Source organism: Streptomyces sp. NPDC037421 (assembly GCF_055602105.1).
Map to the genome: position 1 here is coordinate 122,782 of NZ_JBVJWV010000014.1, position 52,333 is coordinate 175,114.

The 52,333-nt window shown below is 73.5% G+C and carries 48 protein-coding genes (1 of these 48 cut by a window edge); 22 read left to right on the top strand and 26 right to left on the bottom strand.

The annotated features are described in order from the left end of the window. Positions 1 to 284, top strand: the 3' portion of a protein-coding gene (locus ACZ7IF_RS21555) for a caspase family protein (protein ID WP_470973541.1). The gene continues 1,219 nt to the left of window position 1, outside the view; 284 of the gene's 1,503 nt are visible here — the last part of the coding sequence; its start codon lies off the left edge, out of view; its stop codon occupies positions 282 to 284. Here the strand turns inward: ACZ7IF_RS21555 and ACZ7IF_RS21560 are convergent. Then, positions 274 to 1,491 (bottom strand): Cmx/CmrA family chloramphenicol efflux MFS transporter, encoded by a 1,218-nt coding sequence (locus tag ACZ7IF_RS21560; RefSeq protein WP_470973544.1) that lies wholly within the window; start codon positions 1,489 to 1,491, stop codon positions 274 to 276. The genes ACZ7IF_RS21555 and ACZ7IF_RS21560 overlap by 11 nt on opposite strands. An 87-nt stretch (positions 1,492 to 1,578) precedes the next feature. Then, complete coding sequence (locus tag ACZ7IF_RS21565; RefSeq protein ID WP_470973545.1) at positions 1,579 to 2,229, bottom strand: HD domain-containing protein; 651 nt, start codon at positions 2,227 to 2,229, stop codon at positions 1,579 to 1,581. A gap of 109 nt (positions 2,230 to 2,338) precedes the next feature. Here ACZ7IF_RS21565 and ACZ7IF_RS21570 point away from each other — a divergent pair, with 109 nt between their 5' ends. Then, complete coding sequence (locus tag ACZ7IF_RS21570) at positions 2,339 to 3,031, top strand: copper homeostasis protein CutC (RefSeq protein ID WP_470973547.1); 693 nt, start codon at positions 2,339 to 2,341, stop codon at positions 3,029 to 3,031. A gap of 227 nt (positions 3,032 to 3,258) precedes the next feature. Here the strand turns inward: ACZ7IF_RS21570 and ACZ7IF_RS21575 are convergent, their stop codons facing one another. Then, positions 3,259 to 5,241 carry a HelD family protein gene (locus ACZ7IF_RS21575; protein ID WP_470973634.1) on the bottom strand — a complete coding sequence of 661 codons (1,983 nt, stop codon included), beginning with the start codon at positions 5,239 to 5,241 and terminating at the stop codon, positions 3,259 to 3,261. A 473-nt stretch (positions 5,242 to 5,714) separates the two neighbouring features. Between ACZ7IF_RS21575 and ACZ7IF_RS21580 the strand changes: the two genes are divergently transcribed. Next, complete coding sequence (locus ACZ7IF_RS21580; protein WP_470973548.1) at positions 5,715 to 5,900, top strand: hypothetical protein; 186 nt, start codon at positions 5,715 to 5,717, stop codon at positions 5,898 to 5,900. A 157-nt stretch (positions 5,901 to 6,057) separates the two neighbouring features. Beyond that, on the top strand, positions 6,058 to 6,864 hold the full coding sequence (locus tag ACZ7IF_RS21585; RefSeq protein WP_470973550.1) for a glycosyltransferase family 87 protein: 807 nt from the start codon (positions 6,058 to 6,060) through the stop codon (positions 6,862 to 6,864). Here ACZ7IF_RS21585 and ACZ7IF_RS21590 read toward each other — a convergent pair. Beyond that, positions 6,830 to 8,473, bottom strand: coding sequence for a DNA repair helicase XPB (locus tag ACZ7IF_RS21590; protein WP_470973551.1), 1,644 nt, complete (start codon positions 8,471 to 8,473; stop codon positions 6,830 to 6,832). The genes ACZ7IF_RS21585 and ACZ7IF_RS21590 overlap by 35 nt on opposite strands. A gap of 154 nt (positions 8,474 to 8,627) precedes the next feature. Between ACZ7IF_RS21590 and ACZ7IF_RS21595 the strand changes: the two genes are divergently transcribed. Then, the gene (locus tag ACZ7IF_RS21595; protein ID WP_470973553.1) at positions 8,628 to 9,095 is read left to right on the top strand and encodes a GNAT family N-acetyltransferase; all 468 of its coding nucleotides are present in this window, start codon (positions 8,628 to 8,630) and stop codon (positions 9,093 to 9,095) included. Here the strand turns inward: ACZ7IF_RS21595 and ACZ7IF_RS21600 are convergent. Next, positions 9,080 to 9,700, bottom strand: coding sequence for a DUF4291 domain-containing protein (locus ACZ7IF_RS21600; protein ID WP_470973554.1), 621 nt, complete (start codon positions 9,698 to 9,700; stop codon positions 9,080 to 9,082). The two genes, ACZ7IF_RS21595 and ACZ7IF_RS21600, sit on opposite strands and share 16 nt — an antisense overlap. A 58-nt stretch (positions 9,701 to 9,758) precedes the next feature. Beyond that, the gene (locus tag ACZ7IF_RS21605; protein ID WP_470973557.1) at positions 9,759 to 12,230 is read right to left on the bottom strand and encodes a helicase-associated domain-containing protein; all 2,472 of its coding nucleotides are present in this window, start codon (positions 12,228 to 12,230) and stop codon (positions 9,759 to 9,761) included. 63 nt (positions 12,231 to 12,293) lie between these two features. On the opposite strand from ACZ7IF_RS21605, the gene ACZ7IF_RS21610 reads away from it, so the two are divergent. Further along, positions 12,294 to 13,253 (top strand): hypothetical protein, encoded by a 960-nt coding sequence (locus ACZ7IF_RS21610; RefSeq protein WP_470973559.1) that lies wholly within the window; start codon positions 12,294 to 12,296, stop codon positions 13,251 to 13,253. A 684-nt stretch (positions 13,254 to 13,937) separates the two neighbouring features. Here ACZ7IF_RS21610 and ACZ7IF_RS21615 read toward each other — a convergent pair. Continuing rightward, positions 13,938 to 14,471, bottom strand: a complete 534-nt coding sequence (locus tag ACZ7IF_RS21615) for a flavoprotein (RefSeq protein WP_470973560.1) — start codon at positions 14,469 to 14,471, stop codon at positions 13,938 to 13,940. A 109-nt stretch (positions 14,472 to 14,580) separates the two neighbouring features. Between ACZ7IF_RS21615 and ACZ7IF_RS21620 the strand changes: the two genes are divergently transcribed. The 4 genes from ACZ7IF_RS21620 (at position 14,581) to ACZ7IF_RS21635 (ending at position 17,954) form a co-directional block, all read left to right on the top strand. Next, a complete protein-coding gene (locus tag ACZ7IF_RS21620; protein ID WP_470973564.1) occupies positions 14,581 to 15,756 on the top strand; it encodes a helix-turn-helix domain-containing protein in 1,176 nt (391 codons plus the stop codon). 84 nt (positions 15,757 to 15,840) lie between these two features. Next, positions 15,841 to 16,320, top strand: coding sequence for a hypothetical protein (locus ACZ7IF_RS21625; RefSeq protein WP_470973566.1), 480 nt, complete (start codon positions 15,841 to 15,843; stop codon positions 16,318 to 16,320). A gap of 49 nt (positions 16,321 to 16,369) precedes the next feature. Further along, positions 16,370 to 16,612: a hypothetical protein gene (locus tag ACZ7IF_RS21630; protein ID WP_470973567.1), complete on the top strand. Its 243-nt coding sequence runs from the start codon at positions 16,370 to 16,372 to the stop codon at positions 16,610 to 16,612. Positions 16,613 to 17,312: 700 nt separating this feature from the next. Beyond that, on the top strand, positions 17,313 to 17,954 hold the full coding sequence (locus ACZ7IF_RS21635) for an HAD family hydrolase (RefSeq protein ID WP_470973569.1): 642 nt from the start codon (positions 17,313 to 17,315) through the stop codon (positions 17,952 to 17,954). A 9-nt stretch (positions 17,955 to 17,963) separates the two neighbouring features. Here ACZ7IF_RS21635 and ACZ7IF_RS21640 read toward each other — a convergent pair whose 3' ends face one another. Further along, positions 17,964 to 18,218 (bottom strand): hypothetical protein, encoded by a 255-nt coding sequence (locus tag ACZ7IF_RS21640; protein ID WP_470973571.1) that lies wholly within the window; start codon positions 18,216 to 18,218, stop codon positions 17,964 to 17,966. Positions 18,219 to 18,395: 177 nt separating this feature from the next. Between ACZ7IF_RS21640 and ACZ7IF_RS21645 the strand changes: the two genes are divergently transcribed. Then, positions 18,396 to 18,779, top strand: coding sequence for a cold-shock protein (locus ACZ7IF_RS21645; RefSeq protein ID WP_469116898.1), 384 nt, complete (start codon positions 18,396 to 18,398; stop codon positions 18,777 to 18,779). Between the two features lie 74 nt (positions 18,780 to 18,853). On the opposite strand, the gene ACZ7IF_RS21650 is transcribed toward ACZ7IF_RS21645, so the two are convergent. The 4 genes from ACZ7IF_RS21650 to ACZ7IF_RS21665 form a co-directional block, all read right to left on the bottom strand. Continuing rightward, entirely contained in the window at positions 18,854 to 19,705 is an 852-nt protein-coding gene (locus ACZ7IF_RS21650) for a 1,4-dihydroxy-6-naphthoate synthase (RefSeq protein ID WP_470973573.1), read from the bottom strand. Further along, a complete protein-coding gene (locus tag ACZ7IF_RS21655) occupies positions 19,692 to 20,417 on the bottom strand; it encodes a futalosine hydrolase (protein ID WP_470973575.1) in 726 nt (241 codons plus the stop codon). The genes ACZ7IF_RS21650 and ACZ7IF_RS21655 overlap by 14 nt, the downstream gene beginning before the upstream one ends. A gap of 16 nt (positions 20,418 to 20,433) precedes the next feature. Continuing rightward, positions 20,434 to 20,940 carry a DUF2771 domain-containing protein gene (locus tag ACZ7IF_RS21660; protein WP_470973576.1) on the bottom strand — a complete coding sequence of 169 codons (507 nt, stop codon included), beginning with the start codon at positions 20,938 to 20,940 and terminating at the stop codon, positions 20,434 to 20,436. A gap of 276 nt (positions 20,941 to 21,216) precedes the next feature. Then, positions 21,217 to 22,581, bottom strand: a complete 1,365-nt coding sequence (locus ACZ7IF_RS21665; protein WP_470973578.1) for an MFS transporter — start codon at positions 22,579 to 22,581, stop codon at positions 21,217 to 21,219. Between the two features lie 390 nt (positions 22,582 to 22,971). On the opposite strand from ACZ7IF_RS21665, the gene ACZ7IF_RS21670 reads away from it, so the two are divergent. After that, complete coding sequence (locus tag ACZ7IF_RS21670) at positions 22,972 to 23,904, top strand: DUF3027 domain-containing protein (protein WP_470973579.1); 933 nt, start codon at positions 22,972 to 22,974, stop codon at positions 23,902 to 23,904. A 49-nt stretch (positions 23,905 to 23,953) separates the two neighbouring features. On the opposite strand, the gene ACZ7IF_RS21675 is transcribed toward ACZ7IF_RS21670, so the two are convergent. The 3 genes from ACZ7IF_RS21675 to ACZ7IF_RS21685 form a co-directional block, all read right to left on the bottom strand. Then, positions 23,954 to 24,862, bottom strand: coding sequence for an RNA polymerase sigma-70 factor (locus tag ACZ7IF_RS21675; protein WP_470973582.1), 909 nt, complete (start codon positions 24,860 to 24,862; stop codon positions 23,954 to 23,956). A gap of 16 nt (positions 24,863 to 24,878) precedes the next feature. Continuing rightward, positions 24,879 to 26,066 (bottom strand): NAD(P)/FAD-dependent oxidoreductase, encoded by a 1,188-nt coding sequence (locus ACZ7IF_RS21680; protein ID WP_470973584.1) that lies wholly within the window; start codon positions 26,064 to 26,066, stop codon positions 24,879 to 24,881. Between the two features lie 280 nt (positions 26,067 to 26,346). After that, complete coding sequence (locus tag ACZ7IF_RS21685; protein ID WP_470973586.1) at positions 26,347 to 27,384, bottom strand: TolB-like translocation protein; 1,038 nt, start codon at positions 27,382 to 27,384, stop codon at positions 26,347 to 26,349. A 76-nt stretch (positions 27,385 to 27,460) separates the two neighbouring features. Here ACZ7IF_RS21685 and ACZ7IF_RS21690 point away from each other — a divergent pair, with 76 nt between their 5' ends. The 3 genes from ACZ7IF_RS21690 (at position 27,461) to ACZ7IF_RS21700 (ending at position 30,439) form a co-directional block, all read left to right on the top strand. Next, positions 27,461 to 28,156, top strand: a complete 696-nt coding sequence (locus tag ACZ7IF_RS21690) for a GDSL-type esterase/lipase family protein (RefSeq protein ID WP_470973587.1) — start codon at positions 27,461 to 27,463, stop codon at positions 28,154 to 28,156. A gap of 59 nt (positions 28,157 to 28,215) precedes the next feature. Then, positions 28,216 to 29,205: an aldo/keto reductase gene (locus ACZ7IF_RS21695; RefSeq protein WP_470973589.1), complete on the top strand. Its 990-nt coding sequence runs from the start codon at positions 28,216 to 28,218 to the stop codon at positions 29,203 to 29,205. A gap of 253 nt (positions 29,206 to 29,458) precedes the next feature. Next, positions 29,459 to 30,439, top strand: a complete 981-nt coding sequence (locus ACZ7IF_RS21700) for an MmcQ/YjbR family DNA-binding protein (RefSeq protein WP_470973590.1) — start codon at positions 29,459 to 29,461, stop codon at positions 30,437 to 30,439. Here the strand turns inward: ACZ7IF_RS21700 and ACZ7IF_RS21705 are convergent. The 5 genes from ACZ7IF_RS21705 to ACZ7IF_RS21725 form a co-directional block, all read right to left on the bottom strand. Beyond that, on the bottom strand, positions 30,436 to 30,948 hold the full coding sequence (locus ACZ7IF_RS21705) for a YbaK/EbsC family protein (protein WP_470973592.1): 513 nt from the start codon (positions 30,946 to 30,948) through the stop codon (positions 30,436 to 30,438). The genes ACZ7IF_RS21700 and ACZ7IF_RS21705 overlap by 4 nt on opposite strands. A 34-nt stretch (positions 30,949 to 30,982) precedes the next feature. Next, on the bottom strand, positions 30,983 to 31,843 hold the full coding sequence (ddaH, locus tag ACZ7IF_RS21710; protein ID WP_470973594.1) for a dimethylargininase: 861 nt from the start codon (positions 31,841 to 31,843) through the stop codon (positions 30,983 to 30,985). A gap of 246 nt (positions 31,844 to 32,089) precedes the next feature. Further along, on the bottom strand, positions 32,090 to 32,644 hold the full coding sequence (gene thpR / locus ACZ7IF_RS21715) for an RNA 2',3'-cyclic phosphodiesterase (RefSeq protein WP_470973596.1): 555 nt from the start codon (positions 32,642 to 32,644) through the stop codon (positions 32,090 to 32,092). A gap of 321 nt (positions 32,645 to 32,965) precedes the next feature. Continuing rightward, positions 32,966 to 34,300, bottom strand: a complete 1,335-nt coding sequence (locus ACZ7IF_RS21720) for an MFS transporter (protein WP_470973597.1) — start codon at positions 34,298 to 34,300, stop codon at positions 32,966 to 32,968. Positions 34,301 to 34,325: 25 nt separating this feature from the next. Next, a complete protein-coding gene (locus tag ACZ7IF_RS21725) occupies positions 34,326 to 34,763 on the bottom strand; it encodes a MarR family winged helix-turn-helix transcriptional regulator (RefSeq protein WP_125603236.1) in 438 nt (145 codons plus the stop codon). Positions 34,764 to 34,912: 149 nt separating this feature from the next. On the opposite strand from ACZ7IF_RS21725, the gene ACZ7IF_RS21730 reads away from it, so the two are divergent. Then, complete coding sequence (locus tag ACZ7IF_RS21730) at positions 34,913 to 35,095, top strand: hypothetical protein (RefSeq protein WP_007265601.1); 183 nt, start codon at positions 34,913 to 34,915, stop codon at positions 35,093 to 35,095. On the opposite strand, the gene ACZ7IF_RS21735 is transcribed toward ACZ7IF_RS21730, so the two are convergent. Next, positions 35,088 to 36,515, bottom strand: coding sequence for an NCS2 family permease (locus ACZ7IF_RS21735; RefSeq protein ID WP_470973598.1), 1,428 nt, complete (start codon positions 36,513 to 36,515; stop codon positions 35,088 to 35,090). The genes ACZ7IF_RS21730 and ACZ7IF_RS21735 overlap by 8 nt on opposite strands. Before the next feature lie 139 nt (positions 36,516 to 36,654). On the opposite strand from ACZ7IF_RS21735, the gene ACZ7IF_RS21740 reads away from it, so the two are divergent. Both ACZ7IF_RS21740 and ACZ7IF_RS21745 read left to right on the top strand, forming a co-directional pair. After that, the gene (locus ACZ7IF_RS21740) at positions 36,655 to 36,966 is read left to right on the top strand and encodes a DUF2530 domain-containing protein (RefSeq protein ID WP_470973601.1); all 312 of its coding nucleotides are present in this window, start codon (positions 36,655 to 36,657) and stop codon (positions 36,964 to 36,966) included. Between the two features lie 132 nt (positions 36,967 to 37,098). Further along, positions 37,099 to 39,555 (top strand): HAD-IC family P-type ATPase, encoded by a 2,457-nt coding sequence (locus tag ACZ7IF_RS21745; RefSeq protein ID WP_470973602.1) that lies wholly within the window; start codon positions 37,099 to 37,101, stop codon positions 39,553 to 39,555. A 20-nt stretch (positions 39,556 to 39,575) separates the two neighbouring features. On the opposite strand, the gene ACZ7IF_RS21750 is transcribed toward ACZ7IF_RS21745, so the two are convergent. From ACZ7IF_RS21750 to ACZ7IF_RS21770, 5 genes are all read right to left on the bottom strand, one after another. Next, positions 39,576 to 42,686, bottom strand: coding sequence for a sacsin N-terminal ATP-binding-like domain-containing protein (locus ACZ7IF_RS21750; RefSeq protein WP_470973603.1), 3,111 nt, complete (start codon positions 42,684 to 42,686; stop codon positions 39,576 to 39,578). 55 nt (positions 42,687 to 42,741) lie between these two features. Then, complete coding sequence (locus ACZ7IF_RS21755; protein ID WP_470973605.1) at positions 42,742 to 43,359, bottom strand: class F sortase; 618 nt, start codon at positions 43,357 to 43,359, stop codon at positions 42,742 to 42,744. Then, positions 43,352 to 44,119, bottom strand: coding sequence for a hypothetical protein (locus ACZ7IF_RS21760; RefSeq protein ID WP_470973606.1), 768 nt, complete (start codon positions 44,117 to 44,119; stop codon positions 43,352 to 43,354). Before ACZ7IF_RS21760 ends, ACZ7IF_RS21755 begins: the two co-directional genes overlap by 8 nt. 323 nt (positions 44,120 to 44,442) lie before the next feature. Continuing rightward, positions 44,443 to 45,561 (bottom strand): phosphoserine transaminase, encoded by a 1,119-nt coding sequence (gene serC, locus ACZ7IF_RS21765; RefSeq protein ID WP_470973608.1) that lies wholly within the window; start codon positions 45,559 to 45,561, stop codon positions 44,443 to 44,445. Between the two features lie 84 nt (positions 45,562 to 45,645). Continuing rightward, a complete protein-coding gene (locus tag ACZ7IF_RS21770) occupies positions 45,646 to 46,041 on the bottom strand; it encodes a hypothetical protein (protein ID WP_470973610.1) in 396 nt (131 codons plus the stop codon). A 92-nt stretch (positions 46,042 to 46,133) separates the two neighbouring features. On the opposite strand from ACZ7IF_RS21770, the gene ACZ7IF_RS21775 reads away from it, so the two are divergent. From ACZ7IF_RS21775 to nadE, 4 genes are all read left to right on the top strand, one after another. Then, positions 46,134 to 48,917 (top strand): FAD-binding and (Fe-S)-binding domain-containing protein, encoded by a 2,784-nt coding sequence (locus tag ACZ7IF_RS21775; protein WP_470973611.1) that lies wholly within the window; start codon positions 46,134 to 46,136, stop codon positions 48,915 to 48,917. A 47-nt stretch (positions 48,918 to 48,964) separates the two neighbouring features. Continuing rightward, positions 48,965 to 49,972: an EamA family transporter gene (locus ACZ7IF_RS21780; RefSeq protein ID WP_470973614.1), complete on the top strand. Its 1,008-nt coding sequence runs from the start codon at positions 48,965 to 48,967 to the stop codon at positions 49,970 to 49,972. A 543-nt stretch (positions 49,973 to 50,515) separates the two neighbouring features. Next, on the top strand, positions 50,516 to 51,235 hold the full coding sequence (locus ACZ7IF_RS21785; RefSeq protein ID WP_470973616.1) for a hypothetical protein: 720 nt from the start codon (positions 50,516 to 50,518) through the stop codon (positions 51,233 to 51,235). Positions 51,236 to 51,254: 19 nt separating this feature from the next. Beyond that, positions 51,255 to 52,076 (top strand): ammonia-dependent NAD(+) synthetase, encoded by an 822-nt coding sequence (nadE, locus tag ACZ7IF_RS21790; protein ID WP_470973618.1) that lies wholly within the window; start codon positions 51,255 to 51,257, stop codon positions 52,074 to 52,076. Positions 52,077 to 52,333 lie beyond the last annotated feature (257 nt).

Sequence of the window (52,333 nt, forward strand, 5' to 3'; positions counted from 1 at the left end):
TCATGCGCGCCTACGTCAAGGCCGCTAACCCGACCCTGGTGAAGGTGTACGTCTGGCTGAGCCTGAAGGACGGCAACAAGTACCTGTATCCCTCAGGCGGCCCGAAGCCCTCGACGGTGACGGCCGACCTGGACACCCCGCCCGTGATGGAGCAGGTCGCTACTTCGCTCAAGCCCGGCACCGACTACGAGGTGCACGTCAGTACGAAACTCCCGAACGTCCCCCCACCGAACGCTCCCAACAATCCGGCGGTCACCGGGCACGGCCGGTGGTTCACCTACTGACGGCGTCCACCGCCACCTCCCGCGTGCCCGACCCGGCGACCACCCGGGTCGCACCGGCCGAGGAGCGGCGTTCCAGGCGGAGGGCCATGACGGTCAGGCCGATCGCGGTGACGGTCATGGCCGCGCCCGCCCATGCCGGGGAGGAGAAGCCGAAGCCGGCGTCGATGACCGTGCCGCCGAGCCAGGGGCCGCCGGTGTTGCCGAGGTTGAACGCGGCGGTGGTGGTGGCTCCGGCGAGGGTGGGGGCGGCGCCGGCGACGTTGAACAGCCGGGCGTTCAGCGCCGGCGCGGTGAAGAACGCCGAGACGCCGAGCAGGAACGACAGGGCGATCGCGGCGGCCGCACTGGAGGCCAGCACGGTGAGGGCCCCGAGGAACACCGTCGAGGCGGTGATGCCCCAGAGCATCACCCCGAACAGGTGCGCGTCGGCGATCCGCCCGCCGACGGTGGTCCCGATCAGCGCGCCGACGCCGAACAGGCCCAGGATCCACGGCACCCACTTCGAGTCCAGCCCGGCCACGTCCGTGAGCAGCGGCGACAGGTAGCTGAAGGCGCAGAAGACGCCGCCGGCGGCCAGGGCCGTGACGCCGACGGACAGCCACACCTGGCGGTCGCGGTAGATGCGCAGCTCGCGCCCGAGGCGGGGCTTCTCGTCGGGCAGCGGGATCTTCGGGATCAGCGCCAGGATGCCGGCGAGGGCGATGGCGGAGGCCGCGCCGACCGACCAGAACGCGGAGCGCCAGCCGAAGTGCTCGCCGAGGAAGGCGCCGGCCGGGACGCCGAGGACGTTGGCGATGGACAGGCCGCCGATCATGACGGACATGGCGCGGGCCCGCTGGCCCTTGTCGACCATGGCGATGGCGACGGCCGCGCCGACGGCCCAGAACCCGGCGCAGGCGAGGGCGGACACCACGCGGGAGGCGAAGAGGAAGGCGTACGAGGGCGCCAGCGCGCCCGCCACCTGACCGAGGCCGAAGAGGCTGATGAGGGAGATGAGGGTGGTGCGGCGCGGGAGGCGCAGGGTGGCGACCGCCAGCAGCGGTGCTCCGACGACCATGCCGATCGCGAAGGCGGATATCAGCAGGCCCGCCTGCGGGATGGTGACGCCCATGTCCTCGGCGATGGGCGGCAGGAGGCCGGACAGCATGAATTCGCTGGTGCCGAGCGCGAAGACGGACAGGCCGAGGATGTAGACGGCCACGGGCATACGGGACGAGGATCTTGCGGAGGCTGCGGGCATGTTCTACCCGAACCGCCCCGAACCGGGACGCATTCCCGGCCGGTCCGCCGTATGTCAGGTCAGGGCGGCCAGCTCGGCCTCCAGGTTGCGGCGGGCCGGGGCCTCCCAGTGCGCGGCGCCGTACGGGGTGCGGAAGAGGCGGGGGAGGGCGAGGAGCTGCCGCAGCACGGCGGCGCGGCCGGTGCGGAAGGCCTCGTCGGGGACGAAGCCGTACTCGGCGCGGACGGCGGCGGCGTAGGCGGCGTACGCGTCCGGGGTGCCCGCGAGGACGCCGAGGTCGGCGTCGCAGAGGGCCTCGCCGTTGGTGTCGCCGGGGGCGGGGTCGTGGGTGACGGTGAGCCGCACCAGGCGGGCGGCCTCGGCGGTGCGGGCCGCACCGACGCCCAGCTCGGGCAGGGCGCGCTCGGCGAGGGCGGCGCTGCGCTCCTCGTTCTCGGAGCGGTCGGGGCGGTAGACGGCGTCGTGGAACCAGGCGGCGAGCTCGACGGCGGTGGGGTCGGCCGCGTGGCCGGCGAGTACGTCGATCCGTGCGAGTACGTCGGCCAGGTGGGCGGTGGTGTGGTACCGGCGCTGCGGCTCGGCCCAGGCGGTGAGGAGGCGGTCGGCGTAGGGGGCGGGGTCGCGGGTGGCGCCGGCGGCGGTGGCGGTCGCGTCCCAGCGGGCGCGGAGGGAGGCGGTGTCGGGCGTCGTCTCGGGCGTGTCCATGCGGACATTGTGGGGGTGACGTGATTCCGCTGGTGGAGCGCGGGGTGGGGCCCGTACCCTGGATATTGGACTAGACCTATTTTCCATATGGGCATAAGGATGGGATCACATGAGCAACCGTGCGCTCCTGGAGGTGATCGCCCTCGACGCCGAGGACGCGGTCGCCGCCCAGGCAGGTGGGGCGGACCGACTCGAACTGGTCACCGACATGGCCGCCGACGGGCTCACCCCGCCGCGCGAGACCTTCGCGGCGATCAGGGCGGCGGTCGACATCCCGCTGCGCGTGATGCTCCGCAAGGCGGACGGGTTCGCGGCGGGCGACGTCTCCGTGCTGGTGGAGACGGCGCGGGAGCTGCGGGCGGAGGGAGCGGAGGAGTTCGTCCTCGGCTTCCTGCACCCCGACGGCAGCCCGGACCTCGACGCGGTCGAGGCGGTGCTCGCGGAGCTGGACGGCTGCCGTTGGACCTTCCACCGCGCGATCGACCGCGCCGCGGACCGGGACGGCCTGCGCAAGGCCCTCGCGGACCTGCCGGGGCTGGACACGTACCTGACGGCGGGCGCGGCGACCGGCGTCGCGGACGGGCTCCCGGTGCTGCTGGCGGAAGCCGCGGCGGGCCGGCGCGGTGAGCCGGGGTACGGGCCGCGGATCCTGGTCGGCGGCGGCCTGGCCCTGTCGCACCTGCCGGTGCTGCGGGAGGCGGGCATCGACGCGTTCCACATCGGCGGCGCGGCCCGCCCCTCCGGGTGGGAGCGGCCGGTCTCGGCGGCGGCGGTCGCGGAATGGCGAGCCGCGCTGGCCTAAGGGCTGTCCGTAATCCCCGGCGGGCGCACGACGCCGGCTACGGCACCTCGCCGCGTTGTCGGAACGCCCGAATACGCCCAGTACGGGGGCGCCCCTCCGCCTTGCGACGCACCGCATCCGACGCCGCGCGCTGATCCACCGGGGATCACGGGACAGCCCTTGGCGGCCGGGCCGCTGCGCGGCCGGAGGCCGGCGCAGCGGGCCGAAGCCCGGGAGGCCCGCCAGGCTCAGGAAGGCTGGGCCAGCGCCGCCGGCAAGGGGGCGGAGTGGAGGGCCGTGAGGCCGGAGACGGCTCGGGTGAGGCAGACGTACAGCCGGCGCAGCCCGGTGCGTTCGTCCGGCTCGCCGTCGACGATGGCCGCCGGCTCGTCCAGGACCACGTAGTCGTACTCCAGACCCTTCGCCAGCGACGCCGGGACCAGCGTGAGGCGGGACTCCGCCGTGGTCTCCTCGCCGGGCGAGAGGTACGGCAGGCCCGCCTCCAGCAGGGCCTCCGCCAGCACCGGGATCCGCGCGTCGGCCGCGATCAGGCCGATCGAGCCCTCGTGCGCGAGGGAGGCGCGGCAGGCTGCGAGCACGTCCGCCGTCAGGTCGGCGGACGGGCTCACCGTCAGCGACCCCGGCGTCTCACGCACCGAGGAGACCGCGGCCAGCCCCGGCGAGATCGACGGCAGCAGCCGCGACGCGTACGCGATCACCTCGCGCGGTACGCGGAAGCCCGCCGTCAGCTCCTCCAGCACCGCCTCCGGCTTGCCCAGGTGCGCCAGCGCCTCGTCCCAGCTGCGCGTGGCCCACGGAGTGGTGCCCTGCGCGAGGTCGCCCAGGACCGTCGCCGAGCCCGTCGTGCACCGGCGCCCGACCGCCCGGTACTGCATCGGGGACAGGTCCTGCGCCTCGTCGAGGACGACATGGCCGAGCGAAGGCGTCCGCTCCACCAGGTCCGCCGCCTCGTCGATCAGCACCAGGTCGGCCGCCGACCACTTCGCCGACCGCACGCTCCGGAACGGCTTCGTCCACAGCAGCAGCTTCTGCTCGTCCTCCGTGAGGACCCCGTCCGCGTGCAGTGCCAGGAACTCCGCGTCCGACAGCAGCCGCAGCACCAGCTTCGCCGGGTCGACCGCCGGCCAGACCGCCTTGACCGCGGCCTTCACCGCCGCGTTGCGGGCCACCGCGTCCTGGACCCGGTCGTCCGGCGCCTCGCCCGCCTGCTCCATGCGGACGAGGACCGTGTGCGCGATCCGCTGCGGCAGCGCGTCGCGGGCGGCGCCGTAGCGGATGTCGCGGTCCTGCAGCTCGGTGACGATCTCCTCCAGCTCGTACGCCGGCACCCGCCACCGGCGCGAGCCGCGCACCACCATCAGGGGCTCGGTGGGCGCGGTGACGTGCGAGCGGACCGCGCGGCGCAGCACCTCCGCCATCCGGGCGTCGCCCTTGACCACCGCCGTGGCGGCGGCGTCGGTGCCGCGTACCTCCAGGCCCTCGCGGGCCACGAGGTCGTCGACGGTGGCCTGTTTGACCTCCAGCTCGCCCAGGGCCGGCAGGACCTGCTCGATGTAGTGCAGGAAGGAACGGTTCGGCCCGATGACCAGCGTTCCGGTGCGGGCGAGGCGCTCGCGGTGCGCGTACAGCAGGTACGCGACCCGGTGCAGGCCGACGGCGGTCTTCCCGGTGCCGGGGCCGCCCTGTACGCAGACCGAGCCGGACAGGCCGGAGCGGACGATCTCGTCCTGCTCGGGCTGGATCGTCGCGACGATGTCGCGCATGGGGCCGACGCGGGGGCGCTCGATCTCCTGCTGGAGCAGCTTGCTGACGGCCTGCGCCTCCGCCGGGTCGGAGAGGTGCTCGTCCTCGTACGCGGTCAGCTCGCCGCCGGTGTAGCCGAAGCGGCGGCGCAGCCCGACGTCCTGCGGGTCGGCCTTGGAGGCGCGGTAGAAGGGCTGGGAGACCGGCGCGCGCCAGTCGATCACCATCGGGTCGCCCTCGGCGTCGTGGACGTGGCGGCGGCCGATGTAGAACTGTTCGCCCTCGGCGCCCTCGGCCAGCTCCGCGCCCGGGGCGTGCAGGTAGTCGAGGCGGCCGAAGAAGAGCGGGGTGTGGGCGAGGTCGGCGAGGGCCTTGATGCGGTCGTCGATCTGCGCCTGGAGGACGATGGCGTTGACCCAGTTCGCGGTGACGTCGCGGATGTCGAGGGCCTCGACGTCCTCGCGCATGGCGCGCAGGGCGGAGCGCGAGGCGGCCAGGTGGGCCCGTTCGCGGCCGAGCGGACCGGCGGGGTCCGCGCCGGGGGAGGACGTGGTGTCGGATGCGGTGTCGGGGGCGTGCGCGGACACGGGAAGGCCTCCAGCTGATGTGGTCCGGTGCTGTGTCGGTGCGGTACGGGAAGCCCCCGGTTTCCTCCCCCGGCTACCGCTGGGAGGGGCCCCGGGAAGGCGGCTCTCCCCGATGGGGCGGCGGGAGGCGGCAAGAGCGGAGATTGTAGTCAGCCGGGCCGGACGGCGCGAATGGATTTCGGGGGCCGGAAGTCCCGGGGGGCAGGACCTCCGTACGGGTGTCATACCGGGGAGTGTCAGACCTTCGGCAGAGCCACTAGGGGATGCCATGGGCCGCGAGGAGGACACGGGAGGGCGGCAGGTTCCGTCCCGAGGGCGATGTGCGCAGAGGGGAGAAAACGCACCATGGATACATGAGCACCGCAACCTTTGCCCCGGTCCAGGGCGGCCTCCCGAGCGGAGCCACCGCCACCTCGTACCACCGTCCCCGCCACCGCGTCGGCGATGTCCTGCGCGCCGCGAAGGTCTTCGCCGCTGCCGCCATGAGCGTGGTCGTCCTCGGTGAGTACGCCGAGGACGCCGGCGTCATACGCCGCTGACGTCCCGGCCGCAGCCGATGCGGCCGGCCGCCGCCCCCTTCGCGGGTGTGCGCAAGGCTTTGGCCTGAACCCGGCGGTAGCCAGGTGCTGATCCACTAGGGTCACGCGCGTGACCCGCAGCCCCGCTTCCGCTTCCCCACCCTCATTACTCGCAGCTGTGCTGGTCACAGGCTCGCTGCTCGCTCTGGGCGTCCTGTGCATCGCCCTGCGCATTCCGACGGCCGACGCCGTCCTCAGCGGCTTCTCCGCCGCCGAGTGGCACCCGCCCAGCGCCTATCCGCCGTTCGCCGCGATCCTCTTCACGCCCGCAGCCTGGCTTCCGGCGGGTGTGCTCAAGGCCGTCCTCGTCCTCGGGAACGCCGGCCTGCTCGCCCTGCTGGTCCTGCTCTCCTGCCGGCTCGCCGGAGTACGGGCCCGGCGGGGTCCGGTCATGGCCGCCACCATCGCCGGGCTGTGGCTGGAGCCGCTGTTCCAGAGCCCGCTGCCCGGCCAGATCAACCTGGCGCTCGCCTGCCTCGCCGTCTGGGACCTCGGCCGGCCGCGCGCCGCCCTCGGCAAGGGCTTCGCCCTGGGCGTTGCCGCCGGGATCACCCTGACCCCGGCGCTCCTCATCCCGTACCTGCTGCTGACCCGCCGCTTCCGGGTCGCCGTGACCGCCCTGGCCGGCCTCTGCGGCACCGCCCTGCTCGGCCTGCTGGTGCTCCCGGAGGCCTCCGCCGACTTCTGGGCCCACCACGTCCCGGTGACCGGCCGGGCCCTGCTGCGGGAGTGGCCGCAGCTGTGGGTGTGGGCCGTACCGCTGCTCACCGCCCTGACGGGTGCGGCCCACCGCCGCCGCACCCGCCAACCCGGCCGATACGGCCCGCACGGCCACCGCCCGCCCGAGGCCGGCCGGATCCCGGCCCCGCGGCCGCCCTCAGGGGGTCCGGTCAGTCGCTCGTCAGCAGCTCGTCCGCGTCCATGATCCGGTAGGCGTAGCCCTGTTCCGCCAGGAAGCGCTGGCGGTGGGCGGCGAAGTCCTGGTCGATCGTGTCCCGCGCCACGACCGAGTAGAACCGCGCCTCGTGCCCGTCCGCCTTCGGCCGCAGCACCCGGCCCAGACGCTGCGCTTCCTCCTGCCGGGAGCCGAACGTGCCGGACACCTGGATGGCGACGGTCGCCTCCGGCAGGTCGATCGAGAAGTTCGCGACCTTCGAGACGACCAGCACGTTGATCTCGCCCTCGCGGAAGGCGTTGAACAGCTTCTCCCGCTGCGCGTTCGAGGTCTCGCCCTTGATGACGGGCGCGTCCAGGTGCTCGCCGAGCTCGTCGAGCTGGTCGATGTACTGCCCGATGACCAGCGTCTGCTCGCCCCGGTGCTTGCGCACCAGCGCCTCCGTCACCTTCCGCTTCGTCGCCGTCGTCGCGCAGAAGCGGTACTTCTCCTCGGTCTCGGCGGTCGCGTAGGCGAGCCGCTCCGACTCGGTCAGGTTGACGCGGACCTCGACGCAGTCGGCCGGCGCGATGTAGCCCTGCGCCTCGATCTCCTTCCACGGCGCGTCGAACCGCTTGGGCCCGATCAGCGAGAACACGTCCGACTCCCGCCCGTCCTCCCGGACCAGAGTGGCCGTCAGGCCGAGGCGCCGCCGCGCCTGGAGGTCGGCGGTGAACTTGAACACCGGCGCGGGCAGCAGGTGCACCTCGTCGTACAGGATCAGCCCCCAGTCCCGGGAGTCGAACAGCTCCAGATGCGGGTAGACGCCCTTCCGCTTGGTCGTCAGCACCTGGTACGTGGCGATCGTGACCGGCCGGATCTCCTTGCGCGTGCCCGAGTACTCGCCGATCTCGTCCTCCGTCAGGGAGGTGCGCTTGACCAGCTCGTGCTTCCACTGCCGCGCCGAGACGGTGTTGGTCACCAGGATCAGCGTCGTGGCCTTCGCCTTGGCCATCGCACCGGCCCCGACCAGCGTCTTGCCCGCGCCGCACGGCAGCACGACCACACCCGAGCCGCCGTGCCAGAAGCCCTCGACGGCCTGCGCCTGGTACGGGCGCAGCGCCCAGCCGTTCTCCTCCAGCTCGATCGGGTGCGCCTCGCCGTCCACGTACCCGGCGAGGTCCTCGGCCGGCCAGCCCAGCTTCAGCAGGGTCTGCTTGATCTGCCCGCGCTCCGACGGGTGCACGGCCACGGTGTCGGCGTCGAGCCGCGCCCCCACCAGCGGGATGATCCGCTTCGAACGCAGGATCTCCTCCAGCACCGGCCGGTCGGTGCTGGTCAGCACCAGCCCGTGGACGGGGTGCTTGGAGAGGGTCAGGCGCCCGTAGCGGGCCATGGTCTCGGCGACGTCGACCAGCAGCGCGTGCGGGACGGGATAGCGGGAGTACTCGACGAGCGCGTCGACGACCTGCTCGGCGTCGTGCCCGGCGGCGCGGGCGTTCCACAGCCCGAGCGGGGTGATCCGGTAGGTGTGGATGTGCTCGGGCGCCCGCTCCAGCTCGGCGAAGGGGGCGATGGCGCGCCGCGCGGCCCCGGCGAGCTCGTGGTCGACCTCGAGAAGGAGTGTTTTGTCGCTTTGGACGATGAGAGGCCCGTTCACGCCTGGTCCCTTTCCGGCGGGGTGGCGGCCGCCCGGGCGCGGACGGCCAAACCTCCAGTCTGCCGCATCCCGCCGCGGGCGTGGGGGTCCTGCCGGGCCGGGCCGGAGGAAAAACGCGCTGACGCCGTCCGCCCGCGCGGCGTACCTTCCGGGCATGAGTGAAGATCAGCAGCCCTTCGTTCCCGACGGCTTCGACGTGCCGCGCACCCTCGCCGGCGACGGCTTCCGGCTGGAGCCCCTCGGGGCGGAGCACAATGTGCGGGACCTCGCCGCCTGGACCGGGAGCATCGCGCACATCCGGGCCACGCCCGGCTTCACGGGCCGCAACTGGCCGCCGCTGGAGGGGATGTCCGCCGAGGCGAACCTGGCCGACCTGGAGCAGCACGCGCGGGACTTCGCCGAGCGGCGCGGGTTCACGTACAGCGTGCTGGAAGGGGACGCGGAGGTCATCGGCTGCCTGTACGTCTACCCGTCGAAGGAGCAGGACGGGCGGGTGCAGGTCAGCTCCTGGGTGCGCGAGGACCGGGCGTACCTCGACGCCCCCCTGTACGAGACGGTGAGCGCGTGGCTGCGCGAGGTGTGGCCCTTCGAGACCGGGCTCGTCGACTACGCGCCGAGGTGAGGCAGCGGGCCCGCCGGGTAGGGCGTCTCGGCCGGGAGCAGCGCGCGGGCGGCGTCCAGGTCGCCCGCGCGGACCAGGCCGTGGACCTCCCGGGCCAGCGGGGTGACGTCGCGGATGGACACCGTCCACTCGTCGGCGTACGCCCGTGAGGCCGGCCCCGACAGGCCCAGCTGCAGGGACCGGTGGGGCAGCGCGTTCAGGTGGAGGTCCCGCTCCGGGTCCCACTGCACCCGGGCCGGGGAGCCGGCCAGGGACGCCTTCCACGCCTCGCGGTCCGCGTGGACGCCGGGCACGTAGTGGGACAGGCAGGCCTGGGCGAGGGCCAGGTCGAAGCCCTCGCGGCTGATCTCGACCGCCAGGACGGTCTCCTGGTCGGCCTTGGCGGCCCAGCCGCAGCGGTACATCATCCACAGGAACGACGGCTTGATCCACGTCATCCGCTCCCGCTTCCACGCGGGCGGGAACCGCCCGTCGCGGGCCGCGGGCACGCCGAGGTGCGGGGCGTAGGCCTGGTAGACGGTGACGGTGGTGCCGGTGTGGGCGGCGCGGATCTGGTGCCGGGGGGTCACGGGTTCGGGCGCGACCGCGGTCGTTGCTTCGGACATGCCGTCAGGGTGCCGGTTGCCGCCCGCCGCCGACCAGCGGTTTTCCCGCGCCGGTGCCCTACACCTGGTCCTCCGCCAGTTCCGCCACCCCCGTGATGCGGTGCAGGGCGTACGTACGGACCTCGTCCGCCGTGTGGTCGTACCCCGTGACGAAGCCGCCCTCCACCCGCACCGGGGCGATGACCCGCTGGCTCGCCGCCCCGTCCGCGTTCACGTACCCGATCCACACCGCCGACCCCGTCAGTGCCGCCGCCTGCACCGTCGCCAGGGTCTCCGCCGCGCTCGTGCGCGGCAGCTCCCCCGGAACGCCCGAGGACGACGAGGCCGCCGGCTCCTTGCGGACCGCCGTCGCCGCCAGGTCGCCCGCGCGGATCGCCCGTACCGCCGCGCCCAGCAGCGTCGCGTCCGGCACCGGCGGCCCGTCCGGCACCGGCACCGGCGCCGAACGCGCCGGGGTGCGGTGCGCGTCGGCCCGCGCCACCAGCACGTCGCCGGTACGGGACTCCGCCGCCGGGGCGTACCCCATCGCCCGCAGCCCCTCCAGCAGGGACGCCGGATCCGCCTGCGCCGCCAGCACCGTCGGTGCCAGGCGCCGCAGACCCAGCGCGGCCGACCGCCTGTCGGCCAGGATCTCGCCCAGCATGGCGTCGTCGTCGCAGCGCACGTACGAGGACGCCGAGCCGACCCGCAGGTGCCCGTGCCGCCGCGCCACGTCGTCGATCAGGTACGCCAGCGGCTGCGGCACCGGCGTACGGCTGTGCTCGGCGAGGAACGCGTGCAGGTCCGAGGCCGCCTGCCCGGAGTCCAGCGCCCGCCGCACCGAACCCGGAGTGAACCGGTACACCGTCGCCCCGCCCTTGGACTCCACCTCCGCGAGCACCGACAGCGTCTCCGCCAGCGGGCGCAGCAGCGGCCCCGGCGCCACCGCCGTCAGGTCCGCCTGCAACAGCACGTGGTCCACCGGCTCCGGCAGCAGCGGCGCCAGCAGCCCCGCCGCATCCCGGTGCTCCAGCAGCGCCCGGCCGAACGCGCTGAGCGCACCCCGCCCCGTGACACCCAGCACCTCGGCCTCGTGCAGCGCCCACCGCGCGAGCCGGGCCCGCAGATCGCCCGTACCGCGCGCCGGGCGCTCCCACGCCAGCCGCTCCAGCACCGCCTCCGGATCGGGCACCCCGCCCTCCGGCAGCTCCCCGACCAGGTCCAGGACCCGCCGCCGCACCTCCGGCGCCGCCGAACGGTCCAGGTCCGGGCCGAGCGCCGACAGGGTGCGCCCCTTCGCGTCCTGCTCCCCGACCAGCCCCGGCGTACGCGTCGCCGGCAGCCAGGCCGCCGCCAGCGCCGACCACCGCTCCGCGGGCGGCAGCTCCCGCCAGTCGTCGAAGGCGGGCGTCGGCGCGTACCGCTCGTCGGCCTCCCCGTCGCTGGCCAGCAGCCCCGCCGCGTACGCCAGCTCCACCCAGAACGCCGCCTCGGACTCCGTCGTGTCCAGCGCCGCCGCCGTCCGCTTCATGTCCCGCACCGCCAGCCCGCCCGCCCGCAGCACCAGCGGCCCCGCGTGCTCCCAGGACTTCACCAGCTCCTCGACGGTGGCCAGCGCCGCCAGCGCCTGCCCCGCCGCGTTCGCGTCCACAAGCTGTGGACGGTGCTCCCGGTGCACGCCGACCGCCGGCGCGAGCGGCTCCGTACGCCGGTGCGCGAGCCCGCCGCGCAGGTGCAGCGCCACCTCGCGGGGCAGTACGACCGTCCGCGGCGAAGCCGGCAGCAACAGCCCCCGGTCGCGCAGCCAGCGCACCGGCGGCGTCGGATCCGGGGTCACCTCCCCGTACGGCGGCCCCCACACGAGCCGCCCCAGCACCTGGTGCGCCTCCGCCGGAGCCCCGTCCAGCAGCGCCGACATCCGCTCCGGGTCGGTGAACAGCCCGGTCAGCGCCGCCACCGCCGACACCGGGTCGTGCGTCGCGGGCAGCCCGGCCGCCGCCACGATCTCCTGCACCCGGGTCGGCGACATCCCCGCCGTCGCCTCGGCGACCGTCGGCCCCAGCCCCGTCGGGGAGGGCCGCTGCGCCGACGGGGCGAGCAGCTCCCGGGCGGTGCGGACCAGCCGCAGCCGGTCCTCGTCCCCCCACACCAGAGCCTGGTCCCGCAGGGTCCCCAGGGCCCGGGGGAGCGCGTCGCGGGCCTCGGCGTCCTCGCCGCCGGAGCCCGTCAGCAGCTCCTCCAGCACGGGGTACGGGCACGGGTCCGGGGCCACCGCGAGGGCCTCGGCCGTCTGGAGCGCGAACCGGTCCAGGCGGTCCAGGGCGCGCACCACCGACGCCCGGGTGCCGGCGCGGGTGGCCAGCTGGGTGACGTCACCGGGCACCGGGTTCAGCAGATCGGGGCGGGCGTGCAGCAGGGCGGCGAGCGCCACGTCGTCGCGGGCGCGGAGCGCCTCGGCGAGGGAGCGCGGGGCGTTCGCCGCAGCGGTACTTGCCTCGGGCACGTTGGTCGCCTCCTGGTCACGCCGGCCGGACCGCCGTCCGGTCCCCATCCGGCCAACGGTATCCGCTGCGTCGTCGGCCGCTCCACGGACGCACGCGCTACCGTCGGGGGCGTGGGGATCGAGAGCGACCATCTGGTCTACGAATATCTGAGCCGCGTCGGGGACTTGGCGGCGCGGCGGCAGCTGTCGTCCGGGGACCGGATGCGGCTGGTTTCGGGGCTGCGGGACGAGATCGACCGGCGCCGCGCCAAGTACGAGCCCGACACCCCGGCAGCCGTACGCGGAATCCTGGAGCGCATCGGCACGCCGGAGGAGGTCCTCGACACGGTCGGCGCGGCACGGGCGGCGGCCCCGCCGGTGGCGCCGGCGGCCCCGGCGGTGCCGGCCCAGCGGGGCCCCGGGAACCTCCCGCGCAACGCCCCGCAGAACGTTCCGCCGCACCTGGCCGGGCTCGACGAACTCGGGCCCTCCGGCGGAGCCGAACCCGACTGGTGGAGCCTGTCCCCGGGCGCCTCCGGGAGGGGGCCGCAGGTGGAGGGCTTCGCGGGCGGCATCGAGATCCCGGACCTCTTCGGGGAGGAGGCGGAGGAGGAGCGCAAGGCGCGGGAGGCGCGGGAGGCGGGGAACGCCAAGCCGGACCCCGCCGCCGGCCCGGCCGCCGCGGCGGGGGGCCTCGTACGGTTCCTGCGCGACCGGCGCGAGAAGAAGAAGGCCGCCGCCCCGGAAGGGGAACCCAGGCCCCGCCCCCACGCGTTCCTCGTACTGGCGGCGCTACTGCTCCTCGCGGGGGCGCTCACCGCGTACTGGCTGCTGCTCGGCGCCGGCGCGCTGGTGGCGTACGCCTCCCGCGTGCTCGGACCCCGCGAGCGCAAGTGGGTACTCCTCGGCCTGCCCGCCGCGGTCTTCACCCTGGCCATGCTCTGGCTCTGGGGCCGCGCCGCCGGCCACTGGGGCACCCCCATCCCCTCCGACCAGGTCGGCCCGGCCTTCCAGTCCCTCTGGCCCACCCTGGCCCGCACGGCGGGCGCGGTCACGGCGGCGTACCTGCTGTGGCGCTCCCGACGGCGGTAGGGAGGCGGGGGCGGGGTACGCCGACTCGTGGCGCGGGCGGTCGGGGCGCTGTACGCAGCTCGCGGTCCGGGCCCGCCATCTCCCCCCGGGGGCCGGGGTGGGGAGCGGGGTGCCGACTGGGCCGGATCAGGGCTGGTTTGGGGGTTTCCCGTCAGTCTCATCGTCCTTCCGTGTCGGGCCGGCCCGTCAAGGGCGCTCCCTTCGGTCGCGTCACTTCGTGATCGCCTTCGGCGACCCTTGACCGACCGTCCCGCCCCGGAAAGCCGAAAGACTGCCGGGAAGCCCCCAAAAGAACGGCACGGTCCAAGGGAGAGGGACGGGCCTGTCAGCGATGAGGCGACGGGGCCGGGTCTTGGCCTGCCGGGCATCCGGGCGGCCTTGATCCTCCTCCAGGGCCGGAGGGTCGGCTGCCTGCACCACATGTTGACCAGATGCCCCTGCGGATCACCCAAGCGCAGCAGATCGCTACGCGCTCCTCGGATTTCAGCGTCCGGCGGCCGTCTGGGGCAGATACCCGCACCACATGACGACCGGAGCAGCGCGGGAAGCGCGTGGGCGCGTCAGACGACAGGACCCTCACGACGGCCTGCCGTACGCGACTCCGTCACTGCGCCAGTGGCTGTGGACCTGGGCGGACGGCGGCTATGTATGGGATGAGGTGCTGGCACACATGGATGGGGCAGATCACTGACGGAGATCGTCCACCGCATCCAGTGCCACGCCCCACGGGTACGGACGCTTCTCTCCGGGAGGGTTCGGTTCGAAGCCGCCTTCTCCGAACAGAACTTGCACCCCGGCCTCCCGAAGGGTCTCCAGGGAGAGCGGTAGTTGTGGGTGCTGGGCGTAGGCGGCGTTGACGCATGGCATGACCGTGAGCGGGATGTTCTTGCCGAGGGCCTCTGCAGCGAAGCCGACGACGAAGCTGTCCGTGATCCCGAGGGCCCACCGGTTGATCGTGTTCGTGGTGGCGGGGGCCACGAGGACCGCGTCTGCGGGCGGCCAGACGTCCGGCTGGCCGGGGCGCTTGTACCGGGAGCGCACGGGATGCCCGGTGAGTGCCTCCAGCCCGGCCAAGCTGTCCTCCAGCCACTCGGCAGCCGAAGGCGTGAGTCCCAGGCAGACGTCCCAGCCGCGCGCCTGGGCATCCTCGATCACACGGGCTACGTCGAAGACGGGCGGCGCGGCCGAGCAGAACAGGTAGAGCGTCCTCGTCGTCATGACCCCGAGCCTATGCAGCCCCGGTTCGTGGCAGTCAAGGGCGATTGAGGACCTGGAGCGGTGTGGGGGCGGGTACGGTCCGGGTGACGAGTCCAGGACGGAGACCGACATGCCTCGACCTGACGATGACCACACCGGCGCGCGGATCCGTGAGCAACGCCGGCTCGCTCGGTTGACACAGCGCGAACTCGCCGCCCGGATTCCGTACAGCCTCAGCCTGTTGAACCAGGTCGAATGTGGTGCACGTCCAGCCAGCGAGGGATTGGTGAAGGCCGTGGCCCAGGCCCTCAAGGTGGAAACGTCAACGCTGACAGGACCGCCGTCCGTGTCCTCTCTCACCCCTGACCGGCTGGTCGCGCTGGTCACGCCGATCCGGGAAGCGCTCGACGCCTACGATCTGGGACCCAACCCCCGCCTCATCGGCATCCGGCCCGCACCCGTGCTCATCAAGGCAGCCGATGAAGCGTGCCGGCAGGTACGAGCCACCCACTTGCGGGCAGCGGCCAAGGTACTGCCCGGTCTGATCGTGGAACTGACGCATACCGCGTCCACCACCTCGTCGACCGGGGTGTGGCAGGCACTGGCATCGGCCTACCGGACCGCCCACGACGTGGCTCTGAAACTGGGCTACCCGGATCTCTCCCGTGTGGCTCTGGACCGCATGGGGTGGGCTGCGGACCGGGCCTCGGATCCCTGCCTCGGAGCGGTGCAGCTGTACAAGCGCGCCATCCTCGTACGCAATTCCACGAGCCTGAGACTGATCGATACCGGGCACAGGCTGCTGGTGGGCGAGACGAGTCGGGAGTCGCTCGCGGTCGCCGGCCAACTGCACCTCGGCGCGGCGACGGTGGCCGCACGCGCCGGTGACCGCTCGGCCGTCGAGAACCGTGTCGCAGCCGCCCGCGAACTCGCCGAGCAAGTAGGCGCCGAGGCCGGCGAGGTGCACTGGCTTTCGTTCGGCCGGGTGAACGTCGCACTTCATGACCTCGGTGCGGCGATCACCATGCGCAGCTACGACCAGGCCCTTGTCCAGGCGCGGAATCTGAAGATGCCGCCGTCGGCGGTGACTTCGCGGCGCGCCCGCTACATGGTCGACCGGGCACTCGTGGAGATGGAGACAGGGCACGTGGACACGTCGCTGAAGTACTTGCTCCGTGCACGGCGAGCGGCACCCGAACAGACGCGACACCTGCCGGGCACCCGGGCAGTGGTGCGTGGTCTGGTGCACCTCTCACGACGACCCTCGGAGAGCTTGGGCGGCATGGCTCGCTGGGTCGGTCTGTAGCACTCACAAATCTGTGAGTGTTCCAGTCCCTCCGGCCGGTCAGGCTGGTCTCACCACCAGCTGACGATGTAGGGAGCAGTGCCTGTGAACAACTGCACGAGCATGGCCGACTGGCTCGCCGCCAGCCACCCGAACCCCCGGCAGGCCTGGGCCGAGTGGACCGAGCACGGTGTTGCGGTCATCCCCGTCGGCCAGACCTTCGGGGCGGTCCGGATCCCAGAGGCGGTCGTGCACGCGGCGGTGGAGTCCACCGACCCTGACGACGTCGCCTTCGCCTTGGCCGAACGCCTCGACGGCCCGGTCATCCACGACGGACGCGGCCGCAACTTCTACCCGCTCGTACGGCCTGAAGACCGTCTGGACTGGCGGACGTCGGCACGCGGCGTCGAATGCCTCGCTCCCCGCACCCACCTGGGTGTACCTGCCGTCAACCGCTGCGAGTACACCCGTGAGACGCCGATCTACTGGTCCGTTCCCGGCACCGAACCCTCGCACTGCGCCTCCGCCTCCGTGGCCCTCCTCGTCCGCGTCGGCGCCGCGCGCCTGGACGAAGTCATGCCCTGATGGCCTGCAGTCCTCATCCTGCTCTGGGGACAGAGGAGGCGAATCTCCAGTGATCGCGACCGAGTTCACCACCACCCCGACCGATGTCGTGACGTGCGAAGCCTGCTGGCGAAACCCCGTCCAGGTGGCTCGGACCACTCTCCGCAGCTCTCAGCGGGACCTGCTGTGCGTGCCCTGCGCCCAGCAGGACCACCCGGTCCGGGTCGAAATCTTCCCGCCCCTGGGCATCTACAAGCTGAGCAAGCACCGCAACGGCCGGCCGCCGAGATCAGAGAAGCGCGTAGCGACCTGACGCGCCCGTCCGCTTCCCGCAGCGCTCTGATCGGCATGTGGTGCGGGTATCAGCCCAAGACGGCCGCCGGACGCCAAGCCGGGAGGAGCGCGTAGCGATCGGACGCGCCTGGGTGCTCCGCACGGGGCTTCGGTCAACATTTGGTGCAGGTAGCCGGGCCCCCGGCCCGGAAACACGACCATGCGGGCCCGGATGCCCGGCGGGCCCGCCCCCGGCCCCGCGCCTCATCGCTGACACGGCCGTCCTCTCCCCTTGGACCGTGCCGTTCTTTTGGGGGTTTCCCGGCAGTCTTTCGGCTTTCCGGGGCGGGACGGTCGGTCAAGGGTCGCCGAAGGCGATCACGAAGTGACGCGACCGAAGGGAGCGCCCTTGAGGGACCGGCCCGACACGGAAGGACGATGGGACTGCCGGGAAACCCCCAAACCGGCCATGAGACCGCCCAGGGGAATACCGCTCCCACCCCACCCCACCCCACCGCCCCGCAGACGGAGGCGGGTGGGCAACCACCGCCCCGCCCCGCCCCGGGGGGTCGAGGGGGAGATGGCAGGCCCGCACCGAGCCGCCCCCGCCGTTCAGCCCCGCGTCAAGTCCCCGTCAAGTAAATCGGTACATAGCTGGCATTACGCCAAAAAACGTCATCCGGCCAGCCAACCTCCGCTCACGGTTCCTCACCCCGGTGGAGCCTCGGCACAATGGCGCTATGACCTCAGGCAGCTCCATCCCCCCACAGCTCACCGTCGGCTTCGACCTCGACATGACGCTCATCGACTCCCGCCCCGGCATCAAGGCCGCCTACGAGGCCCTGTCCGCCAAGACGGGGGCGTACATCAACGCCGACGAGGCCATCACGCGCCTCGGGCCGCCGCTGGAGGAGGAGCTCGCCTACTGGTTCCCGGAGGCGGAGATCCCGGCGATGCGGGACCTCTACCGGGAGATCTACGTCGACCACGCCATCGAGCCGACCCCCGCGATGCCCGGCGCCCGCGAGGCGGTCAAGGCCGTGCAGGCGCTCGGCGGGCGGGCCATCGTCGTGACGGCGAAGAACGAGCCCAACGCCCGGCACCACCTGGAGCACCTGGGGATAGAGCCCGACGCCGTCGTCGGCTGGCTCTGGGCCGAGGCCAAGGCCAAGGCGCTGCGCGAGTACGGGGCGCAGGTCTACGTCGGCGACCACGTCGGCGACGTGCGCGGCGCCCGGACGGCCGGCGCGCTGTCGGTGGCGGTGCCGACCGGGCCGTGCGCGGAGTCGGAGCTGCGCGAGGCCGGCGCGGACGTGGTGCTGGCCGACCTCACGGAGCTGCCGCAGTGGCTCGCCGCGTACGAGCGGACCCGCGCGGCCTGAGTGCCCGCGTCAGGCGGCCTGGGAAGCCCGGGCCGCCTTGCGCTGCGCGGCGGCGGAGCGCAGTACGCCCGCCGCGGAGACGGCGAAGCCGACGCCCATGAGCATGCACACGGCCCACGCGTACGACGGGAACGGGTCGGTGCCCAGGAACAGCGGGGCCATCGTCGCCAGGGTCGCCAGGGCGCCGACGATGAACACGATGCCACCGGCCTTGATCAGGCCGTCGCCGGGCCGTGCTTCGTCGGGATGAGGAGTAACAGTCACCCCACCAGGGTAGTTCCCTGGCCGAAGCGGTGAACCGGGAAGGACCGGGGAACGTCTTGTCAGCGGTTTCTGGACCATTAGCCTGGAGGTGGCGGGTCGAAGGACCCGCTGTACTGCTATCCGGAGCCGTTCACCACGGTCACCCGGACCCGACGAGCACAAGGACAGAGGACGGACGTGCCTACCGGCAAGGTCAAGTGGTTCAACAGCGAGAAGGGCTTCGGCTTTCTCTCCCGTGACGACGGCGGCGACGTCTTCGTGCACTCGTCGGTGCTCCCGGCCGGGGTCGAGGCCCTGAAGCCCGGGCAGCGGGTGGAATTCGGAGTCGTCGCGGGACAGCGCGGTGACCAGGCACTTTCGGTGACGGTGCTGGATCCGGCGCCCTCGGTCGCGGCCGCCCAGCGCCGCAAGCCCGACGAGCTCGCCTCGATCGTGCAGGACCTGACGACGCTGCTGGAGAACATCACCCCGATGTTGGAGCGCGGCCGCTACCCCGACAAGTCGCACGGCACGAAGATCGCCGGCCTGCTGCGCGCGGTGGCCGACCAGCTCGACGTCTGAGAAGGCGCAAGCAGCGCACCGGTGCCCCGCCGCTCCTCGGAGCGGCGGGGCACCGGCACGTCACGCGTGCCGCGTCACGGGAAGCACAGCGCGTCCGCCGGGACGGGCGGGACGAGGCCCTCGGCGGCGGCCCGGGTCAGCAGTCCGCGGACGGCCGCGTACCCGGCGTCGCCGAGGTCGGCGGTGAACTCGTTGACGTACAGCCCGATGTGCTGGTCGGCGACCGCCGGATCCAGCTCCTGCGCGTGGGCGCGTACGTACGGCCGGGAGGCCTCCGGGTCGTCCCACGCCATCCGCACCGACGCACGGGCCGACTCGGCCAGCGCGCGCAGCTTCTCCGCGCCCAGCGAGCGCTTGGCGATGATCGCGCCGAGCGGGATGGGCAGCCCGGTGGTGGACTCCCAGTGCTCGCCCATGTCGGCCAGGCGGTGCAGCCCGTAGTCCTGGTACGTGAACCGGGCCTCGTGGATGACCAGTCCCGCGTCCACCCGCCCGTCGCGCACGGCCGGCATGATCTCGTTGAACGGGAGGACGACGACCTTGCCGACCCCGTCCGGCAGCACGTCCGCCGCCCACAGCCGGAACAGCAGGTAGGCGGTGGAGCGTTCGCTCGGCACCGCGACCGTGCCGGCGGACAGGTCCACGCCGGGCTCGCGCGTCAGCACGAGCGGCCCGCAGCCGCGCCCCAGCGCCCCGCCGCAGGGCAGCAGCGCGTACTCCTCCAGCACCCACGGCAGTACGGCGTACGACACCTTCAGCACGTCGAGTTCGCCGCGCTCGGCCATGCCGTTGGTGACGTCGATGTCGGCGAAGGTCACGTCGAGGGCGGGCGCCCCCGGGACGCGTCCGTGCGCCCAGGCGTCGAAGACGAACGTGTCGTTGGGGCAGGGCGAGTAGGCGATGGCGAGCGGTTCAGCGGTGCTCATGGCGTTCTCCCCAGTTGACGAGTACGGGTCCCAGCGCGCGGAATCCGGCGGTGAGGGCGCCCAGCGCCTCCCCGATCCGCCAGGCGGCCCGGTCGCGCGGCCCGACGGCGTTGGACACGGCGCGGACCTCCAGTACGGGCAGTCCGTGCGCGGCGGCGGCCTCCGCCACCCCGAAGCCCTCCATCGCCTCGGCCCCGGCCAGCGGGTGCCGGGCGGCGAGCTCGGCGGCGCGGGAGGCGCTGCCGGTGACGGTGGACACGGTCAGGACGGGCGCGAGCAGCGCGCCGGTGGCCTCGGCGGCGCGGGCGGCGAGTTCGGCGGGCGGCAGGTGCACGCTGCGGCCGAAGCCGAGCTCCTGCACCGGCAGGAATCCCTCGGGGGTCTCGGCCCCCAGGTCGGCGGCGACGAGCGCGTCGGCGACCACCAGCGAGCCGAGCGGGGCGGCGGGCACGAACCCGCCGCCGATGCCGGCGGAGATCACGAGGGAGTAGTCGGCCAGCGCGAGCGCGGTGGCCGTGGCGGCCGCGGCGGCGGCCGGGCCGACACCGCCGACGAGTACGTCGGCGGCGAGGCCGGGCAGGTCCCGGCGGGTGATGAGGTAACCACCGGGGAGCGTGCGCGGTTCGGGCGTGACCGGGTCCGGATGAGGGGTGAGACCGGCGGCCACGGAGTCGGCCTCCGCGGCCACCGCGGTCACGATCAGCGCACGCACGCCGCCGGGCCTGCCGCTACTGCTTCTTCAGCTGGAGCTTGAAGGTCCAGACGGAGAGGGGCTTGCCGTCCTCGCCGACCTGGACGAAGCCCAGCAGCTTCGACTGGGGAGCCTCGCCCTGGCCGCCGGTCGCGAAGACGTCGGCGCCCTGGAAGCTGCGGTAGGTGTTCGCGGAGGGCTCGGTGATCGGCTGGCCGTCGAGGACCGCCTGCCACTTCTTGCCGTCCTCGACGATCTCGGGCTCGACGCCCAGGCGCAGGGTGTCGCCGCGGCCGTACTCGACGGTCTTGGCGTTCTTGGGGTCCGTGAGGCAGCTCTGGACCTTGTCCATGGTGAGGTCCTGGCCGTGGGCGCTGCAGTCGCCCTCGGACTCGGCGGACACCGACGAGCTGCCGACGGTCACCGTCGCGAGCGGCGTCGGCTTGTCGCCGCCACAGGCGGACAGGAGGAGGAGGCCGGCGGACACGGCTCCGAGGGCCGCGACGCTGCGGCGGGCCCTACCCGGGAAAAGCGGTGCGGTCATGAGCCGAAGGCTATCGGGCCGGTGGGCTGCGCCGCCGCACGGGGGTGCCGGTGCCCTGGCCGGGCGTGGCGGAGGGGGTGGGGGCCGCCGCCTGGCTGCGCCGCGGGTTCGGGTGGGCGGGGTCGGGGTGCCGCTGCGCGGGCTGCTCCCCGCCCCGCCCTTCGCCCGTTCCCCGGAGCTGCGCCCCGGACCCCGCTGCCGGGGGCTCCGCCCCCGGACCCCGGCGCCTCAAGGGCCGGCGGCGCCGGACGTGCCGGCCGGGGCGGGAACGCCCGGTTACGCCACCCGGGGGCGGGGGGACGTCGGGTGGTGGGGGCGGGGGGAGGTGAGGAGGCCGCGTACCGCCATGAGGGTGCCCAGGGCCACCACGGCCGCGGCCACCGACATGCCCAGGACGCCGTTCAGCGGGAGGGCGATGCCGATCGCGCCGCCCAGCACCCACGCCACCTGGAGCAGGGTCTCCGAGCGGGCGAAGGCCGAGGTGCGGACGGCTTCCGGGACGTCGCGCTGGATCATCGCGTCGAGCGAGAGCTTCGCCAGCGCCTGGCAGAAGCCGGCCGTGGCGGCCAGGACGGCCATGAACAGGCCGCTGAAGAGGACGGCCGAGAGGATCGCCACGCCCAGGGTGGCGGACAGGACCGCCGCGATGATCGCCTCCGGGGCGCGGGCCCGCAGCCACGCGCCGACCGCCGTCCCGCAGGCGTTGCCGATGCCCGCCGCGACGCCGACGATGCCCAGCGAGACCGCCGCGCTCTGCCCGGCGAGCGGGTGCTCGCGCAGCAGGAACGCCAGGAAGAAGATCAGGAACCCGGACAGCCCGCGCATCGAGGCGTTCGCCAGCAGCCCGCACAGCACGGGGCGGCTGACCGTGCGCAGCCCGGGGCGCTTGGAGTGGGCTTCGTGGGTGGAGAGCCGGGCGCGGCGCTCGCCCTTGGCGTCGTCCACCTTGTGCGGCAGCTGGAACGCCGCGAAGGTGCCCCACCCGAAGATCGCGCAGGCCCCGTACAGCGGCCAGGGCGGTCCGATCGCGTGCAGTCCGGCGGCCACCGGCGCCGCCGCGCCCGTGGCGAGGAGGCCCGCGAGCGTGACCCGGGAGTTCGCCTTGACGAGTGAGAACTTCGGCGGGAGGAGCCGCGGGACCACCGCGCTGCGTACGACTCCGTACGCCTTCGAGGCCACCAGTACGCCCAGCGCCGCCGGGTACAGCTCCAGGCCCCCCGTGGCGACCGCGCCGGACATCATCACCGCCAGCAGCGCCCGCGTCAGCATCGCGCCCGCCATCGCCGCCCGCCGGCCGTGCGGGAGCCGGTCCAGCAGGGGGCCGATCACCGGGGCCAGCAGGGTGAAGGGCGCCATGGTGATCGCCAGGTAGAGGGCCACCCGTCCGCGTGCCTCGTCGGTGGGTACCGAGAAGAACACCGTCGAGGCGAGCGCGACGGTGATCATGACGTCTCCGGCGCCGTTGATCGCGTGCAGTTCGATCAGACGGCCCAGCCCCGACTCGCCGGCTCCGTGGGCGTGCGTGGCCCGCCGGATACCGCGTGCCGTGCCGGTGATGGGGAGGTGCAGGGCACGCCCGACAGCCCGGCCGGCCCGCCTGGCCGGTCCCGAGCCGTCTGCGGACGACCGTGCGGGTGCCACGTGGCCATAGTGCCCCACGAGGCCGTCCGGGACCCCTCCCGGCGCGTCCCGGGCGCGGTTCCGGGAGGCAGTCCCGGGGGCCCGCGCGGCTTTCCGGGGCGCTTCCGCGCTCGTGCGTTGTCCGCGAATCGGACCTCGCATGTGGGCCGAAGGCTTCGGAGGAGGTAGCGTGCGTAGCGCGCCACCGGCGGTTGCACTTGGCCGCGCGCCTCTTCGTGATACCGCAGAATGGATCACAGTGGGGTGCGCCCGAGGCCGATCGGGGCGCGGACGTCGACGCGGCCCTCTGGTCCGCTCCGCCCGCGCTACGTACGGACGAGACCGACGGGTCGTTGTGAACGACAGTACGGACGGCGCACTCGTGAGACGGCGTAGGAGAGAACGAGACCTGTGAGTGCTGCGACGACGCGAAGCCGTACCCCGCGTACCCCGCGTACGCCCGCCCCGGACCGCCTCTGCGCCGAGGCGGTGGAGCTCGCCCGTGCGGCGGCCGAGGAGGCCGCCTACCCCGGTGTGGTGGGCGAGCACGTGTCCGCCGTAGCGGAGGGCGACCGGGTCGTCACCCACTTCTTCGAGTGCAAGGAGCCGGGCTACCGCGGCTGGCGCTGGGCCGTCACCGTGACCCGCGCCTCCCGCGCGAAGAACGTCACCCTCGACGAAACGGTGCTCCTTCCCGGCGACGACGCGCTCCTCGCCCCCGAATGGGTGCCGTGGAGCGAGCGGCTGCGCCCGGGCGACATGGGCCCCGGCGACCTGCTGCCGACGGACGCCGACGACCTGCGGCTGGAGCCGGGCTGGTCGGGGGAGGACGCGCCGCCGCCGAACTCGGTCGTCTCCACCGAGATGGCCGAACTGGTCGAGGCCGAGGACGCCGACGTCACCGACCGGGTGGTCGTCCCGGCGCGCGGCTCCATCAGTGCCGTGGCGGAGGAGCTCGGCATGCGCCGCGCCCGCGTCCTGTCGCGGTACGGGCTGCACACGGCGGCCGACCGCTGGGACGAGTCCTTCGGGGCGAAGACGCCGATGGCGCAGGCCGCGCCCGCGTCGTGCGTCTCGTGCGGCTTCCTGGTGGCGATCGGCGGCTCGCTGGGGCAGGCCTTCGGCATCTGCGCGAACGAGTTCGGTCCGGCGGACGGCCGGCTCGTCTCCCTGTCGTACGGCTGCGGCGGCCACTCGGAGGCCGCCGTCATGCCGAAGCCGCCGCGGCCCGCGCCGCCGGTGCTGGACTCGATGGCGACGGACGAGTTCCCGCTGCGTCCGGCCCCCGACACCGGCTCGGTGCCCTCGGCGGACCTCCCGTCCGCCGACCTCGGGCACTCGTAGCCCGAGGGGGTGAGGGGCGGGCCGCCGAGGGCACCGAGCCGGTGTCGGTTCACCGCAGGGTGATCGGGGTCTCGGCCCCGACGGCGCCCAGCTTCTCGGGGTTGCGGACGAAGTAGATGCCGGCGATGCGGCCGTCCTCGACGTGGAAGGCCATGACGCCGTCGAGTTCGCCGTCGAGGTGGGCGAGGAGCGCCGGACTGCCGTTGACCAGGGTGGGGGTGACGGTGATCCGGCCCGCCTTCTTGCCGACGCCGCCGATGATGAAGCGGCCCACCTTGCCGGCGCCCGTGACGGGGCGCAGCGCGGCCTGCTTGAAGCCGCCGCCGTCGCCGACGAGGACGACGTCGGGGGCGAGTACGTCGAGGAGCCCCTGGAGGTCCCCGCTGTCGAGCGCGCGCTGGAAGGACTCCATGGCGGCCCGGGTCTGGCTCGCGGAGACGGCCTGCCGGGGGCGGCGGGCGTCGACGTGACGGCGGGCGCGGTGTGCGATCTGGCGTACGGCGGCGGGGGTCTTGTCGACGGCCGCGGCTATCTCGTCGTAGCCGACGTCGAAGGCCTCGCGCAGGACGAACACGGCGCGTTCGGTCGGCGACAGGGTCTCCAGTACGAGCATCATCGCCATGGACACGCTCTCGGCGAGCTCCACGTCCTGGGCCACGTCCGGTGCGGTGAGCAGCGGTTCGGGCAGCCACTGGCCGACGTAGGACTCCTTGCGGCGGCTCATGGCCCGCAGCCGGTTGAGTGACTGACGGGTCGTGACGCGGACCAGGTAGGCGCGCTGGTCCTCGACCTGGCCGAGGTCGACCTTCACCCAGCGCAGCCATGTCTCCTGGAGGACGTCCTCGGCGTCGGAGGCCGAGCCGAGCATCTCGTAGGCGACGGTGAAGAGCAGGTTGCGGTGGGCGACGAAGGCCTCGGTCGCCGCGTCGGTGGTGCGGCCGTCGACGTCGTCGTTCATGTGGTCCGTCCGTTCGTCACGCGGCCGTCGAACCCTGTACGGCCTGGAGCTTCTTCTGGCGGGTGGCGGCGCCCGAGCCGCGGTGGAGACGGTAGCCGCCGGGCTTGCGGGCCTCGTCGGCGAGGTGCTTGACGACGACCGTGCAGACGGTCTCCTTCAGCTTGGCGCCGGGCTTGCCGTCGACGTGGAACCAGATCGCGTGGTCGGCCTTGGCGAACTGGAAGATGCCGTCGTTCCGGCCGAGGCTGATGCACTGGGCGCCGAAGGGCTGGTTGAGGGTTTCGGGGCGCTCGCCGGCGAGGCGGCTCAGGACGGTGTCGGCGGCCCGGGCGCCCATGGGCATCGCGGCCTGGCAGCTCATCCGCAGCGGCAGGCCCGACGGGGCGGCCGAGTCCCCGGCGGCGACGATGCGGTCGTCGTCGACGCTGGTGAGGGTCTCGTCGGTGAGGATGCGGCCGGCGGTGTCGGTGGCCAGGCCGCTGCGGGCGGCGAGGTCGGGGACGGCGAAGCCGGCGCTCCAGACGGTGACGTGGCTGGGCAGTTCGCGGCCGTCGGCCAGGCGGACGGCGGTGGCGGTGACGTGGGTGACGGTGCTGCCGGGGCCGTCGATGACGGTGACGCCCAGGCGGGCGAGGCGGCGGGCGACCGAGCGGCGTCCGCGGGTGTGGAGGTAGGGGCCGAGGGGGCCGCCGCAGACGAGGGTGACGGGGCGGCCGGCTCCGGCGAGTTCGGCGGCGGTCTCGATGCCGGTCGGTCCGGCGCCGACCACCGTCACCGGGGCCCGGCCGGGCGCGGCGTCCAGGACGGGGCGCAGGCGCTGGGCGTCTTCCAGGGTGGCGATGGGGTGGGCGTGTTCGGCGGCACCGGGTACGCGCGGGCCGGCGCCGGTGCTGCCGACGGCGTAGACGAGGTAGTCGTAGCCGAGGCGGCCGCCGGAGGCGAGGGCGAGGGTGCGGGCGGGGGCGTCGATGCGGTCGACGGTGTCGACGACCAGGCGTACGCCCTCGGCGAGGACGTCCTCGTACTCGACGACGGCCGTGTCGGTGCCGGCGGCCAGCTGGTGCAGGCGGATGCGGTGCACGAACGAGGGGCGCGGGTTGACCAGCGTCACCGTCACGTCGCCGCGCCGGGTCAGCCGGTTGGCCGCCATCACGCCCGCGTAACCGCCGCCGATCACGACCACGCCGGTGTTGTTCTCGCTCATCGTGTCCTCCTCCGTTGGGGTTCGGACACAAGACACCGGGTCGCGCGCACCTGTGACAGGGTGTGAGCCGGATCACTCGGAGCGGCTGGAACGGGCCCCTGTCGTCACCCCCGTGAACGACAAGGGCCCCTCACCCGCAGCGGATCCCGGCCGGGGGCCGGGACCGGCCGTGCGCGGTGGCCTGAAACAGAGCTTAGGCGGGGGGCCTTCGAGGTCATGTGCACTGCGCGCAGGGATCGTTGACATTGCGCGCAGGAGGTTTGCGGGAACCGCCGGTGACTCAGCCCTTCGGGCGGCGGCGGAACAGCCGCTTGCCCGCCAGGACCAGGGCCGTGCCGGCCGCGAGGACCAGCGCCCCCTTGGTGAAGCTGCCGGAGTCCTGCCCGGCGGGCGCCCCCTGCGCCCCGGAGGAGCCCGTCGGGCCGCCGCCCGGCTGCTGCGGGGAGCCCGTGCGGCCCGGGTCGGACGGTCCCGCCGCCGGGGCCACCGGTACGGCCACCACCTTGCTGTTCGCGCCCTCCGCCCCGAACATCAGCGTCCTGCCGTCCGGCGTGTACGTCGCCGACTCCGCCTGCCCCTGCCACGGCGCGTCCACCCGCTCGCCGGCGCCCTCCGGGCGGCCGTCCTTCCAGCCGTACGTACGGGCCGTGAAGTACCCGCGCAGCGTCAGCCGGCTCCCGTCCGGCGAGAACGCCCCGTCCGTCACCCACGGCACTTCCGCGACCCGCCGGAACACGTTGCGCCCGTCCGCCGACAGCCGCTCGGGGCCCTCGTACAGGCCGCCGCCCTGCTCGTTCTTGCTCGCGATGTACACCCGGCCCGTCACCGGATGCACCATCAGCGCCTCGGCGTTGCGCGGCCCGTCCGCGTACGCGACCGTGAACTGCTCGGCCGCGACGGTCCGGTCGCCGAGCTCCTTCGGCTCCTGGAAGCGGTAGATCCACACGTGGTCCCAGGTGCCGTCCTTGTTGTCGCCGATGTCCCCGACGTACAGCTGCCCGTCCGGGCCGAGCGAGATCGCCTCCACGTCGCGCGGGGTCCCGGTCCCGGTCAGCGTGACCCGCGCCACCGTCCTGCCCGTCGCCGAGTCCACCGCGTACACGTACGGGCCGTCGTCGCTGTCGTTGTGCGTCCAGTACACGCCCGGGTGGATCCGGCTGGCCGCGAGCCCGCTCGACTCCTTGATCCGCGGATCGGTGATGGTGAACCCGGGCGCGGTCCCGGGCGCGGCGGGGGTCTCGGCCGCGAGGGCGGCTCCCGGCAGCAGGGCGAGCACGAGGGCGGCGGGAACGGCGGTCGACCGGGGCAGCAGGCGCATCCCACAAGCCTGCCACCAGGCCGGGCGTGTCCGGCATCACAGGGGTTCCCGTCGCGCGATCCGCGATGATGACCGGATGCGTTTCATGTTCGTCGGCGACTCCATGACCATCGGACGCGCCGGCGACTACACCTGGCGCTACCGGATGTGGCAGCACCTCGGCGCCACCCTGGGCGACGGCTCCTTCGAGATCGTCGGCCCGCGCACCGCGCTGTACGACACCGGTGCCGACGGCCCCGCCGGCCAGGAATACGCGGCCCCGGACTTCCCCGGGCACGCCCGCCGGCACCTGGCCGGCTGGGGCGAGGGCTGGCAGCACATGGCCCCCCTCATCGGGCCCGCCGCCGCCGACGCCCGCGCCGACGTGCTGCTCGTCTCCCTCGGCCTGATCGACCTCGGCTTCTACACCAACGCCGAGCAGACCGCCGGCAACGTCCGCGCCTTCGTCACGGCCGCCCGCGAGGCCCGCCCGGCGATCCGGATGGTCTTCCTCCCGGTGATCCCCAACGTCCGCGCCGAGGACGAACCCCCCTTCGCGGCGGAGGTCGCCCGCTTCAACGAGCTGCTCGCCAAGGCGGTCGCCGACCTGACCACCGACGCCTCGCCGATCCTGCTGGCCGCCCGCCCGGACGCGTACGACATCCACCGCGACACCTACGACGGCACGCACCCCAACGCCTCGGGCGAGCACCGCCTCGCGGGCGAGTTCGCGGCCGTCCTGCACCAGGCCTGGGGCGTCGGCGGCCCCTACCGTCCCGCGCGGACCCCGTAAGTCCCCTCCCGCGAAAGGGTCTTGCCTGGAGCGCACTCCAAGCAGTTGGCTAGTGGCCCATGAAGTACACGCAGCTCGGACGCACCGGTCTCAAAGTCAGCCGCCTCGTACTCGGCACCATGAACTTCGGCCCCCAGACGGGCGAGCCGGAGAGCCACGCGATCATGGACTCGGCCCTCGACGCGGGGATCAACTTCTTCGACACGGCCAATGTGTATGGGTGGGGCGAGAACAAGGGCCGTACCGAGGAGATCATCGGCACCTGGTTCGCGCAGGGCGGCGGCCGCCGCGAGAAGACGGTCCTGGCCACCAAGGTCTACGGTTCCATGTCCCGCGAGGGCGAGACATGGCCCAACTACGACCGCCTCTCCGCCCTGAACATCCGCCGGGCCGTGGACGACAGCCTCAAGCGGCTCCGGACCGACCACATCGACGTCTACCAGTTCCACCACGTCGACCGGCAGACCCCCTTCGAGGAGATCTGGCAGGCCATCGAGGTCCTGATCCAGCAGGGCAAGATCCTCTACGCGGGCTCCTCCAACTTCCCCGGCTGGAAGATCGCCCAGGCCAACGAGACGGCCGGCCGGCGCGGCATGGTCGGCCTGGTCAGCGAGCAGTGCCTCTACAACCTCTCCGAGCGGCGCGCCGAGATGGAGGTCATCCCGGCCGCCGAGGCGTACGGGCTCGGCGTCATCCCCTGGTCCCCGCTCCACGGCGGACTGCTGGGCGGAGTCCTCAAGAAGGAGGCCACCGTCGGCCGGCGTGCCTCCGGCCGCTCGGCGGACGCCCTCGCCAACACCGCCGTACGTGCGCAGATCCAGGCGTACGAGGACCTCCTCGACAAGCACGGCCTGGAGCCCGGCGAAGCCGCCCTGGCCTGGCTGCTGACCCGCCCCGGCGTCACGGGCCCGATCGTCGGCCCCCGCACCGCCGAGCAACTGGAGAGCGCCCTGCGCGCGGTGGAGCTGGAACTCTCCGAGGAACTGCTGGGCTCCCTCGACGAGATCTTCCCCGGACCGGGGCCGTCGCCGGAGGCCTTCGCCTGGTAGCCGGGCGGCGGCCCGGGGCCGCCTACGCGCGCCGCCCCGCCCGCGCTTCGAGCGCGGACGGGGCGGGCGGGTGCGGGCGTACGCGGAGCGGTCGGGGTACGGGGCTACTGGCCCACCGCGGCCGCCACCGCCACGACGACGAACATCAGCACGAGCACACCGGCCATGACACGGTTTCTGGTCTTCGGGTCCACCCTTCGAGACTAACGCGCTCCCGCCCACGCCCCTCGCCGGGGGCTGCGAGACTTGCGTCATGGTCACCGTCGAAGACGTACGGCGGCTCGCGCTCGCGCTGCCGCGCACCGAGGAGCACCTCGTCCGCGACCGGGTGAAGTTCCGCATCGGCCGGATCGTCTACCTCGCCCTCTCCCGGGACGAGACCGAGCTCGGCTTCGCCTTCCCCAAGGAGGAGCGGGCCGCGCTCGTCGCCAGCGAGCCCGAGAAGTTCTCCCTGCCGGGCGCCGGGGACATGCGCTACCACTGGGTGCACGCCCGCATGGCAGCCCTCGGCACCGCGGAACTCGCGGAACTGGTCACCGACGCCTGGCGGATGTGCGTACCGGCCAAGGTGGCCCGCGCGCACCTGGAGGACGGCGCCCTGCCGCCCGCGCCCGGACTCGACGGGCTGCGGGCCGCCGCCGAGGTGTTCGCCGGCTACCGGGCGGACCGCAGCTGGCAGAACCTGCTCGCGGCCACGGCACCCGGCATCGACCTCTCCGAGGCCGCGCACCGCACGGCCCTGCACCGCTGGCTCAACGCCTGGGGCTGCCGCATCCGCTACCCGCGCGAGGGCGAGCCCGACCCGCTGGGCGCCGGGCTCGGCACCTGGTGGGCCCGGCACACCCTGCCCGGGGCCCCGATAGCGGCCCTCACCGACCGGGAGATCGGCGCGCTCGCCGCCGCGTACGGGGAACTGGCCGCCCTCCCGGCGGGCCGCCGCACCCTCGGGCCGACGGCCGCCGCCAAGGCCCTGTTCGCGGTGCGGCCGCGCACGGTGATGCCGTGGGACGAGGCCATCGCCGTCCGGCTGCACGGCGCCCGCGACGAGCGGGCCTTCGGCCGGCACCTGCGTACCGGCCGGGCCTGGGCGAGGGCCGCGCTGGCGGCGAGCGGGCTGGAGGAGGACGTACTGACCGCCGACCTGGGCCGGCCGGGCATCAGCCTGGCCAAGCTCCTCGACGAGTACCTGTACGTCACCCTCACCCGCCGCCAGGAGGGAGACGCCTCCGTCTAGACCAGCGCCGGCTCCTCGCTGATCAGGGCCGTCCGCGGCCGTACCAGCGCCAGGTAGCCGGCGGTGCGCAGCGCCACCGACACGTCGAGGCGGCCCGCGTTGAACCAGATCTCCTCCTGCTCCAGCAGCGCCGGGTCGACGACCACCTCCACGGCCGGGTCGAAGCTCACCGGCATGATCGACCCGCTGACGCAGCCCGTCAGTTCCTCGGCGACCTCGCGGACGGCGAAGGAGGCGTTCGTGCCGCCGTACTCGGCCCGCACCGCCTCCAGGTCCACGCGGCGGTGGCCCGGCACCACGGCGATCACGTAGCGGCGCTGCTTGCGTCCCAGCGCGACCCTGATGACCAGGCACTTGGCGGCCTGTTCGAGGCTGTGGCCGCGTATCAGGCTGGCGAGTTCGGTACGCCCCTCCGGAGCGTGGCGCAGCAGCCGGTAGTCGGCTCCCGCGTCCGTCAGGAGGTCGAGCAGGCGGGCGTAGCTGTCCGCGATCGCGGTCGCAGAGGTCACAACTGTCCTTTCCGGAAACTACGTCGGTGGTGACTCAGCGGTCGCGCAGCTCCAGGGTGCAGCACTTCACGCTGCCGCCCGCCTTGAGGAGCTCGGAGAGCCCGACCCCGACGGGCTCGAAGCCGCGCGCGCTGAGCTGGGCCGTCAGGCCGGTCGCCGCCTCCGGCAGCAGCACGTGGCGGCCGTCGGAGAAGGCGTTCAGCCCGAAGACCGCGGCGTCCTCGGCGGTGGCGAGGATCGCGTGGGGGAACATCGTGCGGAGCACGGCCCGGCTGCCCTCGGAGAAGGCGGCCGGGTAGTACATGACCTCGTCGTCGGAGAGCACGGCCAGGGCCGTGTCCAGGTGGTAGTACTCCGGGTCGACGAGGGTCAGGCTCGTCACCGGCAGGCCGAAGAACTCCTGGGCCTCGGCGTGCGAACGCGGGTCGGTGCGGAAGCCGGTCCCGGCGAGCAGCCGGCGGCCGACGGTGAGGAAGTCGCCCTCGCCCTCGTTGATGTACTCGGGCCACAGCACGTCGCGGTAGCCGCGGCGCTCGAACCAGCCCAGGTACGCCGGTCCCTCGGCGGTGCGCTGCGCGTGCCGGAACCGCGCGCCGTAGACCTTGCCGTCGACGACGGTGGCGCCGTTCGCGGCGAACACCATGTCGGGCAGGCCCTCGACGGGCTCGATCTCCTCGACGAAATGGCCGAGTTCGCGGTACAGGTCGCGCAGCCCCTCCCACTGGCGGACGGCGAGGGCGGGGTCGGTGCTGTTCTCCGGGTGCATCCAGGGGTTGATCGAGTACGTGACGTCGTAGTGCCGGGGTCGGCACATCAGCAGCCTGCGGCGGGTGGCGACGCGCGCGGTCGCCGGCGGTGCCGGTGTCGGGGTGGTCGTCGGCTCGGTGAGCGGCACGGGGACTCCTTCGAGGGTGGCCGGAGGGGGGCTCCGGGCCGCCCCGCGGGGTGGTGGCGGGGCGGCCGTCGGTGCGGTGGGTGAGGCGTGCGTGCGTCAGCGGGCGGCTTGCCGGGTACGTGGTCCGGAGCATGCCGGGATCGCCTCTACTGGTTCTGTTTCACCGGAATCCGGATTCCGTGCCCCGAAGTACGGGCCACCAGGGGATGAACCGTCCCCGAACCCTGGGCCTCGCCGGCCCCGGCGTCAGCCGGAGAGGGGCCAGGCCCGGACGACCTCGTAGCGGGGCTGTTCGCCGGGGACGCCGCCGGCGGGCAGGTTGCTGCGGACCAGGCTGAGGGCGTCGACCTGCCAGGGCGTGCCCTCGAAGCCGGCGAGGGCGTCGAGGCAGGGCCGCAGGTCGGTGCCGTGGCGGCCGCGGGCGAGGGTGAGGTGCGGGGTGTACCGGCGGTGGTGCTCCATGGGCACCCCGGCCCGCCGGGCGGCGGCGTCGGCCCGCTCGGCGAGCAGGCGCAGCGCGTCGAGGCCGCCGGCGGCGCCGGTCCACAGGGCGCGGTCGCCGAAGTGGCCGATGCCGTGGAGGCGGAGCGGGAAGGGGGCGCTGCGGTGTGCCGCGCGGGCGAGGCGGGCGTACAGGTCGGGGAGGAGGGGGTCGGGGACCTCGCCCATGAAGGCGAGCGTGAAGTGCCAGCCCGCTTCCGCGGTCCAGCGCAGCCCGTCGGGCCGCGGCGACGCCGCGACGGCGGCCCGCAGCTCGGCGACGGCGTCACTCCCGGGCAGCACGGCGGCGAACAGCCTCACGTCTCCGACGGTACCCGTCCCGTCCCGGGTGCGGGTGGGTTGCCGCTGCGCGGGGCCGTCCCCTGCCCGCCCTTCCACCGTTCCCCGGGGCTCCGCCCCGGACCCCGTTCTCCGGGTGCTGCGCGCCCGGTGCGCTCGAACGCCGCGCGGGCCGGATGTCGCCGCGCAGCGGCCAGGCGCCCGCACACGCCCGCCGGCCCCGGCCACGGGCACCGGCCCCGCCCCGCCCCGCGTCCGCCGGACGGAGTCCGGCGCGAGCGGCGCGAAGCCGGGGAGGCCCACCGGGGCCGAGCCGCGCGAGCGGCGCGTTGAGGAGGTGGCTTACGCGGCCGGGGCCAGCTCTCGGCGGGCGGCCGGGACGAAGACGATGCCGTGGCGGTTCAGGCGGAGCCGGAGGTTGCCCACGCGGGACAGGACCAGGCCCACGGCCACCGCCGCCGCGAGGGAGATCACGCCGCCCGCGGCCATGCCGAGGCGCGCTCCGTAGGTGTCCGTGATCCAGCCGACCAGTGGGGCCCCGACGGGCGTGCCACCGGTGAAGACCATCATGAACAGGGCCATCACCCGCCCCCGCATCTCGGGGTCGGTGGCCATCTGGACGCTGGAGTTCGCCACGACGTTCACGGTCAGGCCGAACATCCCGATCGGCACCAGCAGCGCCGCGAAGAGCCAGAAGCCCGGCGCGAACGCGGTGACCAGCAGCAGGACCGAGAAGAGCACCGCCGCCGTCACCAGCAGCCGCAGGCGGGAGTGTCCGCGGCGGGCCGCCAGCAGGGCGCCGGCCAGGGAGCCGGCCGCGATGAGGGTGTTGAACAGCCCGTAGGTGCCCGCGTCCCCGTGGAAGACGTCGTCGGTGAAGGCCGACAGCCAGATCGGGAAGTTGAACCCGAAGGTGCCGATGAAGCCGACCAGCACGATCGGCCAGACCAGCTCGGGCCGGCCCGCGACGTACCGCAGTCCTTCCCGCAGCTGTCCCTTGGCGCGCGGCTGGGGGGTGACGGGGTGCAGTTCGTGCGTGCGCATCAGCAGCAGGCCCGCGATGGGCGCGGCGAAGGACAGGCCGTTCAGCAGGAAGGCCCAGCCGGAGCCGACGGCGGTGATGAGCACGCCGGCGATCGCCGGGCCGACCAGCCGCGCGGACTGGAAGTTCGCGGAGTTCAGGCTGACCGCGTTGGCGAGCTGCGCGGGGCCTACCATCTCGGAGACGAACGTCTGCCGGGCCGGGTTGTCCACGACGGTGACCAGGCCGATCAGGAAGGCGGCGAGGTAGACGTGCCAGACCTGGACGTTTCCGGCCAGGGTCAGCGCGGCGAGCGCGACGCCGGTGAGGCCCATCGCGCTCTGGGTGGCGATCAGCAGCGGCCGCTTGGGCAGCCGGTCGGCGAGTACGCCTCCGTAGAGCCCGAAGAGCAGCATCGGCAGGAACTGCAGGGCGATGGTGATGCCGACGGCGGACGCGGAGCCGGTCAGGGAGAGGACCAGCCAGTCCTGCGCGATGCGCTGCATCCAGGTGCCCGTGTTCGAGACGACCTGGCCGGTGGCGAAGAGCCGGTAGTTCCGGATCTTCAGCGAGCTGAACATGGACTGTCTGCTCGCGGTGCGTGTAGTGGTGGATGTATGGCCGGGTGCGGAGTCTGCTCCGGTTCCCGTACTCAAAAGCGTTCGCCTCCTGGCGTCGTTCCTATAGGTGGGCGAGCTTCTCCAGGACGGGTGCGGCCGCGCGGAGCTTGGCCCATTCGTCCTCGGTGAGCTCGGCCGCGAGCCCGGCCAGGAAGGCGTTGCGCTTGCGGCGGCTCTCTTCGAGCATCGTCTCGGCCTCCTCGGTCTGGCGGACCACCTTCTGGCGGCGGTCTTCGGGGTGCGGCTCCAGCGTGACCAGTCCCTTGGCTTCCAGCAGCGCGACGATGCGTGTCATCGACGGGGGCTGGACGTGCTCGCGCCGGGCCAGCTCACCGGGGGTGGCGTGGCCGCAGCGGGCGAGGGTGCCGAGCACCGACATCTCGGTCGGGCTGAGCGATTCGTCGACGCGCTGGTGCTTCAGGCGCCGGCCCAGCCGCATCACGGCGGAGCGCAGATCGTTCACGGCGGCGGCGTCGTCGCCATGGGAGAGGTCATGCATGTCTTTAGAGTAACTCATTACTCTGTCTAAGGAAAAACGCTTTCGGGGGACCCGAGGAATCCCGGGGAACCCCGCCGTCTCACTCGTACGGGTGAGTGAGCGGTGGAAAGTGACACGCGTGCGCACCCTGTGGCCCGACCCTTTCGGGCATGGGGACACATGTGCTGAGCATGCGCATAGACGGGGAGCTGCTGGAACGGCTCCGGCACCATGCCGCCAAACGCGGAATGAGCGTCCAGGACTATGTGGTCCGGACGCTCATTCGCGATGACTTCGACGAGCGGTTCAAGGCCGCCGTCGACGAGACGGAGAAGTTCTACGGGCTTACGTGAGGCCGAGGGCCGGCATCGCGTAGTAGAAGACGAAGACCGCCGAGACGGCGTACATGGCGGCCGGGACCTCGCGGCCCCGGCCCGTCGCCAGCCGCAGCACGGCGAAGCTGATGAAGCCGATGCCGATGCCGTTGGTGATCGAGTAGGTGAAGGGCATCATCACCATGGCCATGAAGGCCGGGACGGCGATGGTGAAGTCGCTCCAGTCGATGTCCCGGACCGAGCCCGCCAGGATCAGGAAGCCGACCGCCACGAGGGCGGGGGTGGCGGCCTGCGAGGGGACCATCGTGGCGAGCGGGGTCAGGAAGAGCGAGACGGTGAAGAGGGCGCCGGTCACCACGTTGGCCAGGCCCGTACGGGCGCCCTCGCCGACGCCCGCCGTGGACTCCACGAAGCAGGTGGTGGCGGACGAGGAGGTCGCGCCGCCCGAGGCGACGGCCAGGCCGTCGATCAGCAGGACCCGGTTGATGCCGGGGAAGGTGCCGTCCGGCTTCGTCAGCTTGGCCTCGTCGCCGACGCCGAGGATGGTGCCCATCGCGTCGAAGAAGCAGGACAGCAGCACGGTGAAGACGAAGAGGACGCCCGTGAGCAGGCCGACCTTCCCGAAGCCGCCGAAGAGGCTGACCTGGCCGACGAGCCCGAAGTCGGGCGCGGCCACGGGGTTGCCCGGCCACTGCGGCACGGTCAGGCCCCAGGCCAGGTCGGGGAGGTCGGCGATCAGCTGCACGGCGACCGCGACGACGGTCATGACGACGATGGAGATCAGGATCGCGCCGGGCGTCTTGCGGATCAGCAGCGCGAGCGTGAGCAGCACGCCGACGACGAAGACCAGGACGGGCCAGCCGTGCAGGTGGCCGTTGCCGCCGAGCTGGAGCGGGACCGTGGTGTGTGCGGCGTCGGGGATGCGGGTGACGAAGCCGGAGTCGACCAGGCCGATCAGCATGATGAACAGGCCGATGCCGATCGCGATGCCCTTGCGCAGGCCCTGCGGGACGGCGTTCATGACGCGCTCGCGCAGGCCGGTGGCGACCAGCAGCATCACGACGAAGCCCGCGAGGACGACCATGCCCATGGCGTCGGGCCAGCTCATGCGCGGGGCCAGCTGGAGGGCCACGACGGTGTTGACGCCGAGGCCGGCGGCCAGGGCGATCGGGACGTTGCCGATGACGCCCATGAGGAGGGTGGAGAAGGCGGCCGTCAGGACGGTCGCGGTGACGAGCTGGCCGCCGTCGAGCTGGTGCCCGTACATGTCCTTCGCGCTGCCCAGGATGATCGGGTTCAGCACGATGATGTAGGCCATCGCGAAGAAGGTGGCGAAGCCGCCCCGGACCTCGCGGGCGACGGTCGAGCCGCGCTCGGAGATCTTGAAGTACCGGTCCAGGCCGGTGGTGGGGGCCGCGGCGGGTGCCGAGGTGCTCATGCGGTCCTCAAACGGGTCTATTGGGCGGTTCATACGAACGAATCCGGTCGTAGACAAACCGTTTCAGTATGAACACATGAACGAAGGGGCGTCCATCTCCGCGCGTAGACCCCAAAACGCGCCACCTAGACTTGGCTCCATGGCGAAGTGGACTGCGAAGCACGAGGCGCCCGAGCCCCTGGAGGGCCCGGTTGTCGCCACCATCACCGGCGGCACGATCCTCTGGTTCGCCATGTTCCTCGTCCAGCTGCCCTTCTACGGGTGGTTCGCCGACCGCGACCTGCTGTGGTGGGTGTGGACCTGCGCCGCCGGCGGCGGCCTCGGCCTGATCGGCATCTGGTACGTCCGCGGCCGCGACGCCGCCCTCCGGGCCCACGCGGCGGAACAGGCCGCCCGGGCCGCCGGGGACGGGGAGGCCGGACCGGCCGCGCAGGCGGGCGGCGGCGCGTAGCCTCCGGCGGCCCGGGCGCTGCCGCCGGCCGGCGGCGCGGGGTCGACCAGGGGACGATTCGGGTCATCCTGAAGTCGGATCTTCCGACCGCTCGGCGGGTGAAGCGTTCGAACCGCCTTTACCGTCGAAAGCATGACGCAGCGGGCGAGGATCGACCATGACGGGCCGGAACGGGCCGGCGGCGCCGCCATCGACGCGGGAGCCGAGCTCGACCCCGTGCACCCGGTGAAACCCCCCGCCCCCCGGTTCAAGCCGGCCGGCCTCAGCACCGCCGAGGTCGCCGAACGCGTCGCGCGCGGCGACGTCAACGACGTCCCCGTCCGCTCCTCCCGCTCCACCGCCGACATCGTCCGGGCCAACGTCTTCACCCGCTTCAACGCCATCATCGGCGTCCTGTGGGTGATCATGCTGATCGTCGCGCCCATCCAGGACAGCCTCTTCGGCTTCGTGATCATCGCGAACACCGGCATCGGCATCATCCAGGAACTGCGCGCCAAGAAGACCCTCGACGGCCTCGCCGTCATCGGCGAGGCCAAACCCAGCGTCCGCCGCGACGGCACCACCGCCGAGGTCTCCACCTCCGAGATCGTCCTCGACGACGTCATCGAACTCGGCCCCGGCGACAAGGTCGTCGTCGACGGCGTCGTCGGCGAGGCAGACGGACTGGAGATCGACGAGTCCCTCCTCACAGGCGAGGCCGACCCCGTCCTGAAGAAGCCCGGCGACCAGGTCATGTCCGGCTCCTTCGTCGTCGCCGGCGGCGGCGCCTTCACCGCCACCAAGGTCGGCCGCGAGGCCTACGCCGCCCAGCTCGCCGAAGAGGCCTCCCGCTTCACCCTCGTCCACTCCGAGCTGCGCTCCGGCATCTCCACCATCCTCAAGTACGTCACCTGGATGATGATCCCGACCTCCATCGGCCTGATCATCAGCCAGCTCGTCGTCAAGGACTCCAACCTCAAGGACTCCATCGCCCGCACCGTCGGCGGCATCGTCCCGATGATCCCCGAGGGGCTCGTCCTCCTCACCTCCGTCGCCTTCGCCATCGGCGTCATCCGGCTCGGCCGCAAACAGTGCCTCGTCCAGGAACTCCCCGCCATCGAGGGCCTCGCCCGCGTCGACGTCGTCTGCCTCGACAAGACCGGCACCCTCACCGAAGGCGGCATGGACGTCACCGAGCTCCGCCCGCTCGGCGGCACGGAAGCGGCGTACGTCAAGAAGGTGCTCGGCGCCCTCGGCGAATCCGACCCCCGCCCCAACGCCAGCCTCCAGGCCATCATCGACGCCTACCCCGACAGCGCCGAGTGGCGCTGCACCGAGTCCCTGCCCTTCTCCTCCGCCCGCAAGTACAGCGGCGCCAGCTTCAGCGAGGGCGACGGCGAGAACAACACCTGGCTGCTCGGCGCCCCCGACGTGCTCCTGCCCCCCGGGGACCCCGCGCTCGACGAGATCACCGGCCTCAACGAGCAGGGACTACGGGTCCTGCTGCTGGCCCGCTCCGCCCTCGAACTCGACGACCCCGCCGTCGCCACCGGGGTTCGGCCCACCGCCCTCGTCGTCCTGGAGCAGCGGCTGCGCCCCGACGCCGCCGACACCCTGCGCTACTTCGAGGACCAGGACGTCAAGGCGAAGGTCATCTCCGGCGACAACGCCGTCTCCGTCGGCGCGGTCGCCGGCAAGCTGGGCCTGCCCGGCGCGCAGAACACCGTCGACGCCCGCCGGCTGCCCGCCGAGCGGGCCGAGATGGCCGAGGTCCTCGACGGGAACTCCGTCTTCGGCCGCGTCACCCCGCAGCAGAAGCGGGACATGGTCGGCGCCCTCCAGTCCAACGGCCACACCGTCGCCATGACCGGCGACGGCGTCAACGACGTGCTCGCCCTCAAGGACGCCGACATCGGCGTGAGCATGGGCTCCGGCTCCGAGGCCACCCGGGCCGTGGCGCAGATCGTGCTGCTGAACAACAGCTTCGCCACCCTCCCCTCGGTGGTCGCCGAAGGGCGCCGGGTCATCGGCAACATCACCCGCGTCGCCACCCTCTTCCTCACCAAGACGGTCTACTCGGTACTGCTGGCGATCCTGGTGGTGTGCTCGCAGGTCGAGTACCCCTTCCTGCCGCGCCACCTCACCCTGCTGTCCACCCTCACCATCGGCATCCCGGCCTTCTTCCTGGCACTCGCCCCGAACAAGGAGCGCGCCAAGCCGCACTTCGTGAAGCGGGTGATGCGCTACGCGATCCCCGGCGGCGCCATCGCGGCCGTGGCCACCTTCGTGACCTACCTGATCGCCCGCGCCCACTACAGCGGGCCGGACTCCCTCAAGGCCGAGACCAGCGCGGCGACGCTCGCCCTGTTCCTGACCTCGATGTGGGTGCTGGCGATCATCGCCCGCCCCTACACGTGGTGGCGGGTGGCCCTGGTCGGCGCGATGGGCGCGGCCTTCCTCGTCGTCCTCGTCGTGCCGTGGCTCCAGGAGTTCTTCCAGCTCAAGCTGGAGGGCGTGACCATGCCGTGGATCGCCGTCGCGATCGCGGCGGCGGCCGCCGCCGCGATCGAGTTCACCTTCCGGTGGGTGGACCGGCGCTTCCGGGCGTAGGCGCCCGGCCCGGACAGGACCTAGTCGAACCACCTGTCCCGGGCCAGCTCCGCCGTCCGCGACGGGTCCTCCAGCAGGGCCGCCACCTCGAAGCGGCGCGGCCACTGCGACGCCGACCAGGCCAGGCCCGCCGCCACGCCCTCCAGGGTCGCCGCGTGCAGCACCCCGTCCGGGGTGAGCCGCCAGTCCAGCTCCGTGCCGCCCGCCACCAGCTCCTCGTGCTCCACGTACGTCGCCGGGGTGGTGGGGCCGAGCAGGACGCGCACCGACTCCGGCACCTCGTGCTCCTCGCCCGGCGTGCTCACCTCCGCCGGGACCGTCTCCGACAGCCGGCGCACCTGGAACAGGTCGGCCAGGTCCGCCGCGCGGGACGGGGAGACCGGCAGGAGGGGGAGGCCGGCCGTCAGCGGGAGGAGGTCGGGGGCGTCGGCGACGACCGCGTCGGCCGCGTCCACCACGACCACCTCGCCGTCCACCACCGCCCGCAGCTCGTCCGGCAGCGTCACCTGCTCCGGGTCCAGATCGGCCAGCGCCCCGTACAGGCCGTGCAGCTGGTGGCCGGTGACCTCGCGGTCCGGGTCGGCGAGGCGGCCCAGCAGTTCGGCGGCCCCGCCGGGCTCCTCCAGCAGGGCGCGCACGGAGGTGCGTACGCCCAGGGCCCGCAGCACCTGCTCGTCCTCGAAGCCCGTCGCGTCCGCCGGGGTGTACAGGCCCGCCAGCAGCGGATCGCCGCCCGCCGCCCGCAGCCCGGCGGGGCGGCGGCCGTCCAGCACCGGGTGGTCGCGCAGCCACCAGGCGGTGTACGGGCGCACCGACCGCGTGGTGCCGTCCGGGAGCAGGATCCGCACCGGCTGGGTGAGGGCGTCGCGCAGCGGGGGCTGCGCGAGCATCGCCAGGGCCTGGGGCCAGCGGTCGTCGTCGACGAGGTCCAGGTCCCGGACGGCGATCAGCTCGGTCGCCACCGGCGGCACCGGGGTGTCGGGGAACTGGTCGAGCAGGTCCTCGCACCACACGTCGACCGCGTCCAGCAGTCCGGCGTCATCGGGCTCGGCGAAGTCGCCCTCGCGGGGCTCCAGTTCGTCCGGGTCGAGGACCACGTCGGTCGCGCGGACCAGCTGGAACGCGGTCAGCACCCCGCACGCGGCCAGCGTGTCCGCGTCCCAGCGGGCGGCGAACTCGGCGTCCAGGCACGGGACCTCGTCCTCGCGCAGCACCGACGCCAGCGGGCTCCCGGCGAGCAGCAGCTCCCCGGCGGGGGTGAGCTCCCCGTCCTCGTCGGGCAGGGCCAGCGCGCCCAGCCAGGGCTCCTCGCCGGGGGCCAGGCCGGCCGCGCGGACCAGGGTCAGGACGGTGTCGGCGAGCTCGTCCGGGTCCGGCGCGTCCTCGTCCCAGATCTCGCCCGCGTCCAGGGAGGCGGCCACGGCGGCGCGGACCTGCGGGGTCGTCAGGACGGCGCGCGCGGTGGCGGGGAGCGCGCCCAGCTTCTCCAGCAGCGGGTGCGCGGCGTCCGGGTGGGCCACCTTCAGGCCGAGGCGGGCCAGGTCGGCGGGGGTGTCCGGGCCGGGCAGCAGGACGTGGCGCGGGCCGATGGTGGTGCGGCCGTCGGCGAGCGGCACGGGCAGGCCCGACAGCCGGTCGGGGTCCACGCCGGCCAGGGTGTCGTACAGGCGGTGCCACCAGTCCGGGGTGCGCTCGATGCCGGCGATCCGCTCGATGGCGTCGCCGAGCGGCAGCCGGCCGACGCCCAGGGTGCGCAGTTCGGGGCGGCGCTCCAGCCCGGCGGGCAGCAGTGTCGGGAGGACCTCCGCGAGGACCCGTACGGTGTCGGCGCCGGCGCCCTCCACGACCTCGGCCTCGAAGGGCCGCAGCGCCGGGAGCTCCTCGGTGGGGGCGGCCGGGGCGAGGAACGGGGTGCGGGGCAGCCGCTGGAGGACGGCGGCGCGCAGGGCGCCGTCGAGCGGGCTACCGCCGAGCGGACCGGGTACGAGGTCGACCAGGGCGGTGCTCACCGGGTCCCAGGCGTCGAGGAGTTCGGCGTACGCGTCGGCGGCGCGCTCCACGAGGAAGTCGGTCAGCGGGCCGGGCGCGGGGTGGCGGCGGGTGGTGTCCAGCGGCAGGGAGGCGATGAGCAGGGCGGGGATGCCGAGGGGCTCGTCGGTGGGGGTCGGGGCGTGCACGACGGGCGCGGTACGGGGGCGTACGGGCGCGCCGTCGGGGTCGACGGGGGCGGCCCAGGTGATCGTCCAGTCGGGCCGCAGCCGCTCCTCGACGGGCCGGTCGGCGAGCAGGGCGGGGTCGATGGGGCCGGTGTGGCGGACGGTGCGCCAGCGGTGGGTGCCGGAGGCGGAGTCCTCGATGACGGTGTACGGGCCGTCCATGCGCCGGAAGAGCACGCGGTGCCCGGCGGAGGGGGTTTCGACGACGACCTCGCGCAGCCCGGGCAGGGTCAGCAGCAGGGCGTCGTCGATGCCGGCCAGCAGGCGTTCGGTGAGGTCCTCGGCGGCGGTGTCGCGCAGCGGGAGGACCACGACGGTGTCGTAGCCCTCGGGTGCGGTGCCCTCGGCGGGCAGCGGCAGCCGCAGCAGCGGAACGTGGCCGTCGCGGCGGCGGAGTTCGTCGCCGAGGCCGGGGCTGCCGTTGGCGGCGTCCCGGGCCAGCTCGCGGGCCTCGGCGAGGGACCAGCGGACGCCGCCGTGGCGGCCGAGGACCGCCGGCTCGTCGGAGACGGCCAGGACGGCGGCGAAGCCGACGCCGAAGCGGCCCACGGAGCCCTGGTCGTTGTCCCGCTTGGCGGAGGCGCGCAGGGTGCTCAGCGACTCCACGCCGGTCGCGTCGAGCGGGGCCCCGGTGTTGGCGGCGGCCAGCACGGCGGGGCCGTCGGGTCCGGCGGGGTGCAGGGTCAGACGCAGCCGGCCGGGGACCTTGGCGCGGGCGGCGGCGTCGGCGGCGTTCTGGGCCAGCTCGACGACGAGCCGGTCCCGGTAGCCGCCGAGCGCGAGGTCCTCCTCGGCGTTGGCGTCCTCGCGGAAGCGGGCCGGGCCCGCGCCCCACGCGTCGAGCACCCCGCGCCGCAGCCGGGCGGTGCTGAAGGGGTCCACGCCGCTCTGGGCCGCCGTCACTCGCACGTTCACGCCGCTGCCTCCACCTGCCGCTGCCTCTGGAGTGCTGAAGGTATCGCGTGGGCGGCTACGCCTTGCCCGTGAGGTGGGCGAACACGACGACGTTGGAGTCCCAGTGGCGGTCGGCGGTGAGGTTGCCGCCGCAGGTGATCAGGCGCAGTTCGGCCTTGCCGTGGGTGTCGCCGTAGACCTTGTCGGTGGGGAAGGCGTCCTTCTTGAAGGTGTCGACCGAGTCGACGGCGAAGACGGCGGTGGTGCCGTCGGTGCGGTGGACCTCGATCTCCTGGCCCTTCTTGAGCGTCTTGAGGTTGTGGAAGACGGCCTTCGGGACCTGCGGGGTGTCCATGTGCCCGACGATCGCGGACGCGCCGGCCTCGCCGGGGGTGGGGCCGTCCTTGTACCAGGCGGCGTCCTCGGGTTTGGCGAAGTCGGGTTCCTGCATGACGCCTTGGACGTCGAGTCCGACGGAGTCGAGCGGGGCGTCGACCTTGATGCCGGGGATCTGGATCCGGTCGGGGACGGACGGGGGGAGGACGGAGGCGGCCGTCCGGGGGGTGGTGCCGTGTGCGGCGGCGCCCGCCGAGCAGCCGGTGGCCAGGGCCACGGCGAGGGCCGGGGCCCCCGCCAGGGCGGCGGCGCGGCGTGCGCGGCCGCCCCGGCGGCGGGAGGGGGCGGGCTCAGGCATCGGCGGGGGCCTGGCCGGTGTTGACGGAACCCTTGGGCGTCTTGTGTTCGGAGGGCTTCGGCGGGGCCGTCGGCTTCACGTCCGGGTCGCCCTTGGCCTCGACGGAGAACTTGGCGGTGTCGAACTTCTTGCCGCCCGCGAAGGCGTCGACCCCGTAGTAGCCGGTCCTGACGTCCTTGGCGACGGTCGCGGTGCCGGTGAAGGTGCCGTGGCCGTCGTTCTTCAGGTCGACCCGGCCGCCGGCGAAGGCGTCGGACTTCACGTGGGCGTCCTTGGCGGTGGTCTTGACGGTGACGGTGACCTTGTCGCCGGGGCGGCCGAAGTCCGTGGAGAGCCGGAGCGTGGAGGTCGGATTCGGGGCGTCTTCCTTCTTCACGGTGAGCTGCGCGGTGGCCTGGATCCTGGTGCCGTCGGGGGCGCTGCCGGTGAGGGAGACGCCGTAGGAGCCGTCCTTGACGTCGGTGACCTCGGCGGTGCCGCTCCAGCTGCCGTCCTTGCCCGGGGTGAGCTTGACGTCGCCGAGGGCGGCGGAGGAGACGGCGAGGTTCGTGGAGCCGGCCGGGGCGGTCACGGTGACGCTGACGGCGTCGCCGGGCTTCACGGGCGAGGAGGGCACCTCCACGCGGGCGGAGGCGGCGGGGTGCGTGCTCGCAGTGGCGGTGGGGGAGGGGGCGGGGGTGCCGACGGCGGAAGCGGCGGAGCCGCCGAGGACCAGCGACGTGGTGAGGGCCGCGGCGGTGAGGGTGAGTGCCTTGCGCATGAGTTCCTCCTGGACGGAACGGGCCGGGGGTCGTTCCCGGCACACCGGACAAGAGGGGCATTCAGGGTGTTCGGTTTCGGGGGCCGGGCGGCGTCCTGAGGGGCGGGCCGAAGGTCCCGGAGGGTGTATCCGCAGGTGGGGGCCGGGTGATGGGCGTCCGTTTGCATGGTGTTTGCCCCGAATTTCAGGACCAAAGTCCCGGGGTCCGAAGGGTCGGGCGTCCGAGGGTCCGAGGGGCCGAGAGGGAACGCCGGAGCCCCCGGCGCCGGGAAGGCGCCGGGGGCTCCACAGGTGCGGGTGCGAGGGGCGGGGGCCCCGTCGGGTCAGAGCTGCTCGATCACGTAGTCGATGCAGGCCGTCAGCGCCTGCACGTCCGCCGGGTCGATCGCCGGGAACATCGCGACGCGCAGCTGGTTGCGGCCGAGCTTGCGGTACGGCTCGGTGTCCACGATGCCGTTGGCGCGCAGCACCTTCGCCACCGCCGCCGCGTCGACGTCGTCCGAGAAGTCGATCGTGCCGATGACCGCGGAACGCTTGTCGGCGTCCTGCACGAACGGGTTCGCGTACTTCGACGCCTCGGCCCAGCCGTACAAGTTCCGCGCGCTGGCCGCCGTACGGCCCGTCGTGAACTCCAGACCGCCCTGCGAGTTCATCCACCGCAGCTGCTGGTCCAGCAGGAAGAGGGTGGACAGCGCCGGGGTGTTGTACGTCTGGTTCTTCAGCGAGTTGTCGATCGCCGTCGGCAGCGAGAAGAACTCCGGGATGTGCCGGCCCGAGGCGTGCACGCGCGCGGCGCGCTCCAGGGCGGCCGGGGAGAACGCCGCCAGCCACAGGCCGCCGTCCGAGGCGAAGGACTTCTGCGGGGCGAAGTAGTAGACGTCGGTCTCGGTGATGTCCACCGGGAGGCCGCCCGCGCCCGAGGTCGCGTCCACCAGGACGAGGGACCCGGCGTCCGCGCCCGCGACGCGCTTGACCGGCGCCGCGACACCCGTCGAGGTCTCGTTGTGCGTGTACGCGTACACGTCCACGCCCGCCTCGGCGACCGGCTCGGGGTGCGTGCCCGGCTCGGAGGAGATCACGGACGGCTCGTCCAGCCACGGCGCGAGCTTCGCGGCCTTGGCGAACTTCGACGAGAACTCGCCGAAGGTCAGGTGCTGGGACTTCTGCTCGATCAGACCGGCGGTCGCGATGTCCCAGAAGGCGGTGGAGCCGCCGTTGCCCAGGATCACCTCGTAACCCTCGGGCAGGGAGAAGAGGTCCCGGAGGCCCTCGCGCACCGAGCCGACCAGGTTCTTGACCGGGGCCTGGCGGTGCGAGGTGCCGAGCAGGGAGGTACCGGTGGCGGCGAGGGCGTCCAGCGCCTCGGTCCGCACCTTGGAGGGGCCCGCGCCGAAGCGTCCGTCGGCGGGCTTGATGTCAGCGGGAATCTGGATCTCAGCCACGAGCGGAGCGTATCGGGTCCCGGACCGGGCGTCGGAGGCGCGTCCACCCGGTGAGACGGACGGGCCCCTTCCGTGCACGGTGGTTCAGGCCGCGGCGTCGACGAGGAGCGCGACCCCCGCGATCAGTCCGGCGTACGCGAGCACGATCAGCAGGCTGACCAGGAGCACCAGCCAGCCGGCCAGGATGCCGAACAGGGCCGCGCCCCGGTCGCGGCCGCCCAGGCGTCTGGCGCGGCGCCGGCCCAGGTGCCCCGCGGGGATCGCGACGAGCCCGAACACCGCCATGGAGACGGTGTAGAGGTCGCCGAAGCCGAGCCACAGCAACGGCGTCGCGAAAATGCCGACGATCAGGCCGATGCCGCACGCGGCGGACCAGAAGCTGATCCGGGCGGGGGTGTTGCGGGCCACCGCCGCCGGGCCCACCGCCGGACCGGGTGTCCGCTCGGCGCCGGTGGTACTGCCGCTGGTACTGCTGGTCACGTCGGATCCCCCTCGTCAGGCCGGGCAGGCCGGCAGCCACTTTACGGAACCGTCGCTGTGCCGGGACGGGACGGCGGGGCGCCGGTGGGAAGGTGGGCGCCGTGACGTCACCCGGGGAACTCCAGCGGACATTGCGGGCAGAGCTGCGCGGGGAGGTCGACTTCGGTGCCGCCGCACGGGCCCTCGCGACCATGGACGCCTCGAACTACCGGCGGGTACCCGTCGGGGTCGTCGCCCCGCACGACGCCGAGGACGTCGCGGCCGCACTGCGGATCTGCGCCGACGCCGGGGTACCCGTCGTACCGCGCGGCGGCGCCACCTCCATCGCCGGGCAGGCGACGGGCACCGGGGTGGTGCTCGACCTCACCCGGCACATGAACGCCCTGGTGTCCGTGGACCCCGCGGCCCGCACCGCCGTCGTCCAGCCCGGGCTGGTGCTCGACCGGCTGCGCGACGCGGTCCGCCCCCACGGCCTCACCTTCGGCCCCGACCCCTCCACGCACTCCCGCTGCACCCTCGGCGGGATGATCGGCAACAACGCGTGCGGCGCCCACTCCGTCGCCTGGGGCACCACCGCCGACAACGTCGCGGAGCTGGCGGTGGTCCGCTACGGGGGCGCCGCCCACCGCATCGGGACGGGCTGGGCGGGGGCACCGGCCGGACTGCGGGAACTCGTCGAGGGCAACCTCGCCGTGCTCCGTACCGGCCTCGCCGCCGGATCCTTCTCCCGCCGCATCTCCGGCTACGGCGGGCTCGACGCCCTGCTCCCCGAACGGGGCGCACAGCTCGCGCGGGCCTTCTGCGGCAGCGAGGGCACCCTCGGCGTGGTCACCGAGGCGGTGGTGCGCCTCGTGGAGCCGCCGCCCGCGCCGGTCCTCGCGGTACTCGGCTACCCCGACGAGAGCGCGGCCGCGGACGCCGCCGCCGGGCTCCTCGGGCACGGGCCGCTCACGGTCGAAGGCATGGCCGAGGACCTGGTGCGCGGCGCCCGCGGACTGCCCCGGGGCGGGGCCTGGCTGTTCGTGGAGATGCCCGACGAGGGCGCCGGACGGCGCCTGCTGCGCGGGGCCGACGCGCTCGACGCGGCCCTCGTGACGGACCCGGCCGCGCAGCGCGCCCTGTGGCGGATCCGGGAGGACGCGGCGGGCACCGCCACCCGCACCCCGTCCGGCGCGATGGCCTGGCCGGGATGGGAGGACTGCGCCGTCCCGCCCGCCCGGCTCGGCGCGTACCTGCGGGAGTTCCGGGCCCTGCTGGCGGAACACGGGCTGCACGGGACCCCGTACGGACACTTCGGGGAGGGCTGCGTCCACGTCCGGATCGACTTCGACCTGGTCACGGCGGCGGGCGTGGCCCGCTTCCGCTCCTTCTCCACCGACCTGGCCGACCTGGTCGTCGCCCACGGCGGCTCCCTGTCCGGGGAGCACGGCGACGGACAGGCCCGCGCGGAGCTGCTGCCGCGGATGTACGGGCCGCGGGTCATGGGGCTCTTCGGGGCGTACAAGGACGTGTGGGACCCGGCGGGCGGCATGAACCCCGGGATCCTGGTCCGCCCGGCCCGGCTGGACGAGAACCTCCGCTTCGCGGTGGCGGGCTCCGGTGCGCCGTCGGGCCCGGCGCTGGGGCGGGAGGTGGTCCGCTGCGTCGGCGTCGCCAAATGCCGGACCACCGACACCGGCGGCCCGGGCGTGATGTGCCCGTCGTACCGGGCCACGGGGGAGGAACGGCACTCCACGCGCGGCCGGGCCCGGCTGCTCCACGAGATGCTGGCCGGGGAGGTCATCACCGGCGGGTGGCGCTCGCCGGAGGTCGCCGAGGCGCTCGACCTCTGCCTCGGCTGCAAGGGCTGCCGCAGCGACTGCCCGGTCGGCGTGGACATGGCCGCGTACAAGGCCGAGTTCCTGCACCACCACTGGACCGGCCGCCTCCGGCCCCTCTCGCACTACACCCTGGGGGGCCTTCCCACCTGGCTCCGGCTGATCGCCGGGCTGCGCGCGGCCGGCGCCGTCAACGCGGCCGGACGCCTACTGCGGGTGCCGGGGCTGGCCCGGGAACGGGCCCTGCCGGCGGTGGCGGCGGTGCCGTTCACCCGGGGGTGGCGCGCGCTGGGGGCGGAGGCGGGGGCGGGGGCGGCCGCCGGTGCCGGCGGGCCGGTGACCGTGACCCTGTGGCCCGACACCTTCACCGAGCACTTCACCCCCGAAGCCGGCCGGGCCGCCGTCCGGGTGCTCACGGCGGCCGGCCTCGGCGTCACCGTCCCCACCCGCCGCCGGGTGTGCTGCGGGCTCACCTACGTCTCCACCGGCCGGCTGGACCGCGCCCGCAGGGTGCTCCTGCGCACCCTGGACACCCTGGACACCCTGGGCGACCCGGATGCCCCGGGCGGCGTACGAGGACCCGTGCTGGTCCTCGAACCCAGCTGCGCGGCGGCCCTGCGCACCGACCTCCCCGCCCTCCTCCCCGACGACCCCCGCGCCCACCGCCTCGCCGCAGCCGTCCGCACGCTCGCGGAGACCCTGGAGGAACACGCCCCCCACTGGACCCCGCCCCGCCTGGACCGGCCCGTCGCCGGCCAGACCCACTGCCACCAGCACGCCGTCCTCGGCGACGCCGCCGACCGGCGGCTGCGCGCACGCGCCGGGCTGACGGGGGAGCTCAGCGGCGGCTGCTGCGGCCTCGCGGGCAACTTCGGCTTCGAGCCCGGCCACCACGCCGTCTCGGTGGCGTGCGCCGAGGAACAGCTGCTGCCGTCGCTGCGCACGGCGGCGGCGGGCACGGCGGTACTGGCGGACGGCTTCTCGTGCCGCACCCAGATCGCGCAGCTGTCCGGGCACCGGGCGCGGCACCTGGCGGAACTCCTGGCGGAGGGGTTGTAAGGCAGAACACTCGTGGATGGGCCTTACGCACCCCTTAGTCTGGATTCATGCCCGCACCATCCTCTTCGTCCCCGACGACCGCCGCCACGACGACCACCGCCCCGGTTTCCGCGCCGGTTTCCGGCCTGGTTTCCGGCCCGGTTCCCGGCCTGGTTTCCGGCCCGGTTCCCGGCCTGGTTTCCGCGCCGGTTTCCGCCCCCGCCCGGCCCTCACGGTTCGGGCCGGTCGCGCTCGTGGTCTCGGCCGGGGTGTCGGTGCAGTTCGGGGCCGCCCTCGCGGTGACGGTCATGCCCAGGGTGGGCGCGGCGGGCGTGGTCACCCTGAGGCTCGCGGCCGCCGCGCTGGTGCTGCTGGTCCTGTGCCGGCCCAAGGTGCGCGGGTACGGGCGTTCCGACTGGGGCACGGTCGTCGCCTTCGGCGTGGCCATGGCCGGCATGAACGGCCTCTTCTACCAGGCCATCGACCGCATCCCGCTCGGCCCCGCCGTCACCCTGGAGGTGCTCGGCCCGCTGGCCCTGTCCGTGATCGTCTCGCGCCGCCTGGTGAACCTGCTGTGGGCCGCCCTCGCCCTGGCCGGTGTCGCCCTGCTGGCCGGCCACGGCGGAGGAGGCCTCGGCGGCCTCGACCTGCTCGGCGCGGGCTTCGCGGTGGGCGCGGGCGCGATGTGGGCGGCGTACATCGTCTTCAGCGCCCGTACCGGCCGCCGTTTCCCGCAGGCGGACGGCTTGGCCCTGGCGATGGCAGTGGCCGCCGTCATCTCGCTCCCGCTGGGCGTGGCGGAGGCCGGCTCCGACCTCCTCACCCCGAGCACCCTGGCACTGGGCCTCGGCGTCGCGGTGCTGTCGTCGGTGCTCCCGTACACGCTGGAGCTCCTCGCCCTCCGCCGCCTCCCGGCCCCGACCTTCGCGATCCTGATGAGCCTCGAACCTGCCATCGCGGCGACCGCGGGCTTCCTGATCCTGAGCCAGGCGATGTCGGCGCTCGACGCGCTCGCGATCGCCCTGGTGATCGCGGCCAGCATGGGCGCGGTCCGGTCGCAGAGGGCAGCCGGCTGAGGGGTGGCGGTACCCCCTGGGGCGGTGTCAGGGAGGGTTCGGGGGTTTCCCGTCAGTCCCATCGTCCTTCCGTGTCGTGCCGGTCCCTCAAGGGCGCTCCTTCGTCGCGTCGCTACGCGATCGCCTTCGGCGACCCTTGACCGACCGTCCCGCCCCGGAAAGCCGAAAGACTGCCGGGAAACCCCCAAAAGAACGGCACGGTCGATGGTGGGAGGGACGGGTCTCTCAGCGATGAGGCGAGGGGCCGGGCCCCGGCCCGCCGGGCATCCGGGCCCCACGTCCCCGATTCCGGGCCAGGGGTCCGACTACCCGCACCACATGTCGACCAGAGCGGCCCGGGGAGCCCCCAGGCGCAGCAGATCGCTACGCGCTCCTCGGATTTCAGCGTCCGGCGACCGTCCGGGGCTGATACCCGCACCACATGTTGATCAGAGCGCTGTGGGGAGCGTACGAGCGCGGCAGATCGCTACGCGCTCCTCTTGTCTCGGCGGCTGACGGCCGTCCGGGGCCGATACCCGTGGACCTGGGCCCCATCATGAGGACATGCCGCACGTACTCGACGCCCCCGGAGGGCTGACCGACAGGGCGCGACGCTTCCTGTCCGCACGGGCCCGCACCGTTCCGTTCCCGAGGCTGGAGAACCCGGGCGACGCAGAGGTCGCCGAGCGGCTCGCGCCCTTTCCGGGTGTGCACAAGGACGTGGTCCTCGCCGGACTCCGCCGCGCGCAGGCCCGCTACGGCGGGCTGGTCTACAGGACTTCGGCATGGTCGTTCGAGGAGGAGATCCGGTTCCAGCCGTGGCCTTACTACGAGGCGAGTGCGGAACACGGGCCGCTGGGGGAGTTCATCGACCACGAGGTGGCGCATCCCTACACCGTGACGCTCCGGGACGACGGCGCGGTGGTGTACCGGTTCGGCCGGGACGTGGCGGTGTTCCCTGATCCGGACGCCCTCATCGAGGCGGACGCCCTGTACTGGGAGTGCGAGAGCTGGATTCCGGTGGTCGAGCCGAAGCCCATGCAGTCACCGGCCGGGGTGTGGGAGGCGGCGTCCCGACTGTCCTTGATCCGGGAGGGTTCGGGCCATACGGAGTGGTGGTGGGAGTCCGACGGGTTTCGGGTGCACTTGTGGCGAACGTTCGCGGAGCTGTTCGACCAGGAGCGGCTGACGAAATGGGGACTCTGGGCACGGGACGAGGCGGGGGTTCGGGCCGCGCACCGGTTCCTCGCGACCCTTCCGGCTAGGGTGGACGGCACATCGTGAACCGGAACAAGGAGCAGACGTGAGCGGCATCGCCCTGCAGCAGGAGATCGCCCGGGAACTCCAGGTCGCCGAGACCTTCGAGGCCGAGCAGGAGATCGAGCGCCGGGTGGCCTTCCTCACCGAGCGGCTGACCTCCACGGGTCTGCGGTCCCTCGTACTGGGCATCAGCGGCGGTGTCGACTCGACCACCTCGGGCCGGCTCTGCCAGCTCGCCGTCGAGCGGGCCCGCGAGGCGGGGCACGAGGCGCGGTTCTACGCGATGCGGCTGCCCTACGGCGTCCAGGCCGACGAGCACGACGCCCAGCTCGCGCTGTCCTTCATCCAGGCCGACCACGTCCTGACCGTGGACATCAAGCCCGCCAGCGACGCGGCGCTCGACGCCTCGGTGGCCGCCGGTGTGGCCTTCCGCGACGCCCACCACCAGGACTTCGTGCACGGCAACATCAAGGCCCGCCAGCGCATGATCGCCCAGTACGCGGTTGCCGGTGCGCACGCGGGTCTGGTGGTCGGCACCGACCACGCCGCCGAGGCCATCTCCGGGTTCTTCACCAAGTTCGGTGACGGCGCGGCGGACCTGGTCCCGCTGACCGGTCTGACCAAGCGCCGGGTGCGCGCCGTCGCCGATGCCCTGGGCGCTCCCGCCGAGCTGGTGTGGAAGACCCCGACGGCCGACCTGGAGACCCTCGACCCGGGCAAGGCCGACGAGGACGCCCTCGGCGTCACGTACGACGACATCGACGACTTCCTCGAAGGCAAGCCGGTGGACGCGCGTGCCTTCGAGACGATCGTCAACCGCTACCGCCTCACCGACCACAAGCGTCAGCTCCCCATTGCCCCCTGACGAGACGGCCGTCAGCCGCTGAGAAAAGAGGAGCGCGTAGCGATCTGCCGCGCCCGTACGCTCCCCACAGCGCTCTGATCAACATGTGGTGCGGGCATCGGCCCCGGACGGTCGCCGGACGCTGAAATTCGAGGAGCGCGTAGCGATCTGCTGCGCCTGGGGGCTCCCCGGGCCGCTCTGGTCGACATGTGGTGCGGGTAGCCGCGCCCCTGGTTCGGAATCTCGAACGCTGAGGGCCCGGATGCCCGGCGGGCCGG

Excerpts from the sequence above, each read along its gene's own strand:
- ACZ7IF_RS21700 (WP_470973590.1), top strand. The coding sequence starts at position 29,459 with ATGGTCACCGTCGAAGACGTACGGCGGCTCGCGCTCGCGCTGCCGCGC.
- ACZ7IF_RS21675 (WP_470973582.1), bottom strand. The coding sequence starts at position 24,862 with ATGAACGACGACGTCGACGGCCGCACCACCGACGCGGCGACCGAGGCC.
- ACZ7IF_RS21760 (WP_470973606.1), bottom strand. The coding sequence starts at position 44,119 with ATGCGCAAGGCACTCACCCTCACCGCCGCGGCCCTCACCACGTCGCTG.
- ACZ7IF_RS21730 (WP_007265601.1), top strand. The coding sequence starts at position 34,913 with ATGGGGACACATGTGCTGAGCATGCGCATAGACGGGGAGCTGCTGGAA.
- ACZ7IF_RS21570 (WP_470973547.1), top strand. The coding sequence starts at position 2,339 with ATGAGCAACCGTGCGCTCCTGGAGGTGATCGCCCTCGACGCCGAGGAC.
- ACZ7IF_RS21680 (WP_470973584.1), bottom strand. The coding sequence starts at position 26,066 with ATGAGCGAGAACAACACCGGCGTGGTCGTGATCGGCGGCGGTTACGCG.
- ACZ7IF_RS21695 (WP_470973589.1), top strand. The coding sequence starts at position 28,216 with ATGAAGTACACGCAGCTCGGACGCACCGGTCTCAAAGTCAGCCGCCTC.
- ACZ7IF_RS21755 (WP_470973605.1), bottom strand. The coding sequence starts at position 43,359 with ATGCCTGAGCCCGCCCCCTCCCGCCGCCGGGGCGGCCGCGCACGCCGC.
- ACZ7IF_RS21660 (WP_470973576.1), bottom strand. The coding sequence starts at position 20,940 with ATGACCGCACCGCTTTTCCCGGGTAGGGCCCGCCGCAGCGTCGCGGCC.
- ACZ7IF_RS21650 (WP_470973573.1), bottom strand. The coding sequence starts at position 19,705 with ATGAGCACCGCTGAACCGCTCGCCATCGCCTACTCGCCCTGCCCCAAC.
- ACZ7IF_RS21605 (WP_470973557.1), bottom strand. The coding sequence starts at position 12,230 with ATGGGGACCGGACGGCGGTCCGGCCGGCGTGACCAGGAGGCGACCAAC.
- ACZ7IF_RS21620 (WP_470973564.1), top strand. The coding sequence starts at position 14,581 with ATGCCTCGACCTGACGATGACCACACCGGCGCGCGGATCCGTGAGCAA.
- ACZ7IF_RS21565 (WP_470973545.1), bottom strand. The coding sequence starts at position 2,229 with ATGGACACGCCCGAGACGACGCCCGACACCGCCTCCCTCCGCGCCCGC.
- ACZ7IF_RS21600 (WP_470973554.1), bottom strand. The coding sequence starts at position 9,700 with ATGTCCGAAGCAACGACCGCGGTCGCGCCCGAACCCGTGACCCCCCGG.
- ACZ7IF_RS21615 (WP_470973560.1), bottom strand. The coding sequence starts at position 14,471 with ATGACGACGAGGACGCTCTACCTGTTCTGCTCGGCCGCGCCGCCCGTC.
- ACZ7IF_RS21575 (WP_470973634.1), bottom strand. The coding sequence starts at position 5,241 with ATGCGCGAGGACGTCGAGGCCCTCGACATCCGCGACGTCACCGCGAAC.
- ACZ7IF_RS21780 (WP_470973614.1), top strand. The coding sequence starts at position 48,965 with ATGCCCGCACCATCCTCTTCGTCCCCGACGACCGCCGCCACGACGACC.
- ACZ7IF_RS21690 (WP_470973587.1), top strand. The coding sequence starts at position 27,461 with ATGCGTTTCATGTTCGTCGGCGACTCCATGACCATCGGACGCGCCGGC.
- ACZ7IF_RS21785 (WP_470973616.1), top strand. The coding sequence starts at position 50,516 with ATGCCGCACGTACTCGACGCCCCCGGAGGGCTGACCGACAGGGCGCGA.
- ACZ7IF_RS21560 (WP_470973544.1), bottom strand. The coding sequence starts at position 1,491 with ATGCCCGTGGCCGTCTACATCCTCGGCCTGTCCGTCTTCGCGCTCGGC.
- ACZ7IF_RS21740 (WP_470973601.1), top strand. The coding sequence starts at position 36,655 with ATGGCGAAGTGGACTGCGAAGCACGAGGCGCCCGAGCCCCTGGAGGGC.
- ACZ7IF_RS21635 (WP_470973569.1), top strand. The coding sequence starts at position 17,313 with ATGACCTCAGGCAGCTCCATCCCCCCACAGCTCACCGTCGGCTTCGAC.
- ACZ7IF_RS21745 (WP_470973602.1), top strand. The coding sequence starts at position 37,099 with ATGACGCAGCGGGCGAGGATCGACCATGACGGGCCGGAACGGGCCGGC.
- ACZ7IF_RS21725 (WP_125603236.1), bottom strand. The coding sequence starts at position 34,763 with ATGCATGACCTCTCCCATGGCGACGACGCCGCCGCCGTGAACGATCTG.
- ACZ7IF_RS21580 (WP_470973548.1), top strand. The coding sequence starts at position 5,715 with ATGAGCACCGCAACCTTTGCCCCGGTCCAGGGCGGCCTCCCGAGCGGA.
- ACZ7IF_RS21595 (WP_470973553.1), top strand. The coding sequence starts at position 8,628 with ATGAGTGAAGATCAGCAGCCCTTCGTTCCCGACGGCTTCGACGTGCCG.
- ACZ7IF_RS21685 (WP_470973586.1), bottom strand. The coding sequence starts at position 27,384 with ATGCGCCTGCTGCCCCGGTCGACCGCCGTTCCCGCCGCCCTCGTGCTC.
- ACZ7IF_RS21735 (WP_470973598.1), bottom strand. The coding sequence starts at position 36,515 with ATGAGCACCTCGGCACCCGCCGCGGCCCCCACCACCGGCCTGGACCGG.